We start from the raw sequence: 54,355 nt of genomic DNA, 5'->3' as shown, positions 1-54,355 counted from the left end.
CAGCGGCTTGACCCGCAGGTTCGGCGAGTCGGTGTGGGCGCCGATGATGCGGAACGGGGTGTGTGCCGCGGCGCCTTCGGGGACGTACCAGGCGATGAGCGCGCCGCCGCGGAGCACGAACTTGCCCCCGGTGCCCGAATCCCAGGCGTCCGTCTCCGACAACTGCCTGAAGCCTGCCTTCTCCAGCCGCTCCGCCGCGTTGGCCACGGCGTGGTACGGCGACGGACTGGCCGTCAGGAAGGTCATCAGATCGTCGGTGTGGCCGCGGTCGAAGCGGGCGGGAGAGCTCATCGTATTTCCCTTGTGTGGAAGCCCCCGGCTTCAGCCGGGTGAGGAAACGCAGTTCCGGCTCGGAGCCTCGCCGCGGCGGAGTGCCGAAGCGTGAGGCTGTGACCTGTGCTTGTGTTCGGATCGTGACCGACCGTAGCGTCGGGGGAGTGGGTGTTCCATCCGCGCAGCGGTCGTGCAAGTACCGTTTCTATCGGACGGATGCGCAGGCCGTGGAACTGTCGCGGACGTTCGTGCAGCTGTGGTCGATGCGCCCGGTTTGCGGGACCCCTCACGACCGGGACGGGAACGCCGCGACCGGTCTTCCGGCCGCCGGGGCGGCCGTTGCCGACAGCGGAGCGGTTGTCGGGCCTCATCGTGAGTCCTCCTCTCGGTCGGGCGGTCCGTGGCGGAACGGACCCTCACGCGTGAGTGTGGGAATCCCCTCCGCCTGGGAGGGGAGGAAGCCGAGTGGTTCACCTTAACGAGGGCCGGGTTCCCCTTTGTCACGGCCGGACCGGGCGTGTTGCCGGGAGGACCGGCTCCGCGCCGCGCACGTCACGCGAGTGGGCGGTCCCGTTTGGTTCTCAGCCCGGCGGACGGTCGAATCTGCGCTGCAGTTGCCTGCGCTCACCCCGGCGGACGCGCGGGAGCATCTCCGGGGTCTGCGGGGAGCGCTGCGCGCGTCTTCTGCGCCCGGCGCAGAAGATACAGGCCTCGCCGGGGGGTGCGTCGGGGTCGATGGGGGCGCCGGGGTGCTCGGAGCAGCCCGAGGCGTTGCGCGGGCGGGACAGTTCGCGGGCCACGATGAAGGCGCGGTGGAGGTCGTCGGCGATGCGGACGAAGTCCTCGGCGGGGGAGGACAGGCCCAGGTGGAACCGCTGGTCCTCGACGGTGCGCAGGTGGGCGCGCAGCGCCTGGAGTGTGTACGGGCCGTCCGGTACGGGGTAGCCCAGGCGGCGCTGCTCGCCGGCGGGGGCGGGGCCGGGGCCGCCGTGCCGGCGCTGTCCGAGGCGTCGGCGGTCGTTGCAGATGAGGCAGCGGCCCCAGCCTTCGGGGGCCTCGGGGTCGAGGGCGCCGTTGGGGTGTTCGGGGCAGCCGGTGTAGCTCTTGGCGGGGGCCAGTCCGGCGGCCGTCTGGAAGGCCACGTACAGCGCGTCGGCGATGGTGTCGTACTCGGCGGGGTGGGCGCCGTCGTAGAGCTCGCGCAGGTGGTCGCCGAGGCTGCCCAGGCTCGCCTGCAGCTCCTTGAGGGCGTACGGCCGCCCGGTGGGGACGGAGTACCCCCTGCTGCCGTGCTGATCCTGTGGACTCATGCCTACGAGCGTCCCATGAACGACTGACATCGGGGAAAGCCGCAGTACAGGGCGCCGGTCGGGGCCCGTGCACGCGGCAGCGGCCGGGTCCCTGTGCGGGGGACCCGGCCGCTGTACGTGTGCGGCGTGGCGGTGCCGGGGTGCCGGCGGTGCCACGGGTGGGGGCGGTGCCTCCTAGAAGGCGGCCTCGTCGAGCTCCATGAGGGAGTTGTCGACGGACTCGGCCAGCCGGCGCTGGACCGAGACGCCCGGGAGGACCTCCGCGGCGAAGAACTTCGCGGCGGCGATCTTGCCGGTGTAGAACGGGACGTCCTTCGCGGAGGCCGTCGCCAGCTTCTCGGCGGCCACGGCGGCGCCCTTGAGCAGCAGGTATCCGACGACCACGTCGCCGGAGGCCATGAGCAGGCGGGTGGTGTTCTGGCCGACCTTGTAGATGTTCTTGACGTCCTCGCCGGTGGCGGTGAGGTCGACGATCATCTGGCCGACGATGCCCTCGAGGTCCACGGCGGCCTTGGCGAGCGCGTCGCGGGCGCCGGCCAGCTCCTCGCCGCCGACGGCCTCGGCCAGGAACTTCTTGATCGTCTCGGAGACGATGTTCAGCGAGGCGCCCTGGTCGCGGACGATCTTCCGGAAGAAGAAGTCCTGGCCCTGGATGGCCGTGGTGCCCTCGTAGAGGGTGTCGATCTTGGCGTCGCGGATGTACTGCTCGATCGGGTACTCCTGCAGGTAGCCGGAGCCGCCGAAGGTCTGCAGGGACTGGGCGAGCTGCTCGTAGGACTTCTCCGAGCCGTAGCCCTTCACGATCGGCAGGAGCAGGTCGTTCAGGCCGATGAGGGAGGAGGCGTCCTCGCCTGCGGCCTGCTTGACCTGGATCTCGTCCTGGACGGTCGCGGTGTAGAGGACGAGGGCGCGCATGCCCTCGGCGTACGCCTTCTGCGTCATCAGCGAGCGGCGCACGTCCGGGTGGTGCGTGATGGTGACCTTGGGCGCGGTCTTGTCCATGAAGTTCGCCAGGTCCGGGCCCTGCACGCGCTCCTTGGCGTACTCCAGCGCGTTCAGGTAGCCGGTGGAGAGGGTGGCGATGGCCTTCGTGCCGACCATCATGCGGGCGAACTCGATGATCATGAACATCTGGCGGATGCCGTCGTGCTTGTCGCCGATCAGCCAGCCCTTGGCGGGGTGCCGGTCGCCGAAGGTCATCTCGCACGTGTTGGAGGCCTTGAGGCCCATCTTGTGCTCGACGTTCGTGGCGTAGACGCCGTTGCGCTCGCCCAGCTCGCCGGTCTCCCAGTCGAAGTGGAACTTCGGGACGAGGAAGAGGGACAGGCCCTTGGTGCCCGGGCCGTGGCCCTCGGGGCGGGCGAGGACGTAGTGGAGGATGTTCTCCTCCATGTCGTGCTCACCGGAGGTGATGAAGCGCTTCACGCCCTCGATGTGCCAGGAGCCGTCCTCCTGCTGGACGGCCTTGGTGCGGCCGGCGCCCACGTCCGAGCCGGCGTCCGGCTCGGTGAGGACCATGGTGGAGCCCCAGCGCTTCTCGACGGCGATCTGCGCGATCTTCTTCTGCGCCTCGTTGCCCTCCTCGTGGAGGACGCCGGCGAAGGCCGGGCCGGAGGAGTACATCCAGACGGCGGGGTTGGAGCCGAGCAGCAGTTCCGCGTAGGCCCAGACGAGGGAGCGCGGGGAGACGGTGCCGCCGATCTCCTCCGGGATGCCCAGACGCCAGTACTCGGAGTCCATGAAGGCCTTGTAGCTCTTCTTGAACGAGGCCGGAACCGGCGCGGTGTTGGTCTCCGGGTCGAAGACGGGCGGGTTGCGGTCGGCGTCCGCGAAGGACTCGGCCAGCTCGTTCTCGGCGAGGCGGGCTATCTCGGACAGGACGCTCTTGGCGGTCTCGGTGTCCATCTCCTCGAACGGACCGGTGCCGTAGTGCTGGTCGCGGCCGAGCACCTCGAAGAGGTTGAACTCGATGTCGCGGAGATTCGACTTGTAGTGCCCCATGGCGACGGCTCCGTTAAGGCTCGGGGAGACAGGTTCCTCGTACATACCAATCGGTAACGTCATGATGCTACCCGCCGGTAATAACGGCAACCCTCACGTCCGGAGTGTGACCAGGGTCAAGCTCGCGCCGGGCCGCCGAAGGCGCGGGACCTGTCCCGCCGAGGCCCCCGCCGGGCGGCGGTGGCCGGTACCGGCCGGTACGGGCGCGGCCGCTCGGTAGGGTAGGCCGCATGTACGGCTACGACCAGAACCCGGGTGCCCAGCAGCAGTACGCGCAGCAGCCCCCGCAGGGCTACGCGCAGCAGGCGCCGCCGCTGTACCCGGAGCCGTCCCCGCCCTCCCTCGCGGACGCCGTACGGGCCTTCACCACGGGGTCCATGTCCGCCGAGGACTTCCAACAGGTCTTCGCCACCTCGAAGGTCTACTGCCCGCGCGGGGAGACCCCCGGGTTCCTGGCGCTGCACAACACGCAGCAGCCGGTCATCCCCATGTTCACCACGCTCAAGGAGCTGCGCCGGTACGCCGGCAAGGAGTCCAAGTACTTCGTCATCACCGGCGCCGAGGTGATCGACCTGCTGCCGACCGGGTACGGCTTCGTCCTCGACATGGAGGGCGACCACCGGATGGTCTTCGACGCCAAGGCGGTCGAGCAGATGGTCGACTTCGCCATGCGCCGCATGTACGGCTAGACGCCAACGCTGCGCAGACGGCCGCTGGAGGCCGTTCCGGCTGACGTCCACGGGGGTGGGGACCGTGCTGAGGGTGCACTTCACGACCGAGGACCTGCTGAACGTCACCTTCGCGAGCGAGCCGCTGCCGCTGGTCGAGCTGGCCATGGCACTCGTCGCCTGGCAGCGCAGGGACGAGCAGGCCGTTTTCGGCCGCTGGCGCGGCCGCGTCGGCAGGGAGCTGCCGGACCGGGCGCTGCCGCTCCTGGACCTGTTGCGGCCCGACGGAGACAACCCCCCGTTCGTGGAGCCGTACGCGCGCACCCTGGAGGAGGGGCTGGCCGCCGTACGGGACGCCGCCCCGGGGCTCACGGCCGGGCAGCTCGCCCGCGCCGCCGCCCGGGCCCCCGGGCCGGACTCCTGGCTCCGCGCCCTGTGGTGCCGGGACCGTGGCGCCTGGGACCAGCTCGACGGGGCCATCCGGTCCGCGTACGAGGTGCTGGTGGCCCCGCACCGGGCGCGGATCCGGCAGTCCTTCCGGGCGGACGTCGCCTGGCGCACGCGGCTGCTGGCCACCCACGGCATCAAGGCGTGCCTGGCCAGTACGCACCCGGCGGCCGGCTGGTCGGGGGCCGCCTTCGAGGTGGACCGCCCGCCGCACTACGAGGTACGCCTCGGCGGGCGCGGGCTGATGCTGATGCCCTCGCCGTTCTGGACGGGCCGCCCGCTGGTGGCCGAGCACCCCGAGGGTCCGTACGTCCTGCTCCACCCGGCACTGACCCCGCTGCCGCTGACCTCCCCCGCCCCGGTGGGAAGCCCGCTGGACGCGCTGCTGGGCCGGACCCGGGCTGCGGTGCTGCAGCTGCTGGTGGAGCGGCGCACGACCAGTGAGCTGGCCCGGGACCTCGACATCAGCCTGCCGTCGGTGTCCGAACACACCCGCACCCTGCGCGCGGCGGGCCTCATCACCACGGAGCGGGACGGCAAGGCGGTCCTGCACTCGGTGACGGGCCTCGGCGTGGACCTCCTGCACAGCGGCGCCTGACGGACGCTTCGGCCCTGCCCGAAAGGATCGCCGCCCTGTCCCCCGCCCGGAAGTATCGGTGCCGCGGCGGATTGGGCGGCGGCGCCGAGTACGGGGGTCCCGGCGCCGCCGCCGGCCGGGACACGCAGGTCGGCGGGGCGGCGGCCCCCGGGGAATGCCCCCGGGGGCCACTCTGTTCTGTGGGGTGTGGCAGAAAGTTCGAGTTTCAACTAAACTCGGATCACAAGGAGGTCCTGACCATGCCCGCAGTGACTGTTGAGAACCCGTTGGCGCTTCCGCGCGTGGCCGAGCCGCAGGCGGCCGTCCCGCGCAAGGTGGTGGCCGTCGTCTCCGCTCCGAGTGGTTTCGAGGGTGAGGGATTCCCGGTGCGGCGCGCGTTCGCCGGGATCAACTACCAGTACCTCGACCCGTTCATCATGATGGATCAGATGGGCGAGGTGGAGTACGCGCCGGGCGAGCCGAAGGGCACCCCCTGGCACCCGCACCGCGGCTTCGAGACCGTCACGTACCTGATCGACGGGACCTTCGTCCACCAGGACAGCAACGGCGGCGGCGGCATCATCAACGGCGGCGACACCCAGTGGATGACCGCCGGTTCCGGCCTGCTGCACATCGAGGCCCCGCCGGAGTCCCTCGTGGTCAGCGGCGGGCTCTTCCACGGCCTCCAGCTGTGGGTGAATCTGCCGGCCTCCGACAAGATGATGCCCCCGCGCTACCAGGACATCGGCGGCGGCAGGGTCACCCTGCTGTCCACCCACGACGGCGGCTCGCTGATCCGCGTCATCGCGGGTGAGCTCGACGGCCACGAGGGTCCGGGCATCACCCACACGCCCATCACGATGATCCACGCGACCGTCGCGCCCGGAGCGCAGATCACCCTGCCGTGGCGCGAGGACTTCAACGCCCTCGCGTACGTGATGGCCGGGCGCGGGACGGTCGGCGAGGACCGCCGCCCCCTCCGCACCGGGCAGACGGCCGTCTTCGGCGAGGGCGGGTCGCTCACGGTGCGGGCGGACGAGTCCCAGGACTCCAACGCCCCGGACCTGGAGATCGTCCTCCTCGGCGGGCGCCCGATCCGGGAGCCGATGGCGCACTACGGGCCCTTCGTCATGAACAGCCGGCACGAGCTCCAGCAGGCCTTCGACGACTTCCAGGCGGGCCGCCTGGGCCGCATCCCCACCACGGCCCGTACGGGCCTCGGCCACCGCGGCACGGGCGAGGCGGCGGAGGACTGACGCCACCGCACGGGCCGCGCCCCCTCGGAACGGGGGCGCGGCCCGTGCGGCTGTCGCGTCCCCGTCAGCGGGTCCTACAGGGTGCCGCGGGCGGCGCCGGGCCCTGTCGCACTACAGGTCCGGCCGCTTGGACTGCTCGTACAGCTCGAACCAGATCGACTTGCCCTCACCGCGCGGGTCCACGCCCCACGCGTCGGCCAACATCTCCGTCAGCAGCACCCCGCGGCCGCTGGAGGCCATCTCGCCCGGGTGCCGCTTGTGCGGGAGCTCGTCGCTGGAGTCGGCCACCTCCACGCGCAGCCGGCGCTCGCCCAGCTCGCCCACCGCCTCCGCGACCAGCAGGGCGTCGCCGTCCGTGTGCGTGAGGACGTTGGTGACCATCTCGGACACCATCAGTACCGCCGAGTCGACCTGCTCCTCGTCGGCCCAGTCGTGCAGCAGCTCCCGGACCTGCCGGCGCGCGCCGGCGATGCGTTCCGGTTCCGCCTGGGCCACGGTCAGCATCGTGCGGCGGGTCGGGCGGACCGGGTGCGCCGTCGGGGTGCCGCAGCCGCAGCCCGCGCCCTCGCGCCACAGCAGGACCACGGCTATGTCGTCCTCGCGGCGGTCGGCCAGCGGGCCGGTGGTGTGGTGCGAGGACGGCCCGTGCACGGTCTGGACCAGCAGGTCCGCCAGCGTTTCCAGGTGCCCGGGCTCATGGCCGCCGACCTCGTGCGTGTCGCCCTCCAGGACGGCGCGCAGCCGGGCCCAGCCGGTGTCCAGGTCGTGCCCGCCGGTCTCGATGAGCCCGTCGGTGCAGAGCATCATCGTCTCGCCGGGCTCCAGGGTGAACCTGGTCGTCGGGTAGTCGGTGTCGGGGACGATCCCGAGGGGGAGCCCGCCGGCGGTGGGCCGCATCAGCACCGTGCCGTCGGTCATCCGCACCGCGGGGTCGGGGTGGCCGGCACGGGCCACCTCCAGCGTTCCGGTCTCCGGGTCGCACTCGACGTACAGGCAGGTCGCGAACCGAGGGCTCTGCGCGTCCGGGTCCTCCTCCGGCCGCCGGCAGCCGGGCTCCTTGGAGGCGCACAGCCCGGCGAGGAAGCGGGAGGCCCGCGAGAGCACCGCGTCCGGCCGGTGCCCCTCGGACGCGTACGCCCGTACGGCGATCCGCAGCTGGCCCATCAGGCCGGCCGCCCGGACGTCGTGGCCCTGCACGTCGCCGATGACCAGCGCGAACCGGCCCGACGGCAGCGGGATCATGTCGTACCAGTCGCCGCCGACCTGGAGCCCGCCGCCCGTGGGGACGTAGCGTGCGGCGATCCGCATGCCGGGGATCTCCGGGCCGAGCTGCGGCATCATCGACCGTTGCAGGCCCGTGGTGAGTTCCCGCTCGGATTCGGCCACCCCGGCCCGCTGGAGCGCCTGGGCCAGCATCCGGGCCACGGTCGTCAGGACGGACCGCTCGTCGGGCGAGAAGGACGCCGGCTGCTTGAAGGCGGCCATCCAAGCGCCCATGGTCCGTCCGGCCACGATCAGCGGCAGGAAGGCCCAGGACACCCGGTCGAAGCGCTGCGCGAGCGGCCAGGTGGCCGGAAAGCGCCGTTTGTAGTCGTCAGGGGTGGGGAGGTAGATCGCCCGCCCGGTACGGACCACCTCCGCGGCCGGGTAGTCCGTCTCCAGCAGCATGTCCGTGAAGGGGCCCTCGTCCCCGGCGTCGTGCCCGTGGTGCCCGATGACGGACAGCCGGTCCCCGGCCACGCCGAAGACGGCGAGCCCGTCGGGGTTGAACCCCGGCATCGACAGCGAGGCCGCGACCCGCAGCACCTCCGCCGTGGACCGGGCCTCCGCCAGCGCCCGGCCCGCGTCCAGCAGGAAGGCCTCGCGGGAGCGCCGCCAGTCGCCCGTGATGGGCGTGTGGGCGGCGGTGGTGCCCGGCTGGGGTTCGGCGATCTCCTGGATGGTGCCGATCAGCTCGTAGTCCAGGTTTCCGTCGGCCGACCACCTCTCCAGGGGCTTGGAGCGGCTGCGTACGGTCCGCAGGACCCGGCCGTCCTCGTCCATGATCCGCAGTCGGGCCTCGGCGAGGGTGTCCTCGGCGACGGCCAGGTTCACGATCCCGTTGATCTCGTTCCAGTCCACCGGGTGGAAACGGGACCGTACGGCGACCTCCGGCAGGGCCACCGGTTCGGCGGGCAGCCCGAGGAGCCGGGCGGCCTCCGCATCCAGGGAGACCGTCCCGGAGGCGTTGTCCCATCTCCACAGGCCCGTCGCGACGGCGGCCAGGACATCCTCGGTGCGCACCCGGTCATCTTTACAGGTCGCATCCGGTACGTGCCTGTTCGCGCGTTGTCGGCCGTATTTGCGCAGGCGCCAGGACAGTGCCCGACCCGTCATCGTCCCGGACGGTAACCTTGGGACGGTTGAATCCACCCTGGTATCGCGTAGAACTGGATGACTGATGCATCGGTACAGGTCCCACACCTGCGGCGAGCTCCGCGCCTCTGACGTCGCCGCCGACGTCCGACTGAGCGGCTGGCTGCACAACCGTCGAGACCTGGGCGGCATCCTCTTCATCGATCTGCGCGACCACTACGGCATCACACAGCTGGTGGCCCGCCCCGGCACCGCCGCGAACGAGGCCCTCAGCAGCGTCTCCAAGGAGACCGTCGTCCGCATCGACGGCAAGGTCGTCTCCCGCGGCGCGGACAACGTGAACCCGGACCTGCCGACCGGTGAGATCGAGATCGAGGTCTCCGAGGTCGAGGTGCTCGGCGCCGCCGCCCCGCTCCCCTTCACGATCAACACCGACGACGGTGTGAACGAGGAGCGCCGTCTGGAGTACCGCTTCCTCGACCTGCGCCGCGAGCGCATGCACCGCAACATCATGCTGCGGTCGGCGGTCATCGCCTCGATCCGCTCGAAGATGGTGGCCCTCGGCTTCAACGAGATGGCGACCCCGATCCTCACCGCGACCTCCCCCGAGGGCGCCCGTGACTTCGTGGTGCCGTCCCGCCTGAACCCGGGCAAGTTCTACGCCCTGCCGCAGGCCCCGCAGCAGTTCAAGCAGCTGCTGATGATCTCCGGTTTCGACCGGTACTTCCAGATCGCGCCCTGCTTCCGCGACGAGGACGCCCGCGCCGACCGCTCGCCGGGCGAGTTCTACCAGCTCGACGTCGAGATGTCCTTCGTCGAGCAGGAGGACGTCTTCCAGCCGATCGAGCGCCTGATGACCGAGCTCTTCACCGAGTTCGGCAACGGCCGCGAGGTCACCTCGCCGTTCCCGCGGATCCCGTTCCGTGAGTCGATGCTGAAGTACGGCAACGACAAGCCCGACCTGCGCGCCAAGCTGGAGCTCGTCGACATCACCGACGTCTTCGCGGGCTCGGAGTTCAAGGCGTTCGCCGGCAAGCACGTGCGCGCCCTGGCCGTCCCGGACACCGCCGCCCAGCCGCGCAAGTTCTTCGACGGCCTCGGCGAGTACGCGATCTCGCTCGGCGCGAAGGGCCTGGCCTGGGTCCGCGTCGGCGAGGACGGCAGCCTGACCGGCCCGATCGCGAAGTTCCTCACCGAGGAGAACGTCAAGGTCCTCACCGAGCGCCTGGGCCTGGTCCCCGGCCACGCCGTGTTCTTCGGCGCGGGCGAGTTCGACGAGGTCTCCAAGATCATGGGACCGGTCCGGGTCGAGGCCGCCAAGCGCGCCGGCCACTTCGAGGAGAACGTCTTCCGCTTCTGCTGGATCGTCGACTTCCCGATGTACGAGAAGGACGAGGAGACCGGCAAGATCGACTTCTCCCACAACCCGTTCTCCATGCCGCAGGGCGGCATGAAGGACCTGGAGGAGAAGGACCCGCTCGACATCCTGGCCTGGCAGTACGACATCGTCTGCAACGGCATCGAGCTGTCCTCCGGCGCCATCCGCAACCACGAGCCCGAGGTCATGCTGAAGGCTTTCGCGATCGCCGGCTACGAGGCCGAGACCGTCGAGCGCGAGTTCGCGGGCATGCTGCGCGCGTTCCGCCTCGGCGCCCCGCCGCACGGTGGCATCGCCCCGGGCGTGGACCGCATCGTGATGCTGCTGGCCGACGAGCCGAACATCCGCGAGACCATCGCCTTCCCGCTCAACGGCAACGCGCAGGACCTGATGATGGGCGCGCCGACGGTGCTGGAGGAGGCCCGCCTGCGCGAGCTGAACATCGCGCTGCGCAAGCCGGTCGAGACGAAGGCGGCCGACGCCAAGCCGGTCACCGAGTCCGTCCACCCGGACGCCGCGCGCTGAGCGGTGGCCGTGTAGCTGTGTAGCTGTGCGGAAGGGCCCGGGGTCGTCGACCCCGGGCCCTTCGTCGTGTCTAGAACTTCTCCAGGACGCCCTTGAGGAGGGCCGCGGAGGTCAGTTCCGTGGGGGCGGGCCCGGCGTGGAAGAAGCCGGCGTTCTCGGCGTCCAGCTTGCGCAGGAAGTCGAAGGCCTTGGAGTCGTGGTCACCGAAGGCGACGAACTGCCAGTGGATCCCGGGGGCCGTGGCGGCGGCCTCGGTCAGCGCCTGCCGCGCGGGCTGGCGGTTGTCGGGGGCGCCGTCCGTCTGGAAGACGACCAGGGCCGGGCCCTCGCCGCCGTCCTCGCGGTAGTGCTCGACGACGGCCTCGACGGCCACGTGATAGCTGGTGCGGCCCATCCGGCCGAGCTCGGCGTGGCGGCCCTCGACCCAGGATCCGTAGTGGCTGTCGAGGGTCAGGTCGGCGGTGCCGTCCACCTCCGTGGAGAAGAACACGGTGTGCACGGTCGCCTCGTCGTCGAGGTGCGCGGCGAGGGCGAGGGCGTGGTCGGCGAGGTACTGGGCGCTGCCGTCCTTGTAGAACCCGCGCATCGACCCGGAGCGGTCGAGGACGAGGTAGACCTTGGCGCGGGCGCCGGCCTTCCCCTTGCCGCGGAGCACCTGGCCGGCGGCCTTGTACGCGGCGGCCACCTCGGGCGCCCGCCGCCGCACGGCGGCAGCCGCGTGAGCCGGCCCCTCCCCCTGCGCCTCAGCCTGCGGCGCATCGGCGGCGATCTGCTCCGCGGGAGCGGGGGTCTCCGCCTCGACGGTGTCGGCCTGCGGCGCGTCCGCTTCGGCGGCGCCAGCCTGAGCCTCGGGCTCCGTAAGGGCGACGGTCTCGGCGGGCTGCGCCTCCGCCGCGACGGCGGCGTCGGCCTGCTCCGCAGGAGCGGGGGTCTCGTCCTGGGCCTCCGGCTCGGTGGTCTCCGTCTGCTCCGCAGGAGCGGCGGCTTCCGCCTCCGGCGATGCCGGCTCCGCTGCGGCGGGGGCTTCCGCCTCGGCGGTGTCGATCGGCTTCGCAGCCTTCGCGGTGTCGGGCTCTTCCACAGCGGCGGCCGGGGCCTCGTTCTCCGCCCGCGGCGCACCCGCTTCCGCAGCCTGCGGCTCCTCTACTGCGGTGGCTTCGGCCTGCTCCGCAGGAGCGGCGACATCGGCCTGAGTCTCCGGCTCGGCGGCTTCCGCCTGCGGCGCATCGGCGGCGATCTGCTCCGCGGGAGCGGGGGTCTCCGCCTCGACGGTGTCGGCCTGCGGCGCGTCCGCTTCGGCGGCGTCAGCCTGAGCCTCGGGCTCCGTAACGGTGGCAGTGTCCGCCTCCGGCGCGACCTGCTCCGCGGCGGCGGCCTCGGCGGGCTGCGCCTCCGCCGCGACGGCGGCGTCGGCCTGCTCCGCAGGAGCGGGGGTCTCGCCCTGAGCTTCCGGCTCGGCGGCTTCAGCCTGCTCCGCAGCGGCCTCCGGCTGGGCTTCAGCCTGCTCCGCAGCGGCGGCCGGGGCCTCGTTCTCCGCCTGCGGCGCATCCGCTTCCGCAGGAGCAGCGGCCTCCGGCTCGGTGGTCTCCGCCTGCTCCGCAGGAGCGGAAGGTGCCGGGTCGGGCTTCGCCGCAGGCGAGCCCGCCGGGGAGGGGCGGCGGGCCTCCGGGACCGTGGGGTCCGCGGCCGGGGCGGGGGCCGTCAGGACCGTACCCGCCTCGCGGTCCCGCGCGGTCTGCGGGGGAACCGTCGGATTGTCGAAGGACGCCGCCACGAGTTCGGCGGCGGCATCCAGGGGGTTGCGTTCCGCTTGGTTCGGCACAGCCGCGGAAGTGGCGTCCGAATTTTCCGGAACCGGTTCCGCAGACCGTCCGAACACCTTGCGCAACAAGCTCCGAATACCCATGGGCCAGGCCTTTCGCATGAGTGCGTGCGTCATTTGTCCGTGCTGCGCGGTTGATCCCTGCCCAGAGTGGACACGTAAGGTTATCGGCCGCCCGGCTGGATCTTCGGCAGGGGCGCCTTTCGTGGCGCCCGGCTCCCCATGGCGACCACACCGGTCTCGAACTGCCGCTCCGACGTGCCCGGTTCACCCATCGTTCATCCCTGCGCCGCCGCTTCGGCGCAACCCGGGCCTACCGTCGCGGCTGGATTGTTCCGACACGTTGTCGGCGGCCACGCAGCTACTCGGAGGACACTCGTGCGCAAGCTTCTGCCGTTCATCGGCAACCCGCATGGGAGCGGCCGTTCCGCTCTCACCTGTCGTTACCGCTGTGGCGACGCCTGCTTCCACGAGGTGCCGAACACAAGCGACAACGAGTACGCGGGCGATGTCATAGCCCGTGCCTACTCCCGCCGCTCGATGCTGCGCTCCGCCGCCGTCGTGACGGTAGCCACCGCCGCCGGCTCCGCCGTCGCGCTCAGCGGTCCCGGGCAGGCCGCCAACGCGGCCCCCGCCGCCGACGCCTCCGGTGCCGGCAAGGGCGGCGAGGCCGCCCGCGGCCTGCGCTTCAAGGCCGTCGCGCCGAACACCGACGACAAGGTCACCATCCCCGAGGGCCACGAGCAGAACATTGTCATCCGCTGGGGAGACCCGATCGTCAAGGGCGCCCCGGGCTTCAACGCCGACCAGCAGACTGCCGCCGCGCAGGCCGGTCAGTTCGGCTACAACAACGACTTCCTGAGCCTCCTCCCGCTCGGCGGAGACTACGAGCGCCAGCAGCTGCTCGTGGCCAACCACGAGTACACGGACGAGAACCTCATGTTCAAGGCCTACGACCCGGCCAACCCGACCCGCGAACAGGTCGAGATCGCCTGGGCCGCGCACGGACTGTCCGTGGTCGTCGTCCAGGAGGACCACCGCAGCGGCAAGCTCACCGCGGTCTCCCGCCACCAGCTCAACCGCCGCCTGACGGCCACCAGCGAGTTCCGGATGACCGGCCCGGCCGCGGGCAGCGCCCTGCTGAAGACCTCCGTCGACCCCACCGGCACGAAGGTGCTCGGCACCCTCAACAACTGCGCCGGCGGCACCACCCCGTGGGGCACCACCCTCCACGGCGAGGAGAACTTCAACCAGTACTTCGGCAACGCCGGCCAGGTCACCGACCCCGCCCGGGCCGCCCGCCTGAAGCGCTACGGCGTGACCGCCGGTGCCACCGAGCGCAAGTGGGAGCGCTTCGACAAGCGCTTCGACGTGGCCCAGGAGCCCAACGAGTCGCACCGCTTCGGGTGGGTCGTCGAGCTGGATCCGTACGACCCGAACTCCGTTCCGCGCAAGCGCACCGCCCTGGGCCGCTTCAAGCACGAGGCCGCGCAGCCCCGCCTGACCGAGGACGGCCGTCCGGTCGTCTACATGGGCGACGACGAGCGCTTCGACTACTTCTACAAGTTCGTCTCGTCGAAGCAGATGAAGAAGGGCAACTCCCGCGCGGCGAAGGAGCACAACCTCACGCTGCTCGACGAGGGCACCCTCTACGTCGCCAAGCTGACCGGTGACACCCCGGCCGCCGAGCTCGACGGCACCGGCAAGCTCCCCTCCGACGGCGAGTTCGACGGCTCCGGCGTCTGGATCAAGCTGGCCACCGGCAACGTCTCGCACGTCGAGGGCATGACCGCCGAGGAGGTGTACGTCTTCACGCGCCAGGCTGCCGACAAGGTGGGCGCCACCAAGATGGACCGCCCCGAGGACGTCGAGCCCTCCCCGCGCACCGGCCGCGTCTATGTCGCGCTGACCAACAACACGGACCGCGGCAAGCCCGGCAAGGAAGGCGCCACCGAGGCCAATCCGCGCAACCTGAACAAGCACGGCCAGATCCTGGAGCTCGCCGAGAACTTCGACGACCCGGCCGGCGACGGCTTCGCCTGGCGGCTCTTCCTGGTCGCCGGTGACCCCAACGACCCGGCGACGTACTTCGCGGGCTTCCCCAAGGACAGGGTCAGCCCGATCTCCTGCCCGGACAACGTGGCCTTCGACCCGTACGGCAACCTGTGGATCTCCACCGACGGCAACCAGCTCGGGTCCCACGACGGCCTGTTCGGCGTCGCGACCAGCGGTGAGCGCCGCGGCGAGCTGAAGCAGTTCCTGACCGTGCCGCGCGGCGCCGAGACCTGCGGCCCGCTGATCCAGGACAAGCGCGTCCTGGTGGCCGTCCAGCACCCGGGCGAGATCGACGGCGCGTCCGTCGAGAAGCCGCAGTCGGTGTGGCCCGACGGCCCCGGCAAGATCGTCCGCCCGGCCGTCGTCTCGGTCTGGCGCAAGGACGGCAAGAACATCGGCGTCTGATCCCCTGCGCCGGGCAGATGTTTCACGTGAAACACAGCGCGCGGAAGGCCTGCCCGGCGCGTCAGTTTCCGTCCGGCGGCCGCCCGTCCGGCAGCCGCCCGACGGGAAGCCTGAGCGTCGTCAGCGCACCCCCGTCCGGGGCGTTGGCGAAGCTCAGCGCGATCCCCAGTACCGCCGCCTGTCCCACCACGATCGTCAGCCCCAGTCCGTGGCCCCGCCCGCGTCCGGGGTCTCCGGTGCGGAAGCGCTGCGGCCCCTGTTCGATCAGTTCGGGCGGGTAGCCGGGCCCGTGGTCGCGAACCGTCACCACCGGGCCCTCCACGGTCACCTCGATCGGCGGCCTGCCGTGTTTGTGGGCGTTGGCCAGCAGGTTCGTCAGGATCCGGTCGAGGCGCCGCCGGTCGGTGAGCACCGCCGCGTCACGGATCACCCGTACCGAGACGGCGGGCCCGGCTCCGGCGACGGCCCGTTGCACCGCCCGGCCCAGTTCCACCAGGGCGAGGTCGGCCCGCTCCACGCCCGATTCCAACCGGGAGATCTCCAACAGGTCCTCGGTGAGCAGGTGCAGGGCCTTCAGCCGGTCGTTGATCATCTCCTTGGGGCGGCCCTCCGGCAGCAGCGCTGCCGCGGCCAGTGACCCGGTGAGCGGCGTGCGCAGCTCGTGCGCCACGTCCGCCGTGAAGCGTTTCTCTGCCTCCAGCCGTTCCTGGAGCGACCCGGCCATCAGGTCCAGTGCCTGCGCCACGTCCCGTACCTCGTCCCGGTCCCGGGAGCGGCGGCCCTGTCGCCGCTCGTCCGCGCGGGAGGGGAAGCCCACCCGCGCGTCGAGGTCCCCGGCGCTGATCCGGCGGGCCACGGCGGCTGTGGTCGCGAGGCGCCGGCTGATCCGGTCGGCGAGGAAGAGGCCGGCCAGCGCCACCACACCGGCGGCCAGCGCGGCGGAGGCGAGGATCGCGGTGTCGATGTCCCGCAGCCGGTTGCGGGTGCCCTCGAACGGGATCCAGACGGCGAGGGCCTGCTGGTCGGCGGGGGCGGCGGCCCACATGACGGGCTTGCCGTCGAAGGCGCCGACCATGCTGCCGGTGTCTCCGCGGGCGACCAGGTCGCGCAGCGGGCGGGGCAGCTGGGGCGGGGCGAGGACGATGTTCACGTCGCCGTGCGTGGTGCCGTACTCGTAGTGGCTGAGGGCGTGTTCCAGGGCCGAGTCCGCCTCCTTGCGGACCTCGCCGACGATCTGCCGGGCGACGACGTTGTGCACCAGGATCCCGAGTGCGGCGGCGACCATGCAGCACACCGCCGTGGTGGTCAGCGCGATCTTCCAGCGCAGGCTGCTCAGCGCGTGCATCGCCGCGCGTCCGGGCTGAGCGGGACGCTGGTGAGGGACGCGCAGTCGTCCAGCGTGAGCTGGCTGAGGTTCATGATCCCGGCCTTGGGGTCCCACACGTAGTCCGAGACGGCGAAGTAGGCGGGGTTCGACGTCGGTTCGCGGACGGCCAGGTGTTCCGCGGCCACCTCCACGCCCTCCAGCACCGCCCGCCGGGACAGGACCCGGGCGATCCGCCCGTCGTCCTGGACGGTGTAGACGCGCAGCTCGCTGAGGCGGCCGTCGAGGTCCAGAGCGGTGATCAGCTCCTCGCGGCCGTTGCCCGTCAGGTCGTGGTAGACCGCGGAGCGCACCGGGCAGTCGGGACCGCCGTCCACAGCCTGTGTGCAGAGCGCGAGGCGCTGGACGGCCCGGGGGTCGACGAGCCGGCCCGTACCGCCGTCCTGTTCCGTGGCGGAGGTGACGTCGGCGCGCACGACGCTCACCGGGTTCACGCCGCGCAGGCGCAGGTCGGGCACCTTGGGCAGGCCCGGGACGACGGAGGCCGTGCCCGGCTTCTGGGCCATTTCGGGCGGGTCGGGACGGAGGTCCTTCCACAGGCTCTGCGGGGCGTGCACCGTGCCCAGATCGCCCTCGCTCTGGAGCCCTTCCACATCGGCGCACCCCGCCAGGGCCAGGGCGAGGACCAGGACGGCCGGGGCGCGGTACATGCTCCGATGCTCCCCCGTACGGTCCGGTCCGGCCCGGTCAGCGCTCCGGCTGGGTGATGGCGCGGGCCGCCGCGAGTTCCTGGTGGACGGGTGCCAGGACGCCCGACTCCTCGCCCTCCGGTTCGCCCTCGACCCGTACCGGGGTGGTGCTGCTGCGTACGCGGACGGCCAGGTCCCGCAGCTGCCGGGCGATCCCCGCCACCTCGTCGGCGGCCGGGGGCGGGGCGCCGTGGTTGACGCGGACCCGGGCGGCGGTGACCGCGTCCACGATCCGTTCGACGGCGACGACCAGCGGCCACCAGGCGGCGGCCCGGGTGCCGGTCGGCGGCGGCTCGGTCAGCGCCCGCTGGAACTCACTGCGGACGCCCGACAGGTCGCGGTAGAGCCGCCGCCGGGCCTGGAGGCGGCCGGTTCGCGCTGCCGCGAGCGCCGCGTCGTCCGCGGCCGGCGCGAAGGCCCGTTCCACGTAGCGGGCGGCGTCGTCCACGGTGTCGGCGAGCCGGTCCCCGATCCGGGTGTGCCAGCTCTCGGGCCACAGCAGGTAGCCGGCGATCAGGGTGATGGCGCAGCCGATCAGGCTGTCGAGCAGCCGGGGGCGGATCAGGTCGAAGCCCTGGTGGTTGAGCAGGTCCGAGAGCAGCAGGACCACCGGGGTGATCGCGGCGGTCTGGAAGGCGTACCCCTTGGCGGAGAAGACGGGGATCAGCGCGCCGAGAACCATCATCACCGGCACGTCCCACCAGCCGCGGGGTACCTCGGCGAGCACGGCGGCGGCGACGACCAGCCCGACCGCGGTGCCGAGCGCGCGCAGCAGGGCCCGGGAGAACACCGAGCCGAAGTCCGGTTTGAGGACGAAGGTGACGGTCAGCGCGACCCAGTAGGACCGCTCGATCTCGACCACCGACACGAGGGACTGGGCGAGGCCCACGCACAGCGCGAGCCGCAGCCCGTAGCGCCAGGAAGTCCCGGACATCATCATGTCGCGCACCGCCCGGCGGGCGCGCACGCGCAGCGCGGCGGGCCGGCCGAGGCGGTCGTCCACGTTGTACGTGTCCGGTTCGGCGAGGTGCACGACGGTCGCGGCGTGCCGCAGAGCCGCGTCGAGGGCCCGTTCGGCGGGGGTGCGGGCGGGAGGCAGGTCCAGTACGGGCGCCTCGGTGCGGCCCTCCTCGACGGCCGTCGCGAGCTCCCGTACGGCCGCGGGGATCTCGGGGGGCAGCGGCCGGCCGCGCAGGTGGGCCGCCGGCGCGGCCTCCACCAGCGGGATCACCACGTTGAGCTGGGCGAGCATGCGGACGAGCGACTGGCTGCGGCCGTGCACCCGGGCCCGGCGGCCCAGGATCAGGTCATAGGCCTGGTTGAGTTCCTGGGTGACCCGGCGGCGCTGTTCGTCGTAGAGGTCGCCGGGGCCGCCGGCGGCTTCCAGGGTGTCCGCCAGGGCCCGGTAGGTGGCGGCGACCGCCGCCCGTTCGGGCCGGCGGCCGCGCAGCGGCCATCCCAGCAGGGTCAGGGCGAGGACGAAGAGTCCGCCCGCGACCAGCAGCAGTGGGGCCGTCCACCAGGGTTGCGGCATCGGGAGCCCGGCGCCGACCACGGCGTTGAGCAGGAGCAGCAGTCCGGACACGGAGGCGACCGTGCCGATGGAGGAGATCATCCCGGAAACCAGGGCGATGAGGGTGAGCGCGCCGACGGCCACCCAGCCGTGGCCGTAGACGAGGGTGCCGAGGGCCACGCCGACGGCGCCGAAGAACTGCGGGACGGCGATGTTGAGGACGCGCATCCGGTAGGCGTCGGCGGTGTCGCCGATGACCCCGGAGAGGGCTCCCATGGAGGCGAGCGCGCCGTACTCGGGCTCGTTGAGTGCGAAGCCGACGGCGAGCGGGACGGACAGCGCGACCGCCGCTCGTGCTGCGGCGGCCCAGGGGACGGGAGCGGTGGTCGGCTTCAACCCTTCGAGCAGCCAGGCGGGCGGAGCCAGCGGGTGGTGCCGGGGGCGCCGCGACGATATGTGTTCGGTGCGTTCGGTGCTCATTCCCGCTTTCGTGCCGCCGCTCGCGAATCGGTTCTTCTGGGCTCTTCTGCGCCGTTCTGCGCGTGTTGTACCTTCCGAGCTTATGGGGTGTGGCGCAGCCGTCCCGTCACCCATGCCGCGAGAGCCGCCGCGAGCCCGATCAGCAGCACGACCCAGGCGGTGGTGCGCAGGAACGCGGTGAGGGCGTCGTACACCGCGCCGGCCGCGGCACGGTCGATGTCGGCGGGCAGATCGTCCAGCGTGAGGCGGCGGCACACCTCGACCGCGAGCCAGAGCAGTACGGCCCCCACCGCCAGTCCCAGGCCGGTGGCGATCACGGTGCGCCGCCGGCGGACGGCGACCGCGACGGCCGACACGGCCAGGAGCAGGGTCAGTACGGGCAGCCAGACGCCGGCGATCTGGAGCATGCGGAACCCCTTCCGGAGAGCGCCGAGGTTGTCGTACTCCATGACCTCCACGGACAGCCGGGTCACCGGGATGCGGTCCGCGAAGGGCACCTCGTCGGCGACCAGTTCGCTCTTGATCTGGGCGACGACGGGCGCGAGGTCGATGGTGACGGCGTTGCCGTGGCCGGTGGTGAGCGCGTCGCGGAAGGCGGCGTGGGCGGCGCGGTTGGCCGCGTCCCAGGCCGTCCGGTAGGCGGGGGTGTCGGCGAAGGAGTGCAGCGCCTCGCCGAGCAGGGCGTCCACTCCTTCCTGGAACGGGCCCGCGTCGATCTGCCCGGTGAGGGCGCGGGCGGTGTGGGTGACGACGACCTCCTGCACGGCCGGGTTCTCGGCGAGCGGCGACATGGCAGCGGTGTAGCGGTCGGCGTCGCCCAGATCGCGGTCGGCCCAGTACGCGACGGCGCTCGCGGGCACGAGGAGGGCCACGAGCACGATGAGTACCGCCGACAGGATGGTGCGCACGTCACCAGGGAAAGCGGGGACGGGCCGGGGCGCGAGCGGTGTTGCTGCGGGCGGGTGGTGGGCCCGGCGACGGCGTGGGATGCTTGCCTTCCTAATCCTGGATATCTAATATCCAGATTATGAAGATGAGCGAGGGCGTCGAGTGGGCGCTGCACAGTTGCGTCAACCTGGCCTGGAGCGGACCGGACCGGGCGGTGTCGGCGGCCCGGCTCGCCGCGTGGCACGACCTGCCCGCGGCCTACCTCAACAAGCAGCTCCAGGCGCTGGCCCGGGCGGGCATCCTCACCTCCAGCCCGGGTCCGCGCGGCGGCTTCCGGCTGGCCCGCCCGCTCGCCGCCGTCTCGCTCATGGACGTGGTCGCCGCCGTCGAGGGGCCCGAAGAGGCCTTCCGCTGCGCGGAGATCCGCAGGCGGGGACCCGGCGCGGGCGACCCGGCGTCCGAGGGCCCGAACGCCGCCGACTGCGCCATCGCGCACGCCATGACCCGGGCCGAAGTGGCCTGGCGCAAGGCACTCGCGGCCCAGAACCTCGACGAAATCCGGCAGCAGGCCGAACGGCAGGCCCCCGAGGCCCCGCAGCGGCTGCGCGCCTGGCTCGCCGCGCGGTAGCGCACGGCCACGCACAGAACGCACAGAACGTACGGAACGCGGAAAACCGCACGCAGACATCCGCACGCAGGAACCCGCACGGACACGGAAGCAGGGAGCTCGGCATGACGCGCAGCATCATCAACCCGGCAGGACTCCACACCCCGACCGACTACGGCTACAGCCACATCGTCTCCGCCCCCGGCGAACAGGTCTTCATAGCCGGGCAGTACGGCTCCGACGAGAGCGGCCGCGTCGTCTCCGACGACTTCGCCGACCAGGTGGAGCGCGCCTTCGCCAACCTTCGCACCGCCCTTGCCGCCGTCGGCCTCTGCCCCGCCGACGTGGTCCGGATCGGCACCTACGTCGTCGGTCACGACCAGCGGAAGCTGGAGGTTCTCCTGGGGCACCTGCGCGCCACCTGGGGCACCGAGCTTCCCGCGCAGACCCTCATCGGGGTGGCCGCCCTGGCCCTGCCCGGCATGCTCTTCGAGATCGACGCCGTCGCGGTGCGCACGCCCTGACCGCTGATCCACTTGCCGGCGGGTGGCGGCGGGTGTGCCCTGGATGATGGGAGAGAGGAGCCCGTCATGGCACATGCGGCACCCGCTGCCCCCCGGCGGCACCGGCAGATGGCGGACATGACCCACCTGGACAAGGGCGCCTACGTCAGGCCACTGCTCCTCGGACTCGTCTACGGCGTCTGGTGCGCCTTCATCGACCGCCAGGAAGGCCCGGTGACCGTGGCCAACGTCTTCTACGGGATCCTGTGCGGCGTGGTCTTCGCCGGGATCATGTTCGCCCTGGCCAGGATCGGCCCGCGGATGATGCGCGAGGTCCACGCCGCCGCCTACGGGGCCTTCGGCGGCATCGCGGTGGGCTACCTGCACAGCCTGACCGACGAGTCGATCCTGACGTCCGCCGTGATCGGCCTGGCGGTCGCCGTGGGCGTCGGCGCCATCGCCTTCTACCGCTACTACACGCACGAGGACTGAGCGGGTCCGCACGGCCGGACGCTCAGGGGCGCCGGCTCCTCCCCCGTGGTCGGGGCGGGGGAGCCGGCGCCCCTCCATGTCTGCCGCCGGGGCCTACGCGGCCGACTCGCCGGCAGTGCTCCGCGCGCCGAGCGGCGACGCGGCCGCGGCCGCGGTCTGCTGCGGATCACCCTCGTCGTCGACCGCCGGTGCCGGGGTCTTCGGCGGAGCGATCGGCTCGGTCTGGCGCACGGGTGGCGCGAAGCGTGAGACCTCGGCGCGGAGCATGGCGTTCAGTGCGGCGTACGGGTCGATGGGCATGGCGGAACCTCACGGTGCTCAGGGGGTGTGGGGGGATGCGCTGGGGACTCGGTCCGCTCAGCAGCGCAGGACCACACTCCGCACCGTCCGCAGGGACAGGGCCGGTTCGGCCGCCGCTCCCGCGCGGGGCCCGCACCCCGGGGCATCGCCCTGTTTCACGTGAAACATCCCGAGCGGCGTCCGCTGTACGCCGGTGAGCCCGCGCGCGGCTGTCCGTACGGCCGCGCGTGCCTCGGGGTCGGCGGCCGGGTCGGAGGAGCCCTCCGTGGGCTCGGTGGGCTCGGCGGGAGCCGCGGGCTCCACGGGGGCCGAGGAGGCCGGGCGGTGCTCCGCGGCGGCCGCACCGGCCGGACCGGCACCGAACACGCACAGCAGCACGACGCAGGTCGCGGTGAGCGCCCTCGTCAGGACCGCGCGTCCGTGTCGCCTCCAGGTCATGCGAGGGGTCTGCCCCGCCACGCCGGACGACTCCCGGACGGACCTCCAGAAGCCCCCGACCGGGGTACGAAGACACACCACACGGCTGACAGGCCGCCAGGCGTCAACTGCTGCTGCGGTGGCCGGTCAGCCGGGCCAGCACGGCGGCCTCGCCGCCGATCACTCGCAGTTGGGGCCGGCCGGGCAGTTCCTCGCGCCCGGACGCCCTGCCGGGTGAGACCTCCACGACGGTGAACACGGCCGTACGGTGGTCCGCGCGCGGGATCTCGATGGTCCGGCCCCGGCGCAACTCCCCCAGCCCCAGCCCGGTTCCGGTGACCACGGCGGTTCCTGCCGCGCCGGGCGCCGGACCTCCGGAGTCCCAGGAGGCCGCCTCACCCTCGCCGCCGAATGGCACGTCGACGCCCAGGCTCGGGATGCGCAACCGCAGCGGCCGGGCGGCCCGCAGCGGTCCTGAGACCGTCCTCAATGGACCGGCTGCGATCCGGCGCGGCCGCGTCACCTCGTCGGGGTCGTTCTCGCCGGACTGCTCCAGCTCCCGTACGAGGCGGCGGTGGCCCGACAGCCCCAGCGCCCGTGAGGGCAGCGCGTCGTCGGTGGTCGCGGCTGCGGGCGGGGCGGCACCCTCGGTCCGCTGCAACACCACGACGGTGGTGGACAGCAGAGCCACCGTCCCAGCGGTAACGACCCACTTGGCGCGGGGCATGGAATTCCCTCCTGTCCGGCTCGTGCGGCCGGGTCATGTGAGCAGTGGACACTTCCTCTGCCCATCGGCACACCGTGAAACACGAGGGACTGACATGGAGTCACGGGCGTGTCTTCGCACGATCGGGGAGTCTTCGCAGCTGGCGCCGGTCCGGGGCGCCGGCCGCCAGGTCCGGCGCGGATACGCCCGAACGGGTGAGGGGCCTGCGGCGCTCCGCGGCCCCGGCCCGCGGGGTCACATGACGACGGCCGCCGTGCCCGCCCCCATGGCCACGGCGGCCAGGTGTACGGCCGGGTGGCCGTAGTCGCCGTACCAGAGGTGGCGGACCAGTCCGCCGAGCGCGGCCAGGGCGGCGATGATGCCGATCTGGCCGAACAGCGTGACGGCGCAACAGGGGGCCAGGAGCAGCAGGAAGGAATTCAGCCAGAAGGGTGCGGCACCCGTCCAGCCCCGCCATTCCCTGATCGCCGTCGCCATGGACTATCGGCCCTTTCATCGTCAACTCGTCGGCTGCACAGCCTCCTTGGGTGTGCGGATCGGCACAAGGGCCCGGTCGGCTAGAAAACCGAAGGCCAGGCCGAAAGTCGTCCACAGCGTGGTCTGGGTGGCCAGGGACGCCAGGCGGAAGTCCCAGATGAGCGCGGCCGGGAAGTCCGCCGGCACCTCGTTTACGGCGGGCAGGACGGCGTAAGAGATCCCGATGGCCGCGACGAAGCCGCCCCCGGCGGCCGCCGACGCGTTCCAGTTGCCGAGCTTCGGTGCGAGCCGGCGCCCGAGGATCACCGCGCCCGCCGCCATCAGCGCGCTCAGGACGATCATCAGGAGGTAGAGGGCGGTCCGCCGGGCGGCCGTGTCGGGATCGCCGACGGCCGGGGGATTGGCGGGGTACTTGAAGAAGGGCACCAGGGTCAGGGTGACCCACAGTCCCGCGGTGACCAGTGCCGCCGTGGCCCGCGGGCCGAAGCGGCCGATGCGGCCGAGCGCGAAGCAGTGGGCGAGCGCGGCGATGCCGCCGAGCGCGACCCCGTAGAGGACGACGCCGGTCCCGAGACCGGCCGTGGCCTGGAGGGCCCGGCTGACCGGGGCCTCCCCGCCGTGGTGGTGTCCGGCTCCGGCCTCTTCGATGGCGATGGCCGCGTCCACCTCGGACTCACCGAGAAGGTACGCGACGAGGAAGGCTGTCAGGCCGGCCAGCAGGCCGGCGAGCATGCCCCGGACGAGCAGGGTGCGGGGGGATGCGGAGTTCATGGTTCGGTTCCCTTGCCGAGACGGAGGTCGGTGAGCAGGGGAAGCGGATCAGTGGCAGGGGAACCCGAGCAGGTGGCGCCCGTCGTGCAGCCACTCGTGGACGGTCTCGCCCTCGAAGACGGCGGTGGCGCCCTGCTCGGCGCCGACGAAGTAGAGCAGGACCAGCATCAGGATGCCGACGAACACCGCCCAGGGGGCGAGCTCGGAGAGCGAGATGGGGGCGATGGCGGGGGCGTTCGTCGTGGGCACGGTGGAGTTGGCCATTGCAGAACCTCCAGAGGGAACACGCGTCCCGGTCAGTGGTGCGCTCGACGACGGTGGCGGGTCTGACTTGCCTCCCCCTCCGGGAGGTTTCACAGTGGCGCGACCGTGCCGGATTCTCACCGGTGCTTCCGCGTCCCGTCGTCATGGAGTCTCGTTCGTGACGGTACCGCGCTTAGGCTCCCCTTATGAAGAGTCAGTCGGTGCGCGTCCACCTCGTGCGCCCCCCACTGGACACTGCCGCCCGCCAGGGCCGCTTCGGTCACGCGCGGCCGTGCCCCGGGTACGGGGGCCTGCGCGGTCTGGACACGGGAGAGTGGGCCGGGCGCACCCTGGACGAGGTGGCGGCCGAGGCCCCGGAGGCCCTGCACGCCTGGCTGACGGACCCCGGCTACGCCCCGCCGGGCGGGGAGTCCGTGGACGCGCTGATCGCCCGCGTCGGGGCGGAACTGGCCGGCATGGCCCCGGGCACGCACCGGGCCGAGGTCGAGCAGGCCGTCGTACGGGCGGCCGTGGTGCACGCCCTGGAGCTCCCGGCGGCGACCTTCTGGCGCCTCGACGTACGGCCGGAGTCGGTGACCACCCTGACCGGGCGGGCCGGGCGCTGGAACCTCCTCGTGGGCCGGCCGCAGGACGCGCTGCCCGCGGCCTAGCGGGGAACGCCCGGCCGCGAGAACGGGCCCGGACCCCGCGACGCGGTCCGGGCCCGGCTCACGGCCGGTGCGCGCCGGTCACGCCACGATCCAGTCGGACGTCGCGATCACGGGCTGTACGCCGTCACGGTGGACGGTGCCTTCGATCAGGCCGTACATGCGGTCCGCCGCGAAGTAGACCTCGTTGTCGTTCTTGAGGCCGAAGGGCTCCAGGTCGACGAGGAAGTGGTGCTTGTTGGGGAGGTTGAGCCGTACCTCGTTGACCTTGGGGCAGTTGTCGAGCACGCGCTCGGCCATCTGGTTCAGGGTCTGCTGGAGCGAGTACGAGTACGTCTCCGCGAAGGCCTCCAACATGTGCTTGCGGACCTTCTTGTACGACTGGTCCCAGTCGTGGCCGGGGTCGTCGGCGGCCAGCGCCGAGTGCGCCCACCGCGCGGTGACCTTGGTCGCCAGGATGCGGTCGTACGCCTCCTTGAGCGTCGTGTACCTGTCCTTGATGTACCCGTGGAACTCGGAATTCGTCGAGTTCATCACCGTGAGGTCCTTCAGACCCGAGATGACCTGGAGGCCCGTCGTCTCGCTGTAGGTGACCTGCGCGGTGCGCACCTCCTGGCCCTTGAGGACGAAGGAGTGCTGCTCCTTGCGCGTGGGCACCGGGATGCGCTCCCAGGCGAATTCCTCGATGCGGATCTGGGCCTCGCGGATCGGCCGCTGCGAGGAGACGAAGTGCTTGGCGAGCAGGATGCCGAAGGCCTCCGGGGACTCGATGCCGTGCTCCTTGCCGAAGGCGTACACCGTGTTCTTGGTGGTGTCGGTCGGCAGGCAGTTGGCGTTGTCGCCCGTGAGGTGGACATCGCGGAACTCACCACGGAGTGCGACCGAGACGTTGAGGTCGCGGATCTCGTGCCAGGAGCCGTCGTTGCCCTTGCGGGTGACCTTCACGATGCGGTTCTCGGCCTTGCCGTACTGGTTCTGGGCCAGGACGTGCTTGCTCATGCTGTCTTCCTTCGGGTACTCGGGAACACGGAGTCCGTACTTCTGGATCCCGTACGCCCGGCGTCCAGCGGTCGTCCCCGCTCCCCGCCGTTCGGCCCCGAGGGGGCCGCCCCGGGACTGACGTGCATCCCGGTCCGTAGGTGCTTGGCCTGTTTTGCGTTCGTGGCCTGCACGGATTGCAGCATGTGTACGGCGGGTTGACCACCGCACGGATCCTCCGAACACCAGCACCAGCGGATTGGGCGACCCCACAGATTCCCAGGTCAGACGGTGTGCGCGTCGGCCACCGCCAGGGCCTCGTCCAGGATCTGCAGCCCCTTCGCCACGTCCTGCGGCGCGATGTTGCACGCCGGGGCGATGTGGATCCGGTTGCCCGCGACGAGCGGCCAGAGCCCGCCCTTCTTGCAGGCGGCCGCGAACTCCGCCATCGGCGCGTTGTCCGCCCCGGCGGCGTTGTACGGGACCAGCGGCTGGCGCGTCTCCCCGCTGCGGACGAGTTCGAGCGCCCAGAACGTGCCGAGGCCGCGGACCTCACCGACCGAGGGGTGGCGCTCGGCGAGCGCGCGCAGGCCGGGGCCGAGGAGTTCGGCGCCGGTGCGCGCGGACTGTTCGACGACGCCCTCCTCCTCCATGACGTTGATCGTGGCGACGGCGGCCGCGCAGGCCAGCACGTGCCCGGAGTACGTCAGCCCGCCCGGGTAGGGCCGGCGGGCGAAGGTCTCGGCGATGGCCGCCGAGATGGCCACGCCGCCGAGCGGCACGTAACCGCTGGTCACGCCCTTGGCGAAGCAGATCAGGTCGGGGGTGACGTCCCAGTGCTCGGAGGCGAACCACTTACCGGTGCGTCCGAAGCCGACCATGATCTCGTCGAGGACGAAGACGATGCCGTAGCGGTCGCAGAGCGCGCGCACCCCGGCCAGGTAGCCGTCGGGGTGCACGAGCACGCCGGGGGCGCCGCCGACGGTCTCCAGGATGATCGCGGCGATGGACTGCGGGCCCTCGAAGACGATGGTGTCCTCCAGGTGGCGCAGGGCCCGCTCGCACTCCTCGGCCTCCGTCGTCGCGTAGAAGGGCGAGCGGTAGGCGAAGGGCCCCCAGAAGTGCACGACGCCGGCGGTCGCGGAGTCGTTGCCGAAGCGGCGGGCGTCGCCGGTCAGGTTGATCGCGGCGGAGGTGGCGCCGTGGTACGACCGGTAGGCGGACAGCACCTTGGGGCGCCCGGTGTGCAGCCGGGCCATGCGGACGGCGTTCTCCACCGCCTCGGCGCCGGCGTTGGTGAAGAAGATCTTGTCGAGGTCGCCCGGGGTGCGCTCGGCGATCAGCCGGGCCGCCTCGGAACGCGCGTCGACGGCGAAGCCGGGCGCGACGGTGCACAGCTTGGCCGCCTGCTCCTGGATGGCCGCGGTGACCTTGGGGTGCTGATAGCCGATGTTGGTGTAGACGAGGGCGCTGGAGAAGTCGAGGTAGCGCTTGCCCTGGTAGTCCCAGAAGTACGAGCCCTCGGCGCCGGCCACGGCGAGCGGATCGATGAGCTCCTGCGCCGACCAGGAGTGGAAGACGTGCTTCCGGTCAGCGTCTTTCACGGTCGTGAGGGCGTCGGCTTCTGCGTTCATGAAACGAGCGTAGTCGTCCAGGATGTGGACACGGCGGGGGTCGCACCCCGCACCCCTCCTCCTGCGGGATCAGCCCTCCGAGGCGACCCGCGCGAGCTCACGTACGGCCTCCAGGGCATCGGCGGCGGACCCCGCGCACCGCTCGCGCTCCGCGGTCTCCGCGCCAGCGGGGCGAGCTCCACCAGCCGGACACCGTCGGGGAACGTGCCGATGAGCGAGGAGACGTGGGAGAGGTCGTCGTCGCGTCCGACAGAACTGGCCAGTGGGGTCCGCAGATTGGTGGGCTCGGCCGGGGCCGGCGGGACGTCATTGCGCCCAGATCCCGTCGATCAGCAGCTCGGAGGCGACCACGCGTCGGGTTCGAGCGCCAGCAGGATCAGCAGTGCCGCAGTCGGGTCCATGCGGCCATGGCGCGACGTGACCTTCGGATATTGCCATTTCGTTATGGCGGGGTGCCTGATAGGCCCGAAATGCGGCCAGTTGGTGATGATCTACTGGACGTCGCTTCGGCCTGGTGTGACCGATCAGGGTGAAGTGCACCCACTTTAGCGTCACTTTAGCGTGAGCCGCTTCGGGGACGCAATCGGCGGTGGGTGCATTCAAGCAAGTCGATACGACCCGGGGGAGAACATGTCTTTCGTTTCGAGTAAATCCGTCATGCGCGTGGCCGTGGCCGCGGCCGCGTTGGCGTCCTTCGCCCTGACGGCCCCGCAGGCCTCGGCCGTCGAGTCCGCGCCGGCGGCCGGCGGCGTCCGGATCTCCGCCGCGGCGGACGACGCCACGCGCGCCGTCGCGAAGGCCCAGCCGGCGGCGGCCGCCGCCACGGCGAATCTGTGCGGGGCAGGCTACGAGCTGACCTTCGCCGAGCAGCTCCCGGACTCCCGGCGCTTCGGCACGCTCTTCCTGTACCGCAAGGGCTCCTCGGCGTCCTGTGCCGTCTTCGACAACAACCTGGGCTCCGCCAAGTACATGAAGCTGAAGCTGTGCGAGACCAAGCCGCGTCCCGTGGGCACGCCGCGGGTCTGCAGCACGGACGAGGGCACCTTCAGCCAGTACGCGGGCCCGGTGCGCGTCAACGACGTCTGCGGCGAGGTCACGGCCATCCTGAAGCAGGACGGTGTAGCGATCATCGACCGCGTGCGCCTGGTGCCGCCCTGCAAGTAGCCGGCTGATCCGGGACGGCCTCCGCGCGGGTGCGCGGGGGCCGTCCGCGGTGTGCGGGCAGGGGTGGCGGCTACTTGTCGGAGTAGCTGAAGTCCCCGACGGTCCAGGCGCTGACGTTGTCGAGGGCGATCCGGTACATCCCGCCGGTCTCGGGGATGCCCACCGGGCCCTGGAGGATGCGCGCCACGTGGAAGTGCAGGTGCGAGGGCGGGCCGCCGGGCTGTCCGGCCGTGCCTTCGGGGGCGCTGAACACTTCGGCGAACGGGCCGAGCTGCTCGGAGTCCCGCAGGACCTCCGCCACCCGCTGGCGCCAGACGCGTTCGGGGGCGAGGCGGCCGGTGATGACGGCGCCGTTCACGACGACCGTCAGGGACATCTGATTGGTCTGTTCGGACTCGACCATGGTGGCGAGGTCGCGAAGCAGGTCGTCAGGGATCGACATGGGCAGGCACTCTAGCAAGTCGGCCCGGCCCCGGGCGGTGCTTCCGGCGCGGCGGCGGCCGATTCCCGACGTGCGGGGAAACGGGCCCGCGGCCCGCACGCAGGGGTGCTGGCCGCGGGCACGTTCGCTTTCGCGTCGACGCCGGCACCCGGGCCGGCGTCGACGGAGGCGTCAGCTTCAGGCGGGAACGATGTTCTCGGCCTGCGGGCCCTTCTGGCCCTGCGTGACGTCGAAGGTGACCTTCTGGCCTTCCTGGAGCTCACGGAAGCCGGACGTGGCGATGTTCGAGTAGTGGGCGAAGACGTCCGCGCCGCCGCCCTCCTGCTCGATGAAGCCGAAACCCTTTTCCGCGTTGAACCACTTCACGGTGCCGGATGCCATGCGCGTTCTCCTTTGGGGCAGTGCCCGGGCCGCACTGTGCGGACCCGGCGTCGACGAGATGATTGCCCCGACCGGAAATCTGAACCGGAAATGAAAAGTGCACCCACCGGAAAATCGGGTGAGAGCACTTGTAAGCTTTTTGGGGACCACAACCGCAACTGGCGTCACCGTAGCACAGGGGAAACGTCTCGGCCGGAAAGTCTTTCCGTTTCGGTATTGCCGCGTCGCGGTATCGGATATCTGTTCCTTTAATCTTATGAACGCCCTCGGCCCCTCAGGCGCCGATGCGGAGCAGCGCGAGCGTGATGTTGTCCGGACCCCCCGCGTCGATCGCGGCCCTCCACAGCTCGAACGCCGCCCTGCCGTCGTCGTGCACCCGCAGCAGCTCCTCGATCGCGCCGTCCGGCACCGGATCGGTCAGTCCGTCGCTGCACACCAGGTAGCGGTCGCCCTCGGCCAGCGGGAAGGTCTCGATGTGCGGGGTGATCGCGCTGTGCCCGCGGCTGCCGCCGAGCACCTGCGTGACGGCGGAGGTGGTGCGGTGCCCGGGCGCCGGGGGCGGGCTGTCGTCCACGCTCACCTGGTGCAGGCCGTCGCGCGCCGCGTGGAAGACCTTGCTGTCGCCGACGTTGAAGGCCAGCAGCGACTCGGCCAGGACGAGGGCGCCCGCGACCGTCGTCCCCATGGCGGTCAGGTCCGGCCGGCCGTCGGCGGCCGAGTACACCGCGTCGTTGCAGAGGTCCAGCGCGCCGGCGACGGCCTCCGCGCAGTCCAGGGAGGGGCCGAGCGCGGACAGCTGGCGCACCACGAGTTCACTGGCCACCTCCCCGGCCGGCTGCCCGCCGAGCCCGTCGGCGACCGCGACGACGAGCGGTCTGCCGAAGGGGAACACCAGCGTCTGGGGGTTCTGGGTCACCGTCCCGCACAGGGTCCACGGCCCGATGACGAGGCTGTCCTCGTTGTGCTCGCGGACCAGCCCGACATGGCTCAGGGCGGTCACAGCTATGTACGTCACTTCGACGTCCCGCCTCTCCGCAACGGCACCGGCAGACGCGTACCTCGCCACCATTGTCGCGCCGCTCCGGCATGCGCGGCGCGGCCTGCCGGAGCACGCTGGTCGTGGAGCTGCCTGTCCCCCGACGGCGGCCCGGTCAGGAAGGACTGCCGTTGATGTTCGCGAGGCTGAGCACCTACCAGGGATCACCCGTCCCCGCGGAGGGAGACCTGGGCGCGCATTCGGAGGAGATCGTCCGGCAGGTGCAGGACGCGCCCGGCTTCCGGGGCGTCTTCTACCTGGTCGACCGGGCCACCGGGGAGGCGAAGTCGCTGACCCTGTGGGAGGACGAGCGGAGCATGCGGGACAGCGAGGAACTCGCGAACCGGATCCGCGAGGAGACCGCACGGCGGGAGGGCCAGCAGGTCGTCACGGTCGAGCACTTCGAGGTGGGCTTCAGCCATCTGGGGCCGTAGGAGCAGCGCCCGGCGCACGCGTCTCGGCGCGGCGTGAGAGCGGGGTACGAAGGACGAGGAGGGATGGTCATGGGCAAGCTCGCGATCGACCAGTTGCGGGAACGGGTACGCGGGGCGGTCGTCGTCCCCGGCGACGCCGTCTACGAGGAGGCGCGCGCGGTCAACAACGCCATGATCGACCGGCGCCCGGCCGTCGTCGTGCGCTGTGCCAATGCCGGTGACGTCATGGCCGCGGTCGACTTCGCGCGGGAGAACGCTCTGGACCTAGCGGTCCGCGGCGGAGGCCACAGCGTGCCGGGCTTCGGCACCTGCGACGACGGCGTCGTCGCCGACCTGTCGGCGATGCGCGGGGTACGGGTCGACGCCGCACGCCGCACGGCGCGCGCGGAGGGCGGCGCCACCTGGGGCGACCTCAACGCAGCGACCTACGCCTACGGGCTGGCCACCACCGGCGGGATCATCTCCACCACCGGCATCGGCGGGCTCACCCTCGGCGGCGGCATCGGCTACCTGTGCCGCGGACTGGGCCTGAGCTGCGACAACCTGATCTCGGCCGATGTGGTGACGGCGGACGGCCGGCTCCTCGTTGCGAGCGAGGAGGAGAATCCCGACCTCTTCTGGGCCCTTCGCGGCGGCGGCGGGAATTTCGGCGCGGTGACCTCGTTCGAGTACCGGCTCAGCCCGGTCAAGGACATCTACGGCGGCCCGATGCTCTTCGAGCTGGACGACGCGGCCACCGTGCTGCGGTCCTTCGCCGACTACATCGCCGACGCCCCGGAGCAGCTCGGCGGGTTCCCGGCCTTCCAGCTGGCGCCGCCGCTCCCGTTCATCCCGGCGGACCGGCACGGCGATCCGTTCGCCCTGATCGTGGCGTGCTGGGCCGGGCCGCTCGACGAAGGCGAGAAGGCCCTCCAGGCCTTCCACGACTTCGCCCCGGTGGTCGCGGAGCACGTCGGCCCCATGCCGTACCCGGCGCTCAACAGCGCCTTCGACGCGCTCGTGCCGCCCGGTCTCCAGCACTACTGGAAGGCCAACTTCGTGACCGAGCTCAGCGACTCCGCCATCGAGGCGCACCTGGTGCACGGCCCGAAGCTGCCCGCCGTCAACTCGACGGTCCACATCTACCCGATCAACGGCGCCTGCCACCGCGTGGGACCGCAGGAGACGGCCTTCGCCTACCGCGACGCCTCCTTCGCCACCGTCATCGCCGGCATGTGGCCGGACCCCGCGGACAACGAGGCGAACATCGCCTGGGTCCGCGACTACTACGAGGCCACCGCACCGCACTCGGAGGAGGGCGGCTACATCAACTTCATGGCCGAGGACGACCAGAGCCGGATCAGGGCCAACTACAAGGGCAACTACGACCGTCTGGCCGAGGTCAAGCGGACGTACGACCCGGACAACCTCTTCCACCTGAACCAGAACATCCAGCCCGCCGCCTAACGGGGTGCCCGGCCCGGGGGCCGGTCGCGGGGCGGATCGGCGCGGATGCGGGATGTGTCCGGTCATGCATATTTTGTCGTAGTACCGGATGGTCCCGTACGCCCGGTTTGCCCTGATCGAGGAAGGCCCCCTCCATGAAGCGTTTCCCGGTGATCGGTGTGCTCTGCCTGAGCGCGGTGTTCGGTCTCGGCGCGTGCTCCGACGACAGCTCCTCCCCCGCCGAGGAGGCCTCCGAGGCCTCGGCCGACCTGTGCACCGACCTGAACGCACTGAAGGCCGACAACGCCAAGCTGAAGGCCCTTAACCCCGCCGTCGCCACCAAGGACGAGATCAAGGACGCCTACGACGCCGTCCAGCAGGACTGGGAGGACGTCAAGGAGAACGCGAGCAAGCTGAAGGACGCGGAGCGCTCCGCGGTGCAGTCCGCCGCCGAGAACCTGAAGAAGGGGTACGAGGACCTGCCGGGCGACACGACCGGCAAGGACGCGCTGACCCAGCTCCAGCCCCAGATCCAGCAGCTGGACCAGGCCACGACGGCCGCCTCCTCCGGTCTCACGTGCTGACCGGGTGACCGGTCCCACCCCCCTCCCCCCCCCGCTCCGCGCAGCAGACCCCGTCCGGCCCCCCGGGCGGGGTCTTCGCCGCTCAGGGGGCGTCGTCCTCGTCCGCGGACGGGAGCCCCCCGCCGCTCCGTCTGCGCATGGCGATCTTCATCGCGCCGAAGAGCGCCTTGGCGATGACGCCCACCACGACCAGGTCGGCGACCATCTGCACGGTGGTCAGCACGCGCCCGGTCCCGGTGACGGGGACGATGTCGCCGAAGCCCACGGTCGCGAACACGGTGACCGTGAAGTAGAGGGCGTCCGTGCGGTTCAGCGACTCGGAGAAGCTGCCGGGCACGCTCTCGGAGAGCATGTAGTAGGTCGCCGAGAAGACGATGAGGAACAGCGGTACGGCGGTCACCACCGCTTCGAGGGCGGACAGCCGCGGATACTCCGAACGGGCGATGGTGGAGACCTGCCAGGCTGTCAGCAGGCCGAAGGCCAGCAGCCCCAGCACGAGCGTCAGGACCGTCAGGATCCCGAAGCCGCCCTCCAGGGGCGCCACGTAGTACAGCGCCGTGAGCAGGCCCGCAGCGGCCGTGGCGCGCAGGCAGTGGCCCAGCAGGAAGCGCCGGCGGCGACGGGCTGCGTTGCGTTCCATGCCTTCAGGAGAACGGCCCGGACCGCATCCGGCGACCGGAGTGCTGCCGCACGACGCCCCCGTCAGTGCGTGAGGTCGTAGAGGCTCCTGCCGACCAGCCACAGGCCGAGGACGAGACAGGTGAAGACGATCGCCGGGTCCTTGTGGTCGGAGAGCCATGCCCGCATGCCCGTCAGCGCCCGCGCCGCCCGCTCGGGGGCGAACACCATGTACAGCTCCATCGCCAGGAGGGTGGAGGAGGCCAGGACGCAGAAGCCGAACAGGGCCAGGTACGTGGCGCTGTCGGAGAGGTTCGCCTCGAGGACGGTGGCGGCGGCCGCACCGACCATGCCCCACGGCTGGAGGAGCACCGCGAGTCCGGCGGCGGACCATGCGGACGCCTGGTCCATGCGGGAGGTGAGGGGGTGCCCGTCGTCGTCGGCGGCGGGGCCGAGCCCGAGTCCTTCGTCCGGCGTGCCGTCGGCCCGGGGACGCCGCCGGCGCCGGTACTCGGCGTAGGCGACGAGCCCGATGCCGATGGCCAGCCGGAGCGCGAGGCCGGCGGTGGACGGCGGGGAGCGCGGCGGCGGGGGCTGACCCCCGGTGAGGAGCAGGACGACGGCGATCACGGCGACGAGGCAGCCGAGCCAGGCGAGGATGAAGGCGAGCCCCTTCCACAGACCGCCGGGTGCGGACACCACCAGCACGAAGGCCATGACGGGCAGCGGATAGAGCGTGATGATCAGCCCGATGGCGATCAGGTCAAGCACCATCGGCTTTTCCCCGTCGGTGGAATCCGTGCATGATCGGAGTCGGGCCTGGACGACTGTCGGAAGCCAGGCGGAATGACCGGGCCAGGCCAGGGCTCATTCGCGGTCCGGGCTGCGCGGGGCCGGACGATCGGCCGGGCCGCCGGCGGCGCCCGCTGCGCCGGCGACGCGCCCGCCGGCCGCGAGCAGGGCCAGTACGGCGAGCACCACGAGCAGGATCAGCACCAGCAGCAGGACCGTCAGCACGGTCGGGTGGTTCCACAGCGCGAACACGAGCGCGATGACGAGCAGCACGCCCACGGTCAGCGCGTGCCGGTGAGCCTCCACCCACCGGCCCGCGCCGCCGGTGTGCACCCCGTGTCCGGCGCCCCAGCGGGCCGCGGAGTCGGCCGTACGGTCGGCCCGGCCGCGCACACCGCGCGGCAGCCGGCCGGCACCGGACAGGTAGGCGCCGAGCGCCACGACGATCCCGAGGACCATCGCGGTTCGCAGGCTGACCCGCAGGAACCGCACCAGCGTGTCGAAGACGGCCGCCGCCGCGGCCGGGGACTGGACCTCCGCGGGCAGGTGGTCGAGGTAGTAACGGCGGCCCACGACCAGGGCGATGGCGACCAGCAGGCAGGCGAACGCCGCGCACAGGGCGGTGGTCACCAGGGCCCGGCGCCGGCGCCGGGCCAGCAGCACGCCGGCCGCGCCGAGGAGGACCGTGAGCACGGGCAGCCAGTTGCCGAGGACGTCGAGCAGCCGCACCGCGCCCCTGATCTGCCCCAGCTTGTCGTTCTGGAAGAGCACCATCTGCTTGTCGACCTCGGGGATCTTCTCCGCCGGGGAGACCCCGGCGGAAACGAGCTCCTCCTTGACCTTGTCGACCGCCTCCCCGACGTCGAGGGTGACGGTGCCTCCGTCGACGCCGACCGCACCGCGGCCCTTGCCGGTGAGCGCGTGCACCACGGCGTTGTGGGCGGCGCGGTTGGCCACCGTCCACACCTTCTCGAACCGGTCGCTCTCCACGAACCGGGTCGCCACCTTGGAGACGACCTGGTCGGCGGCCGAGTCCAGCTGCGGACCCAGCGCCTTGACCGCGTTGCCCACGCGCGGCGGCAGCCCCTGCGACTCCAGCCACTGCGCCAGGTCGGCCGTGACCCGGGAGCCGTCCACGTGTACGTCGGCCGCCTTCGTGATGCGGTTCACGGCGGCCTCCTCGATCGCCGGGTTCGAGGCGAGCGGTTCGACCGTCGAGACGTACCGGTCGGTGTCCAGCACGATGTCGTGCACCCAGACGGTGAGCAGGGAGATCGGTACGAGGATGCACGTCAGCGTGATCAGCACCGCCGACACGGCGCTCTTCGCGATCCGCCCGCCCCGGGATCCGCCGCCCTGGGCGGCGGCGGTCGGTCGGGCGGGCGGCGCCGCGCCGGGCGGGCCGCCGGGTGACGGGGACGGCTCGCTCATGGCACTCCCGGGGACGACTGGGCACGGCAGGGCGCGGCGGACAGCCGCGCCCTGCCATTGGACCCAGGGCGTCGCCGGACGCGCCTGTTCAGCTGGGCCCTACAGGTGACGCGGCCTCAGCCGCCGCAGCCCTCTCAGCCGCCCCGGCCGCCCGGCCGCCCCGGCCGTCAGGCCTCGGCCCGGGCCCTCAGGCCTCGGCGACGGCGGGCAGCGGGCTCAGCGCCGCCGCCCGCGGGGTCGCGCAGCGCGTTCTCCCGGGCGAGGTGCCCGACGGCGCCGAAGCGGCCGGTCAGCCGCCCGCCGGCCGGATCACCGGGGCGGCGAGCGGCGGCGCCGGCACGGTTAGGGCGACGACGAGGACACCGCAGGCGAGCATCGCGCCTGGAGGTTCCGGGCCGAGGCGTCCTGGAGCGCATCGCCTCGACCGGGGCGACCTTCGCCGCCTTGCGGGACGGCAAGGGTGGTGCGGCAGTACCGGAGGTGGCCGACCGTCGCGTACGCGCCCAGGCCGACGAGGCCGACGCCGACCGGTTCCGCGACCGGGCGGAGGCGGACGTGACCATGCGGAGAGCTGATGGGCACGGCGCTGACCAGTGTCGACGCCGGACTGCGCGCCGGCATGGGCCCTGGGGCCGATCTGCGCCTCTGCCGAGGGAGAGGGTGAGGGGGCGGAGGAGCAAAGGCAGAAGGATCAGGAGGCAGAAGGATCAGGAGGCAGAAGGATCAGAAGGGAACGGAATCGTCCGGCCCGACGATGCCGAACAGCGCGCCTTCGGGATCGCGCAGGGTGACCTCGTGCGGGCCCGGACCGGAGTCCGCCACGGAGACGGCGCTGCCGCCCAGGCCGGTCGCGGCCTTCACCGCCGTTTCGAGGTCGGGCACCCGGAAGTGGACCTGCCAGCGCGGCCGCAGCTCCGGGTCGGGAGACTGCGCGAGCGTCCCGCCGTGCAGGCGGGCCACCGTACGGCCGCCGTGGCGCAGCAGGATGCGGTTCTCCTCCTCGACGTAGGAAACCTCGCAGCAGCCCGCCTGGGAACAGGCCCATTCCAGGACCTCGCCGTAGAAGATGGCGGCGTCGAAGGCGTTCCTGGTGCGCAGTTCGAGCCAGGCCGGCGCGGCCTCGCCGCCCATACCCCAGTCGGGGATGGCGTCGCCCTGCCAGATCCCGAAGACCGCGCCGTCGAGGTCGGAGGCGAGCGCCGCCCGTCCCGTACCGAAGGCGAGGGGGCCGACGGCGACGGTCCCGCTGCGTTCCAGGATGCGTGAGGCCGTCACGTCGGCGTCGTCCACGGCGAAGTACGGGGTCCAGGCGACCGGGACCGTGACGCCGGTGGGCATGGAACCGAGGCCGGCCACCGGGATCCCGTCGCTGAAGCCGACGGCGAATCCTCCGCCGAGGCGGTCGTTCCCGAAGCGCCAGCCGAGGACCGCGCTGTAGAAGGCCTGCGCCGCGCCGACGTCGCGCGCCATGAGGCTTACCCAGCAGGGTGCGCCGAATGTTTCGTGACTCGATGTCGACACGCCTGTCATCCCCATCCGCCGGTGCGGCCCCGGATGCCCCTCCCACGGTACTCGCGGGAGCTCCCGGGAAACGTCGGCCACATCCTCCTGGCGCCGCCGCCCGCGCCCACGCCGACACGGCGACCGGCACCCCGCCCGGCGGAACGTATCGGCGGCGGCCCGCGAGGGAGGCGCCCGGGGGCCCGCGGTCGCCGGCCGGGTCGCCCCGCCGGGCCGCCCGCCGGTTCAGGCCGCTGCCCGGGCCCGAGCGCGGCTGCGGGTCTCCTGGCGTGCGACACGGCGGCGTCGGGTCGGCATGCCCATGGTCGGGTTGGCCACGCCCCAGGCCGCGCCCTTGCAGATCAGCTCCTTGTAGAAGGCGGCCGTGCGGCCCGTCAGGGCCTTCTCGACCGCCCGGTCGTCGGCGGTGACGAACTGGATCAGGCCCTCCTTGCGGCCGAGGGAGATGCACTGCTGGAAGTAGCGGATCGGGACCTGGGGGACCTTGGCGCCGGCGAGCCGGGCGGCTATGGCGTCGGCGGCCTGCCAGGCCATCGGGACGCCCGAGGCGCAGGACATGCGCAGCGGCTTGTCGCCGGGGCCGATCGCCATCGCCGCGTCGCCCACGGCGTACACGTCCGGGTGGGAGACCGAGCGCATCGTGGCGTCGACCAGGATCCGGCCGTGGTCGGTGACGTCGAGGGCGGTGGCCAGGGCGATGGGGTGGACGGCGAATCCGGTGGTCCAGACGGTGACGTCGGCGGGCAGGGTCCGGCCGTCGGCGGTCGTGACGCGGTCGGCCTGCACGGCGTCGACCGCCGTGTGTTCGTGGACCGTGATGCCGAGCCTGTCCACCGTCCTACGGAGGTGGGCGCGGCCCTTCTCCGAGAGCCAGTCGCCGAGGCCTCCGCGGGCGGCCAGGCAGACGTCGAGGTCGGGGCGGGCCTCGGCGATCTCGGTCGCGGCCTCCAGTCCGGTCAGGCCGCCGCCGACGACGAGCACGGGCCGGCCGCCGTCCAGGGCGGCGAGGCGGTCGCGCAGGCGGAGGGCGCCGGGGCGGCTGGAGATCTCGTGGGCGTGTTCGGCGGTGCCGGGGACGCCTCCGTCGTTCCAGCCGCTGCCGAGGGCGTAGACCAGGGTGTCGTACTCCAGTTCCTCCGGCCCGGCGGCGTCCGCGGCGGTGACCGACACCGTCTTGCGGTCCACGTCCACGGCGGTGACCTCGGCGAGCTTCACCGCCACCCCCGTGCCCGCGAACATCCCGGCGAACGGCCGGGGCTTGAGGTCCTGGCCGGCCGCGAGCTGGTGCAGCCGGACACGCTCGACGAAGTCGGGCTCGGGGTTGACGAGGGTGATGGTGACGTCCTCGCGGCGCAGCCGCTTGGCGAGACGGCCGGCGGCGACGGCACCGGTGTAGCCGGCTCCGAGGACGACGATGCGGTGCTGCATGTCCGTGCTCCTGTCTGGGCGGGGTCAGCCGTTGTCCGGCGTGGTTTCGCCTCTTGAACCGGGCAGCCCCGCATTTCCTGACAGCATTCGGATGTGACCTGCGTCACGTGGCCTCAGAGGGTGTGGAGCGGCCCCTCCGCGTGGTCCGAGGCGGCCCACCGCTGCGTCGCGCGGACGAGCTTGTCGGGGTTGACCTGGCTGCGGACCGCCACGATGCCGTCGGCGGTGACGTCCAGGCAGGTGATCCCGACGAGCCGGCCGTCGACGACGGCGACGACGGCGGGCCCGCCGTTGGCGGTCGTGGCGTATATCTCGGGCGTGCCGCCGACGATGGCCCGCTTGGCCTTGCCGGGCTTGAACAGGCCGCGCAGGAACGTGGCGACCGCGACCGCTCCCTCGAACGCCTTCGCGCGGGCCGGAACCTTGCCGCCGCCGTCGCCGACCGAGACGGCGTCCTGCGTGAGCAGCCGGAGGAGGGGTTCGGTACGGCCGCTGGTCGCCGCGGCCAGGAACTCCTCGACGATGCGCCGGGCGGCGGCCGCGTCTATCTCGGTGCGCACCTTGCCGTCCGCGACGTGCTTCTTGGCCCGGTGGTAGATCTGCTGGCTGGCGGCTTCGCTGAGGTCCAGGATCTCGGCGATCTCCCGGTGCGGGTAGTCGAAGGCCTCCCGCAGCACGTACACCGCACGCTCGTTGGGCGACAGGCGCTCCAGCAGGACGAGGACGGCGTACGAGACCGACTCGCGCTGCGCGGCGGTGTCGGCGGGGCCGAGCATCGGGTCGCCGTCGAGCAACGGCTCGGGGAGCCAGCGCCCCACGTACGTCTCGCGCCGCGCGCGTGCCGAAGTGAGCTGGTTGAGGCAGTAGTTGGTGAGGACCTTCGTCAACCAGGCCTCGGGCACCTCGATCCGCGGGACGTCGGCCGCCTGCCAGCGCAGGAACGTCTCCTGCACGGCGTCCTCCGCCTCGCCCGCCGAGCCGAGCAGCCGGTAGGCAATGGCCTCCAGCCGGGGCCTGGCCGCCTCGAACCGGTCCACGTCACTCATGAGCAGCGCCATGCCCGCGATCCTAGGGGGTGGCCCGGTCCTCGAACAGGCGCAGGAGGCCGGCCTGGCCGACCCGGACGCGACGCGCGCACGGAGGCGATCAGCCTGCTCGCGATGGCGGCGACGACGGGAACGAGCATCCTCGTGGGCCGGCGGAGCCCGGAGTCGGCGATCGCGGTGCTCCGCCACCACCTGTCCGGATCTTCACGACAGCCGCGCGCGCCCCGGCTCACGGCGGCCGATGATGGGAGTACGGCCGAACACGCGGAGCTGCTCATGACGGGTTGGCGCGTCAGGGACTACACCCAGGACGATCTCGAAGCGGTGATCCGCGTCGATGCGGAGAGCGGCACGGCCGAGGAGTCACCCCTCTTTCCGCTCTCGGACGCCGTGGCGGCCCCCCAGGCCCTCCACCCGGCGGTGGTGGCCACGGCGGACGAGGTGGTGGTCGGCGCCGTAGTGAGCAGGGTGGAGGGCGACCGGGCGTGGATCCTGCGCTTCAGCATGGCGCCTGCCTGGCGCCACCGGGGGCTGGGCAGCGACCTGATCACCGCCCTGGAGCACCGGCTGTTCGCCGGTGGGGTCCGCACGGTGCACGCGGTCCAGCCCGACGGCGATACCGGTGCCACCGCCCTGCACACTGCGGCTTCGGCGCCCGCCCCGGCCTGGTCTTCTTCGAGAAGCGCGGGCGGGTGACCCCTCAGGCGAGACGGTTTGGCGCCCGCGAGGTGCACGGGGTGCGCCCATCGGCCTCCGGCCAGGGCATTCACGGGAGTTGGGGCACGCGGAGGGCACGGCAGGGACAGCCCTTAGGCAACGAAGAAGGCCCAGGTCTGCGACCTGGGCCTTCTCCAAAGAGCGGATGACGGAAATCGAACCCGCGCCGGCGGAACCGGTGACGTGGAACTCGACCACTGGGTACCCACGTGCCGGGCCCTTCACGTGTGCAAGGGCATTCAGCCGTGCTCCTCCTCCTCGGATTCCATGTGTCGGATCCCCTGGTGGGTGAGGGTAACCATCGCCGGGGTGTTGCCGGGGTCCCAGTCGACGGTGATCAGCCCTTCGCCGGCCAGGTAGGTGCAGGCGGCGGCGAGGTCCTGTTCCGGTACGTGGAGGTCGCGCCGCAGCTGCGCTCCGGTGATGCCGAGGAGGCGGTTGCCTTCGACGGCTTCGTACAGGACCCGGAGCACCTGGTCGCGGTAGGTCTTGCGTTCGCGCAGTGTGGCCATGACCGCGTCCTCTCGTGTGCGGGAGTGTGTTTCGGGGCTCTCAGGTCTCGTCGGAGTGTGCGCCCGTGCCGATGGGAGTCCTGCTGGCGGCCAGCCACGAGCGGGCGGGGCCGGCGGGTGTCGCCGTGTCCACGGTGAGGTGGAGGCGGGTGTTGCCGTCGAGGGCGGGGTAGCTGCGCTGTTCCGCGCCTGCGAAACAGCCGCGGAGCGCCTCCGCGACCGCGCGGGCGGCTTCGGGCGTGTGCGCGATGATCCGGACCTCGGCGTGCCCGAGCGACGGCAGTGTCTGGGTCTCGATGTACTTCACGTAGGCGTGTTCCCTTTCGGAGTGGGCGGGAAGCCGGCGGGTGGGGGCGCCGTGGCGCCCCGCCCGCTGCCCCCGGTCGGAGGAAGGTCGTCCGGCAGGCCGGGAGGTAGCGGCAGGGGGTCGCTGAAGCGGTAGGCCCCGATCCGGGCGTCGTGCCGGGCATTGAGCAGGTGGATCCGGTCCATCGGGCTCCCGAAGGGGGACATGCAGGCCCCGCCTTCGCTCTCCCAGCCGGCTTCCTGGCGCTGGGCGTCGCGGAGGCCGCGTCCAATGGCGGCGTCGTTGGTCATCAGGACGCCTGCGGTAAGGACGCTGCCCGGGATCGCGGCGGCGGCCATCAGGCGGGCCGCGGCGGCGGGCTCGGTCTCCGGCGGGATGACGAGGAGGTCCCAGCGCCCCACGGTGTAGGAGAGCAGGATGAGCTTGTCGGGGTCCTGTTCGGTGAACCAGCCCACGTGCAGCACGCGTCCGTCCACGGGCACGGTGTGCGGTACGACGGGCCAGCGGGTGGGGTTCACGGTGACGCGGGTGACGCGTCCCCAGGGTTCCTCCAGGGCGGCGGCGAGTGGCGGGAGCTCCGCTTCGAGATCGCGGGAGTGGGGCCACCAGGCCCCGTCCAGCCGGCCGGCGAGTGTGGTTCTCGGGGTGAGGGACAAGCGTGCCGGAAGCGCTGCGGCGAGGTCCCGGGGCGCGGTCCGGTCGAGGGTGGTGGTCATGATGCGGACCTGCCCCCGAACTGCCCGTCGGCAGTCCGGATTTTAGGCGATCGCCGGAAATGACACCTGCGTGAAAGCCGGTGCGCGAAGTACTTCCGGCCCTTTTAATGTACACCTGATCGATGGGTTATGGCCGCTTTGACCAGGCATTTTCCGGCGGAGGCGCTGTGGAGAGCGGTGGTGCGGACGGCGGGAGTACCGTGAAGACGACGGCGGGCCCGCGTACGGCGCAGGTCGGCACCGGTGTCGACCTGCTTGAGGCACGGCCGCACTCCGTAGACGGGCGGACCCGCATGACTGACTCCGACACCCCCCGCGCACCCCCGCTGCTCCTGCCGAATGCGGTCCACCATGCGATCAAACCGGGCACGGCGCTGCTGCGGCTGGAGTCCACGAGGTCCCGGGAGGGGCTCCTGGACGGTGCGTGGTGGCCGCGCACGCGCGACATCGAGACGGAGCTGCCCGCGCTGATCAGCGTGTTGACCGAGCACCTCGGGCCCATCACCCGGGTCGGCGTGGACGCATCCGCCTGGAACGCCCTCCCCACCCGCCTGGTCATCGACGACCAGATCGTGCACTTGGACTCCGACCCGGTCGGCGACGACACCGTCCTCATCACCCGCGGCCACAACGACCACTTCGCCCTGCTGGTGGTCCCCCCGGACACCACCGCCGACGCCGCCCGCGAAGCGATGGCCCGCGCCGTCCGCGCCGACAACATGACCCAGGCCGCTCAGATCCTCATCGCCACCACACCCGACGCAACAGACACGGGTCCTGGACCGGCAGCGACATCCAGCTGAAGGCGCACCGAGACGCACTGAACACCGCGCTTCTGCCGGGTGATGCCCGTCATTTATTTATTGCAACCGAGAAATATGGTCAGCCGGGCGGGATGCAAAACGAAGTCCGGTTCGCTCAGCGGCCGGCGCGAATCACCGTGCACGACGTGGAGCCAAGGCGGATCCGGCAGCCCTGGCCGTGGGAGTCAATCCCACCGTCAGCAGGCGCCGACTGGGGTCGGAGCTACGTCGGCTGCCCGGCCTGCTGCAGACCTCCGCCTACGCACGGGCGGTCATCGCAGGAACGATCCCTCACGCCACTGGCGAACAGGCCGCCACACGCCTCGAGGTACGGATGCGGCGCCAGGACCGACTGCGCACCCCGCGCAACCCGCTGCGCCTATGGGTCGTGCTGGACGCATCGGCGCTGTGGCGCGTGGTGGGCAGCCGCGAGGTCATGCGCGAACAACTGGAGCATCTGACCCACCTCAGCGCCCAGCCACACATCACCGTGCAGGTTCTCCCCCATGATGTGGGTGCGCACCCGGGTGTCTCGGGACAGTTCACGCTGCTCGACTTCGCCGAGACCATCGATGGGAGCGTGGTGTATCTGGAGAGGTTCACCAGCGACCTCTATCTGGAAAAACGATCCGACGTGCGACGCTACAGCGACATGTATGCGCACTTGCAGGCCCGGGCGCTGAGCCCGGGCGGTACCCGGAGTTTCGTAGAGGAAGTCATCAAGGTGTACGCCGGCCCGCAATCGTCGCCGGAGGCCCGCGAGCTGACCCTGTCGAGCCGTTGAGCCCCGTGCGACAGGGCCCGGCCGGGTGACTGCGGACCGGCGGCCGGGCCCTGGAAGTGTGCGAGTGGGGTTGTGGTCAGAGGTGCTCGTCGTGCAGGTCCTCTTCGCGCAGCAGGTCGTCCTCGCGGCGGCGCGAGGTCTCCTTCTGGCTCTGCTTCCGGCCCTGCTCGCGGGATGACTTGCCCGGCTGGGGGTGAGCGGGGTCTCCGGAGCGATGGTGCTCCTGCGCCTCGCTGCCCTTGCCCGGTTCCTTGGGCTTGTCCTGCGTACCGCCCATGACGGTGACTCCTCTTGTTGCGTGGGGTGCGGATTCCTCTCGAACGACGCTGACATGCACCGTTACGGTCCGCATCATTTCCCCTGCGAAGCGAGGCAGGTGGGTGACGACCGCCCCCGATGGGCGGTGCCGGGATGCGGGCCGGCCGGTCGGTGCCGATGATGGGCTCGATTCCCACCCGCTTCTGCTGTCGGGAGCGCGTTTCATGTGTGGTCTGAGTGGCTGCTCAGCTCTGCTCGGACGCGAGCCCGGCGGCCATCGTGGTGTCCTTCGGTGCAGGAACGGCTCGGTGCTTGGTGCCGGGTACGCGGGCCCTGGCCTGTGGAGGTACGGTGCCGGATCCCGCCGCTCGGCCGGGTGCCGGCCGCCGCATCCCTGTGCGCCGTGCTGCGCGTCGCCACAGGTGCGGCAGGAAGGCGTAGAAGCGGTCGGGAAGGAACACCGCGTCCGCAACGATCATCGCGCCGGAGAAGAGGGGCAGCCCCAGGAGCACTGCGATGCCGATGTGCATGCCCAGCAGCACGGTCAGAACGGGGTACTTGAGCCTGCCGAAGAGTACGAACGGGAAGGCGACCTGCAGGAGCACCGTCACGTAGCCGGCGATCGCGATCACCATCGGGTACTCGTCCACGAGGTGGGAGAGTGCGGGCCAAGGCTGGAAGAGTTCGAGGTTCAGGGCGTAGTGGAGAGCGGTGCCGCCGCCCCATGTGGGGCCTTGGATCTTGTAGAGGCCGGCTGATCCGTAGAGGAAGCACACCTGTGCCGCGATGACGAGGATGCCGCAGTTGTGCACCACCGTGGTCAAGGTGGTGCGCGCGGACCGGAGTTGTTGGGCGTACAGGCTCCCCACGGGTGCCGGCGCGTGGCCCGCGCGGGCTGTCTTGAGCCGCTCTCGGCGTGCGTCCAGCGACCAGCGCCGACCGCACGCGGTGAGGACGAGGTAGAGGGCCATCAGCAGGATCAGGTTGTCACCCCCGTCCGTCATGAAGATCGACCTGGCATGGAAGGAGGTCACCACGACGGCGAAGAGAACGGACATGGCGCGGGTCCACCAGCCCAGCATGAACAGCGCGGACGTGATGAGGGCCGTCACGTAGCAGAGCTCGAAGTAGGCGCGGCTGTCCGACAGGAGCAGGATGCTGTTCCAGCCCGTCTGGTCGAAGAGCTGTTGTGCCAGCGCGGGTGTCCAGGGGGAGCCGGGGCCCCAGATCTCGTCACGGTGCGGGAACTCGCGCAGCAGGAATACCAGGTAGAGCAGCCCGTAGCCGATGCGCAGAACCGACGCTGCGTACAGGGAGATCGGCCGGTCGGTGAGAAGCGCCCACAGATCGCCGATCCGGTCGAGGAGCCAGCGGTGGGCCGTGCCGGCCAACGAGGTCTCCTGGGCCGCGGGTCCGTGCGGCGTGGCTGCCGTGGAGGGGAGCTGGGGAATCTGTTCATTTCCCATGGGAGGTCACCTTCCACCAGGGCAGGAGCCGGTCCTCGGTGGGTGCCGGCGGGCGGTGGCCGGCCGGTGTGCCGGGCGCGGCGACGGGCAGTGTGACGACCCGGAGCTGAATGAAGTCGAAAGCGCCGCCGTCGTTGTGGGCGGCGAGGCGGTCCGCGGCGATGTTGCGCAGGTACGTCTGCAACATCACGGCCCGTTCCGAGCGTGCCGTGTCGCTTCCTCCGTGTGTCTCGACGTAGGAGGTCCAGGCGCGGCGCAAAAGGTTCTGGGACGTGTGGCTGGGAAATACATTGTGGTCGACTGCGGAATGGTCCACGGCAGCCAGGTCGAACCAGGGGGTCACCTGCACCGATCCTTTGGAGTCGGTGTATGCGGTTCTCGCAAGGATCTTTCGGTTGAAGGAGTCGGGGTCCGGGGCGAAGAGCCGCCAGTTCTGTTCGAAGAGCGGGAACACCCATCCGTTGACCTGCGAGCTGTACCGCTTCGATACGGGGTTGGAGGGGGCCACATGAAGGAACACCAGGACGACGTGGACCAGAGCCGTCACCAGGCAGAGGGCTACGGCGGTGTGCAGCCCTGCCTTCAGTGTACGAACGCCCATGGGTGGCTTGTCCGGTCTGACCGCTTCGTCATGACGCTGCGGGGGGACCGTATCGGAATCGGACTGATGGAGTTCCTTCACGTCCGCAGATTCAATTCCGCTCGACACCGCCCACCCGGTCTTTCTCATGTCTGCTGTTCGCCTGAGGTCTTTGCGACTCTCACCGACGGCGCGCGGCGGATTCGATGAGGATTCCGCCACGCGCCGTCGTTCGATGAACGGGCTTCGTGCAGCCTGCTGCCTAGCCCCTGTGGGCCGCGGGCTTGTTGCCGTAGCCGTAGTGGTCGCCGGGCTTTCCGTCGTGGCCGTGGTCGTGGCCCGGCTTACCGGGTCCCTCGTCCTGCCCGTTGTCCGGTCCGCCGTGCTCCGGCCCGTGGTGCTCCAGGCCGCCGTGGTCCGCACCGTCATGGCCCGGACCGTCATGGCCCAGTCCGCCGTGATCCGGTCCGCCGGGCTGACCGCCGTGCCCGCCGGTGACGTTGCCCCCGGTGATCGTTCCGCCGGTCGTGTTGCCGCCCGTCGTGTTGCCACCGGTGCTGTTGCCGGCCGTGTTACCCGAAGTGTTCCCGGAGGTGTTGCCGGCGATGTTCCCCGAGGTGCCGCCCGACACGAGGTCGACGATCGGTCCGCCCAGGAGACCACCACCGATCAGACCCACCGTCGTACCGGTCGTCGTTCCGGCGGTCGGCGTTCCCGCCGTCGTGCCGGTCGTCGTTCCGGCGGTCGGCGTTCCCGCCGTCGTGCCGGTCGTCGTTCCGGCGGTCGGCGTTCCCGCCGTCGTTCCGGTGGTCGTGCCGGTGGTCGTTCCGTTGGTCGTTCCGGTGGTCGTTCCTGTCGTGGTGCCGGTGGTGGTGCCGGTAGTCGTTCCGCCGGTGGCGCAGCCGCCGAGGAAGATCCTGTTGTTGTTGAGCGTCACCTCGCCTTCACGAGCCAGCGCCCGGCCCTCGATGTTGGCCCCCTGATTCACGAAGATGGAGGTCAGAGCCATGATGGTGCCGACGAAGGTGGAGGTGGTGCCGAGGGTCGCCGAACTCCCGATCTGCCAGAACACGTTGCACGGCGAAGCGCCGTTCGTCAGGAGGATCCGGCTGCTGGATGCAGTGGTCAGGGCTTCGGGAATCTGGAACACCCAGACGGAGTTCGGGTTTCCTCCGGCATTCAGGACCAGGTCGCCGGTGAGTCCGACACCGGACGTGGCCCTGTGCACGCCGGGAAGCAGCTCCTGACCTCCGCCGATGCCTGCCGCAAGCGCGAAGTCAGGTGCCTGGCCGCCCAATTGGCCGGCCGCTTGGTTGTACGCCACGATCAGATCGCTCTTGGCCTGAGCAGCCGCAGCGTCCGCAGCGTGCACTGCGCCGAGCACCAGTCCTGGCGGGAACCCGGTGATCGCCGCATTCGGGTGTGTTCCGAGGTCGTGGCCGAGCACCGAGGGTCCTGTGTTCGTGACTCCCTGACCTGCCAGGACGGAGTAGCTGGCGGTGGTGCCCAGCGGTACGGGTGTCGCGATGGCCATTGCCTGCGTCGGCAATCCGGCGACCATTACGGCGGCAACCGTGACGGCGACGGCCGAGGACAGCCAGCCGGACAGAGTGCGGCGCCGAGCCGCCTGGGTTTTCAGCTTCATCAAGAGGCCATTTCCTGTGGGGGCCGTGGCGTACCGGGCCCTACCGTTTGCCCGGGATGCCCTGGTGTGTCGCTGCCGCATATTACGCAGGAAATTTCGCGCACCAGCAATGAGTAAGGGGTGGAGGGGGGATTAATATAAGCGCATTGCGCAGCTGAAATTGTGCCGAAAATAATCGGACTCACATTGTCGATCATCCGACATTGCCCCCGAATGGGCAGAGCTCGGTTAACTCATAAGAGGCAGCGCCGCACACCTGCCCAAATAGATCCAACCGGCGCACACGGAGGTGTACCGCCGGGCAGGTGAACTCGCGAACCCGCTGCGGCGGGCGTGGCGGCCGGTTCGTCGTCAATTCACTCGGCTCTGGCGGCGCTGTCGGGTGCCCTCGCTTCGGACTGGCCAAGACAACAAGAAGCGCCACCCCGGCCTGGTCCGACCCTGCTGGAGGCACTTACAGTTCAGCGGTTCTGACGGCGGCCTGGCACCTGTTCGCCCCCACTTCCCAGTCCACCTGTGGACACGCAGTGGCGTCCCGTCGGCCCGCAGTCGTGGCTGTCGTGGGTGCGGGATCAGTCAGCGGCTCTGGCCGGCGCGGACGGCGCCGGGGCAAGCGGTGGCGTCGGCCTCCCTTTCCTGGCGGCTGCCACCGGTGGCAGCCGCCAGGAAGCACAAAGGGCTCGTCCTCGGCTCCTCTGCGGCTGTGCCGTGTCGGTGAGCAAGAGGCGATCAGACACTCGTCCATGCGTCGAAGAAGGCTTTCCGCTCGGCCGGATCGGCTGGCTTGTGGTCCGCGTGCAGGACGCGCCAGGCGGTGAGTTCGAGGTCGCGGAGCCACAGCTCCCCGATGACCTGCGTTTTCAGGTCGGGCAGGCGGTCGGATTCGGCGAGTGCCTGACCGATGACCTCGCCTGCCGCGACACGCTGGGACGGGGTCATCTCGTCGACAGCCGAGAGGATCTGCCCGGCCAGGCCGGTACCTTCACCGGCGAGTGAACTCAGCACACATGCCTTGATGTTGGACGGCAGCAGATAGAGAGAACCCGAGGACCTCCAGAGGTCCGACCAGAAGCTCTCTCCGGCCGCGGTCGGAGCGGGGAGGGCGGCGAGCAGTCCGAGGAGGTGTGCGGTGGCCGCGTATCCGTCGGAGTGGGCCGATGCCACGACGGCGATGTCCGCGACACGCTCCACGTCGATTCGGCCGGCTTCGAGGCGCGGGTCCAACCCCAGCCGCTGTACCAGCTGATGGGAAAGGGGGGCGGATGCGTGGGAGTGGAACTCGGGAAGCATCGGCGGTCCTTGAACGTAGGAGAGCGGAGAGGCCCGTTCGGAAGCTCTGATCGTTCCCGTGGCCCACCGAAATACACGGCTTCCCCGGCTCCATTTGCCGACACGCCTCCCCGGCCGGAACCATGAGGCGGCTGACCAGGCACGTCCGGCGACGCCGGGCCGATAGTCCGCGGCAGCCCTCCGGGAAGGCTGCGGGCAAGCTCCTAGCATGACCGCATGGTTGCGAGCGATGCCCAGCAGTCCGAATCAGGATGGGAAGCAGTGTCCCGAGACGAAGTCGAATCCGGCGGTGCTTCCTCCACAGCGGCGGTTGGCGGACACGAGCGCCACCATCCGGTTGCCGACCTGGTCGAGCGGGCGGCCGATATGGTCGAGCCGATCAAGCCGAAGCTGCGAGGCTGGCTTCACGCAGGAATGGTCCCCGCTTCGCTGGCCGCCGGTATCGTCCTCATCTGCCTGGCCGAGACACCATCGGCCGTCCTGGCCTGCACCGTGTACTCCGTCTCCGCCTGGCTGCTGTTCGGTACGAGCGCCGTCTACCACCTCGGCACCTGGGGACCACTCGGTGAGGCCGTTCTGCGTCGCCTCGACCATGCGAACATCTTCCTGATCATCGCCGGGACCTGCACCCCGCTCGCCGTGCTCCTTCTTCCCCCTGGCCGGCGATCCGTCCTCATGTGGATCGTGTGGACGGGCGCCCTGGCTGGCATCGCCTTCCGCGTCCTGTGGGTCGGAGCGCCCCGCTGGCTGTACACCCCCTGCTACCTGGCCCTGGGCTGGGCACCGGTGCGCTACCTGCCCGACTTCCTGCACAGCGGCGGGGCGGCCGTACTCGCCTTGATCGTGACCGGGGGGCTCCTCTACAGCGCGGGCGCGGTCGTCTACGCCCTCCAGCGCCCGGACCCCTCACCGCGCTGGTTCGGTTACCACGAGGTCTTCCACGCCCTGACCGTGGCAGCGTTCACCGCTCACTACACCGCCATCTCCCTCGCCGCCTACTGACCACGACGTGGATCGGTGCGTACCGGCTCAACGGTGCCGGGCCGGCAATCGGCCCTTCGCGTCAGGGCGCGAGCGGGCGCCGAAGGGCGACGTAGTAGTCCCCGACCGCGGAGAGGTAATCGTCGTCGGCCGTCTCGCTGTCGGTGGTGAACCGAGGTGCTGCCTTGATCTCTTCCCGCGTGCTCGACACCTTCACCGTCCGCGCCTCGGGGTCGATGCCGGTGACGGCGCCGGCCGGGATCAGGACGCTCCTGCCGAACACCCACACGCCGGTGTCGACCACCAGGTGCTGCCTGCCGGGCTGGTCCTGCTGGCGGTCCACGTGCCCGATGGCACCGTCAGTGGCCTCCACGGTGAAACCCACCAGGGACTGCCGAGATGTGTAACCGCTGTCCTGCGCGTACGTCCACACACCGCCCACAGAGCCGTCTCCTCATCCTCGGCAACCGCCCCGGGGCCTCACGGGTACCCCGGCTCGTATCGTGCCCTTCGCATGCCCCGGCGCTTGCCGCGCAACCTCGCGCCCCGAAATGCCGGGAGGTCGAACCATGCCGTTGGCCGTGTGGCATCGAGCGAGGCCGAGCGGGCACGGGAGGCGTGCCTGCTGTTCGGGTGATGCCAGGGGCGTGCGGGCCGCCGATGCCGGCGGGCACTCTCATCTCAGGCCGAGGACGGCGGCGCGGATGATTCGGCGGCGCGGCGGTATTCGGCGTTGATGCGCTGGGCTTCTTCGAGCTGGTCCTCGAGGATGATGATGCGGCAGGCGGCCTCGATGGGCGTGCCCTGGTCGACGAGTTCCCGGGCGCGGGCGGCAATGCGCAGTTGGTAGCGGGAGTAGCGGCGGTGTCCGCCCGCGGAGCGGAGCGGGGTGATGAGGCGGGCTTCGCCGATGCCGCGGAGGAAGCCCTGGGTGGTGCCGAGCAGCTCGGCGGCCCGGCCCATGGTGTAGGCGGGGTAGTCGTCGTCGTCGAGACGGCCGAACGAGTCGTCTGCTGTCATTGAACCTCTCTCGTGGAACACGCGGAGGGGCCCTGGTGCCGTACGGCACCAGGGCCCCGAAGGAACTACTACACCATCTGTCGGCCCTGATACTGCGCCGACCCTGTGTTTCCGCCGACCCGGCCGACACGCTGCCGGGAGTGCGGGGATCGCGGTTGCTTGACCGGAGACCACCTCACTATCGATGTCCTGCGGTACCCGGGCTCAGACTTCCGCCCGGGCGATCCTGATGGCGCCAGGCTCCTCCGCTCTTCCCTCGGTTATCAGTTGCTTGCTGCTGGTACTGCTGGTACTGCTCTACTGCGTACTGCTGATGGCCTGAACCAGCGCCACTCTTCGGCAGCCAGCCCCGTCGCCCATCGTGCGTCTGCTCTGGCTTAGAACCCCACTGCCGAACTTCCCGGTGCGCGCGTCCGCAGCCGACGCCTTCACCGAGGTGCTGCTCACTGACTTCACTGCTGGGTACTGCCACTGCGTCAACTGCGGTACTGCTGACGGCGGCCCCTGATCACTGCGGGCCACCCGGTCCGGTCGTCAGTCCCGTCGCCATCCTGCAACAACCCTGGCTTCGACACTCCACCACCGCACCGCCCTGCGGGTACTGCTGCCCGGCAGTTCGTCTCTGCCGGGCCCTGCTGTCTCTCTGGGCTACGAGAGAAACCATAACCACGCCAGCGCCCAATGTCTACTTCGGCCATCATAGATTTTCATGCTCGTCGGCGAGAGCTCCGGGGCGGCTGTTGCGAGCATCGAGGTGGCCGTCCACCACTCCAGCCGACACGCGCCGCGTATGCGCACCCCCGGCCTGCACGGCGGCACTGGTGCATGCGGCCGGCCCATGGCCCACCGTCTCGCCCGAGCGGCTGCGGTCATCCGTCGGGCCTCCGGCGGGAAGACGGCCAGTGCTCCTCGACCGGTAGTGCTACCGGTCGAACGGACGGGACGGCCGGTGCATAAAATCGGCTCTCATGTCGAAGCCTGACGAGCTGCTCGTTGACGTCGCCACCCTGGTGGAGTCCGGGCAGAGCAATCAGATGTCCCTGACCGTGGTCACCGGTGGCGCTGTCATCACCGGTCGGCTGGCTCCCGAAGCCGCGTGGAGGCAGCGGGTGTCGGAGGTCCTGACGGACTCGGCCCGTCTGGGCGAGTTCGCCGCCGTCTTCACCGCCACGACACCCCGGGAGGGGCCGCCCACCCATCTGCACTTCCACGTGGCCCGCATCCTGCAGGGCACGGTGGGGATCCCGGAGACGGGTGGGATGTACCGCGTCTCGATCGCGGATGTCAGCGCCTGGACCATGGGCGACTTCAGCTACTCCGACCACTGACCCGGCGTCCTGTAGGAAACCCCGGGTACGCGGGAGGGCCCGACCGGCGCGCTTGCCGGTCGGGCCCTCTTCGCTGTTCGGGTGTCGGCTCGCGCCGGCCCTGTCCGTCAGACGGCAACCGGGGTGCCGAGCATCGCGGAAGCCTGCTGGAGCGGGCTGAGGACATGCGTGGGTACGGCGGCCCGGGGGAGGCCGCGGCACGTGAACCCGAGCTGGGTCATGGCCCGGAGGACTTCACCGGCGCTGAAGTCACGCCGGTCCTGGCGGGTGATGACCTGGCCGACCTGTTTGACGGGGTAGGTACGGCGCCCGATGATCACGGACTCGCCGGTGACCTGCTCGGGCTTGACGCCCTTCATCGACTCCAGGACACCGCTTTTGGTCAGGTCGAACGGGAATCGGGCGATGACACAGCGCATGTTGCCTCACAAAAAGACGTAGGGGGGACGGTCGTGCCGCGGTGCGGCGGTTCAGCGGGCAAGGGCGAGGACGCCCAGAGCGCTGCCCTGCTCGTCGACGACCGGCAGGGCATCGAGCCTGCGGCGGCGCATCGCGTGCTCGGCTTCGGCCATCGTGGTCAAGGGAGAGGTGACCGGCCCGCGGTCTCCCAGGAGGTCGCGGAGACGGACCCGGTCCGTGTACGCCGCGCTGTCGCGGACGGTGGCGAGCCTGGCCAGGGTGACCACCCCGGTGCACAGGCCGTCCTCGTCGCAGACGAGCAGATGACCCGCGCGGGCACTGGCCATGACAGCCAGGGCCACCTCGACCGTCATGTCGTCACAGACCTGCGGACCGGCCGCCTCCATCGGGTCGTCCACCGTCCGGTGCACAGGGTTGGCGTTCGTCGAGCGGGGCTGCATCCGGACCAGCGTCACAACGTGCCTCCTGCAGAGATGGGTCAGTGTCCTGATCACGTGGTGCTCAGGCCGCCGCATCGAAGGCGGACTGCCGCACGCTCACACGCCGGACCGTCGAAGCGGGCCGTCGCCTGCCGCGGGAGGCCGGGCTGCGCTTGGCGCGTTCGACGACCGGTGCGGCGATGACGACGGGGATGCCGGAGGGTGCCTGGGCGCCGGTGATGCGGTTCAGGGCCTCTTCGCCCGAGCGGACCTGGGTGGTCAGCGGGGTGATCCCGGCGGCCTGCATGAGGCGGGTCATGTCGCGGCGCTGGTTGGGGGTGACCAGGGTGACGACGCTGCCGGACTCGCCGGCGCGGGCGGTGCGGCCGCCCCGGTGGAGGTAGTCCTTGGGGTCGGTCGGCGGGTCGACGTTCACGACGAGGTCGAGGTTGTCGACGTGGATGCCGCGCGCCGCCACGTTCGTCGCGACCAGCACGGTCACGTGGCCGGTCTTGAACTGGGCGAGGGTGCGGGTGCGCTGCGGCTGCGACTTCCCGCCGTGCAGGGCGGCGGCCCGGACACCGCTGTTCAGCAGGTCCTGGGTCAGCCGGTCGACGGCGTGCTTGGTGTCCAGGAACATCATCACGCGGCCCTCGCGCGCCGCGATCTCCGTCGTGGTGCGGTGCTTGTCGGCGCCGTGGACGTGCAGCACGTGGTGCTCCATCGTGGTCACCGCACCGGCCGAGGGATCCACCGAGTGCACGACCGGGTCGGTCAGGTAGCGACGGACCAGCAGGTCGACATTGCGGTCCAGGGTGGCGGAGAACAGCATCCGCTGGCCCTCGGGCCGCACCCGGTCCAGGAGGGCCGTGACCTGAGGCATGAAGCCCATGTCGGCCATCTGGTCGGCTTCGTCCAGGACGGTGATCGCGACCTGGTTCAGGTGGCAGTCGCCGCGGTCGAT

General features: G+C 71.2%; 56 protein-coding genes and 1 pseudogene (1 of these 57 cut by a window edge). 18 read left to right on the top strand and 39 right to left on the bottom strand.

Annotated elements, in window-relative coordinates; translation table 11 throughout:
* The 3 genes from AB0F82_RS30890 to AB0F82_RS30880 form a co-directional block, all read right to left on the bottom strand.
* Positions 1-291, bottom strand: the 5' end (the start) of a protein-coding gene (locus AB0F82_RS30890) for a M18 family aminopeptidase (protein ID WP_030647744.1). The gene continues 1,002 nt to the left of window position 1, outside the view; the window shows 291 of its 1,293 coding nt (coding positions 1-291); it begins with the start codon at positions 289-291; the stop codon falls past the left edge of the window.
* A gap of 563 nt (positions 292-854) precedes the next feature.
* Positions 855-1,583: a hypothetical protein gene (locus AB0F82_RS30885; protein WP_356813581.1), complete on the bottom strand. Its 729-nt coding sequence runs from the start codon at positions 1,581-1,583 to the stop codon at positions 855-857.
* A gap of 174 nt (positions 1,584-1,757) precedes the next feature.
* Positions 1,758-3,584, bottom strand: coding sequence for an acyl-CoA dehydrogenase (locus AB0F82_RS30880; RefSeq protein WP_356813617.1), 1,827 nt, complete (start codon positions 3,582-3,584; stop codon positions 1,758-1,760).
* A 230-nt stretch (positions 3,585-3,814) separates the two neighbouring features.
* On the opposite strand from AB0F82_RS30880, the gene AB0F82_RS30875 reads away from it, so the two are divergent.
* From AB0F82_RS30875 to AB0F82_RS30865, 3 genes are all read left to right on the top strand, one after another.
* Entirely contained in the window at positions 3,815-4,273 is a 459-nt protein-coding gene (locus AB0F82_RS30875; protein WP_030647753.1) for an SseB family protein, read from the top strand.
* A 73-nt stretch (positions 4,274-4,346) separates the two neighbouring features.
* Positions 4,347-5,297, top strand: a complete 951-nt coding sequence (locus tag AB0F82_RS30870; protein ID WP_362633336.1) for an ArsR/SmtB family transcription factor — start codon at positions 4,347-4,349, stop codon at positions 5,295-5,297.
* Between the two features lie 239 nt (positions 5,298-5,536).
* Entirely contained in the window at positions 5,537-6,532 is a 996-nt protein-coding gene (locus AB0F82_RS30865; RefSeq protein ID WP_362633333.1) for a pirin family protein, read from the top strand.
* 111 nt (positions 6,533-6,643) lie between these two features.
* Here AB0F82_RS30865 and AB0F82_RS30860 read toward each other — a convergent pair whose 3' ends face one another.
* Positions 6,644-8,815, bottom strand: a complete 2,172-nt coding sequence (locus tag AB0F82_RS30860; RefSeq protein ID WP_362633330.1) for an ATP-binding SpoIIE family protein phosphatase — start codon at positions 8,813-8,815, stop codon at positions 6,644-6,646.
* A 157-nt stretch (positions 8,816-8,972) separates the two neighbouring features.
* Here AB0F82_RS30860 and aspS point away from each other — a divergent pair, with 157 nt between their 5' ends.
* Positions 8,973-10,790 carry an aspartate--tRNA ligase gene (gene aspS / locus AB0F82_RS30855; RefSeq protein ID WP_362633325.1) on the top strand — a complete coding sequence of 606 codons (1,818 nt, stop codon included), beginning with the start codon at positions 8,973-8,975 and terminating at the stop codon, positions 10,788-10,790.
* A gap of 70 nt (positions 10,791-10,860) precedes the next feature.
* Here aspS and AB0F82_RS30850 read toward each other — a convergent pair whose 3' ends face one another.
* Positions 10,861-12,612, bottom strand: a complete 1,752-nt coding sequence (locus AB0F82_RS30850) for a VWA domain-containing protein (protein ID WP_362633322.1) — start codon at positions 12,610-12,612, stop codon at positions 10,861-10,863.
* 378 nt (positions 12,613-12,990) lie between these two features.
* Between AB0F82_RS30850 and AB0F82_RS30845 the strand changes: the two genes are divergently transcribed.
* Positions 12,991-15,072 carry a PhoX family protein gene (locus AB0F82_RS30845; RefSeq protein WP_362633319.1) on the top strand — a complete coding sequence of 694 codons (2,082 nt, stop codon included), beginning with the start codon at positions 12,991-12,993 and terminating at the stop codon, positions 15,070-15,072.
* Positions 15,073-15,133: 61 nt separating this feature from the next.
* Here AB0F82_RS30845 and AB0F82_RS30840 read toward each other — a convergent pair whose 3' ends face one another.
* The 4 genes from AB0F82_RS30840 to AB0F82_RS30825 all read right to left on the bottom strand — a co-directional run bounded on the left by AB0F82_RS30840 (position 15,134) and on the right by AB0F82_RS30825 (position 20,046).
* A complete protein-coding gene (locus tag AB0F82_RS30840; RefSeq protein ID WP_362633316.1) occupies positions 15,134-16,417 on the bottom strand; it encodes a sensor histidine kinase in 1,284 nt (427 codons plus the stop codon).
* Positions 16,405-17,106, bottom strand: a complete 702-nt coding sequence (locus tag AB0F82_RS30835; RefSeq protein WP_362633313.1) for a hypothetical protein — start codon at positions 17,104-17,106, stop codon at positions 16,405-16,407. The genes AB0F82_RS30840 and AB0F82_RS30835 overlap by 13 nt, the downstream gene beginning before the upstream one ends.
* Before the next feature lie 37 nt (positions 17,107-17,143).
* On the bottom strand, positions 17,144-19,138 hold the full coding sequence (locus AB0F82_RS30830; protein WP_362633310.1) for an FUSC family protein: 1,995 nt from the start codon (positions 19,136-19,138) through the stop codon (positions 17,144-17,146).
* 80 nt (positions 19,139-19,218) lie between these two features.
* Positions 19,219-20,046: a hypothetical protein gene (locus tag AB0F82_RS30825; RefSeq protein WP_362633307.1), complete on the bottom strand. Its 828-nt coding sequence runs from the start codon at positions 20,044-20,046 to the stop codon at positions 19,219-19,221.
* A gap of 125 nt (positions 20,047-20,171) precedes the next feature.
* On the opposite strand from AB0F82_RS30825, the gene AB0F82_RS30820 reads away from it, so the two are divergent.
* The 3 genes from AB0F82_RS30820 (at position 20,172) to AB0F82_RS30810 (ending at position 21,628) form a co-directional block, all read left to right on the top strand.
* Positions 20,172-20,654, top strand: a complete 483-nt coding sequence (locus AB0F82_RS30820) for an RrF2 family transcriptional regulator (protein ID WP_362633382.1) — start codon at positions 20,172-20,174, stop codon at positions 20,652-20,654.
* A 104-nt stretch (positions 20,655-20,758) separates the two neighbouring features.
* Entirely contained in the window at positions 20,759-21,157 is a 399-nt protein-coding gene (locus tag AB0F82_RS30815; RefSeq protein WP_362633304.1) for a RidA family protein, read from the top strand.
* 66 nt (positions 21,158-21,223) lie between these two features.
* Positions 21,224-21,628: a hypothetical protein gene (locus AB0F82_RS30810; protein WP_362633301.1), complete on the top strand. Its 405-nt coding sequence runs from the start codon at positions 21,224-21,226 to the stop codon at positions 21,626-21,628.
* A gap of 93 nt (positions 21,629-21,721) precedes the next feature.
* Here the strand turns inward: AB0F82_RS30810 and AB0F82_RS30805 are convergent, their stop codons facing one another.
* From AB0F82_RS30805 to AB0F82_RS30780, 6 genes are all read right to left on the bottom strand, one after another.
* Positions 21,722-21,928 carry a hypothetical protein gene (locus AB0F82_RS30805; protein WP_362633298.1) on the bottom strand — a complete coding sequence of 69 codons (207 nt, stop codon included), beginning with the start codon at positions 21,926-21,928 and terminating at the stop codon, positions 21,722-21,724.
* 57 nt (positions 21,929-21,985) lie between these two features.
* Positions 21,986-22,366 (bottom strand): hypothetical protein, encoded by a 381-nt coding sequence (locus AB0F82_RS30800; protein WP_362633295.1) that lies wholly within the window; start codon positions 22,364-22,366, stop codon positions 21,986-21,988.
* Between the two features lie 103 nt (positions 22,367-22,469).
* Positions 22,470-23,072, bottom strand: coding sequence for a class F sortase (locus tag AB0F82_RS30795; protein WP_362633292.1), 603 nt, complete (start codon positions 23,070-23,072; stop codon positions 22,470-22,472).
* A gap of 234 nt (positions 23,073-23,306) precedes the next feature.
* Positions 23,307-23,549 carry a hypothetical protein gene (locus tag AB0F82_RS30790; RefSeq protein ID WP_362633290.1) on the bottom strand — a complete coding sequence of 81 codons (243 nt, stop codon included), beginning with the start codon at positions 23,547-23,549 and terminating at the stop codon, positions 23,307-23,309.
* 21 nt (positions 23,550-23,570) lie between these two features.
* A complete protein-coding gene (locus tag AB0F82_RS30785; protein ID WP_362633287.1) occupies positions 23,571-24,320 on the bottom strand; it encodes a CbtA family protein in 750 nt (249 codons plus the stop codon).
* A gap of 48 nt (positions 24,321-24,368) precedes the next feature.
* Positions 24,369-24,584: a CbtB domain-containing protein gene (locus AB0F82_RS30780; RefSeq protein ID WP_362633283.1), complete on the bottom strand. Its 216-nt coding sequence runs from the start codon at positions 24,582-24,584 to the stop codon at positions 24,369-24,371.
* A 185-nt stretch (positions 24,585-24,769) separates the two neighbouring features.
* Between AB0F82_RS30780 and AB0F82_RS30775 the strand changes: the two genes are divergently transcribed.
* Positions 24,770-25,234, top strand: a complete 465-nt coding sequence (locus tag AB0F82_RS30775) for a histidine phosphatase family protein (protein WP_362633280.1) — start codon at positions 24,770-24,772, stop codon at positions 25,232-25,234.
* Between the two features lie 78 nt (positions 25,235-25,312).
* On the opposite strand, the gene pucL is transcribed toward AB0F82_RS30775, so the two are convergent.
* Together pucL and AB0F82_RS30765 are read right to left on the bottom strand one after the other, a co-directional pair.
* On the bottom strand, positions 25,313-26,230 hold the full coding sequence (gene pucL / locus AB0F82_RS30770; RefSeq protein ID WP_362633278.1) for a factor-independent urate hydroxylase: 918 nt from the start codon (positions 26,228-26,230) through the stop codon (positions 25,313-25,315).
* Between the two features lie 263 nt (positions 26,231-26,493).
* A complete protein-coding gene (locus AB0F82_RS30765; RefSeq protein WP_362633274.1) occupies positions 26,494-27,843 on the bottom strand; it encodes an aspartate aminotransferase family protein in 1,350 nt (449 codons plus the stop codon).
* Between the two features lie 657 nt (positions 27,844-28,500).
* On the opposite strand from AB0F82_RS30765, the gene AB0F82_RS30760 reads away from it, so the two are divergent.
* Positions 28,501-29,007, top strand: a complete 507-nt coding sequence (locus tag AB0F82_RS30760) for a hypothetical protein (protein WP_356815888.1) — start codon at positions 28,501-28,503, stop codon at positions 29,005-29,007.
* 70 nt (positions 29,008-29,077) lie between these two features.
* On the opposite strand, the gene AB0F82_RS30755 is transcribed toward AB0F82_RS30760, so the two are convergent.
* The 3 genes from AB0F82_RS30755 to AB0F82_RS30745 all read right to left on the bottom strand — a co-directional run bounded on the left by AB0F82_RS30755 (position 29,078) and on the right by AB0F82_RS30745 (position 30,845).
* Positions 29,078-29,449, bottom strand: coding sequence for a hypothetical protein (locus AB0F82_RS30755; protein WP_362633270.1), 372 nt, complete (start codon positions 29,447-29,449; stop codon positions 29,078-29,080).
* Positions 29,450-29,626: 177 nt separating this feature from the next.
* Entirely contained in the window at positions 29,627-29,830 is a 204-nt protein-coding gene (locus AB0F82_RS30750) for a cold-shock protein (protein ID WP_030030412.1), read from the bottom strand.
* Positions 29,831-30,104: 274 nt separating this feature from the next.
* Complete coding sequence (locus AB0F82_RS30745) at positions 30,105-30,845, bottom strand: PP2C family protein-serine/threonine phosphatase (RefSeq protein ID WP_356815941.1); 741 nt, start codon at positions 30,843-30,845, stop codon at positions 30,105-30,107.
* A 155-nt stretch (positions 30,846-31,000) separates the two neighbouring features.
* On the opposite strand from AB0F82_RS30745, the gene AB0F82_RS30740 reads away from it, so the two are divergent.
* The 3 genes from AB0F82_RS30740 (at position 31,001) to AB0F82_RS30730 (ending at position 33,309) form a co-directional block, all read left to right on the top strand.
* Positions 31,001-31,300: a hypothetical protein gene (locus tag AB0F82_RS30740; RefSeq protein ID WP_356815940.1), complete on the top strand. Its 300-nt coding sequence runs from the start codon at positions 31,001-31,003 to the stop codon at positions 31,298-31,300.
* 69 nt (positions 31,301-31,369) lie between these two features.
* Positions 31,370-32,746 carry an FAD-binding oxidoreductase gene (locus tag AB0F82_RS30735; RefSeq protein WP_362633264.1) on the top strand — a complete coding sequence of 459 codons (1,377 nt, stop codon included), beginning with the start codon at positions 31,370-31,372 and terminating at the stop codon, positions 32,744-32,746.
* Between the two features lie 134 nt (positions 32,747-32,880).
* A complete protein-coding gene (locus tag AB0F82_RS30730; protein WP_362633261.1) occupies positions 32,881-33,309 on the top strand; it encodes a hypothetical protein in 429 nt (142 codons plus the stop codon).
* 82 nt (positions 33,310-33,391) lie between these two features.
* Here AB0F82_RS30730 and AB0F82_RS30725 read toward each other — a convergent pair whose 3' ends face one another.
* The 6 genes from AB0F82_RS30725 to sigJ all read right to left on the bottom strand — a co-directional run bounded on the left by AB0F82_RS30725 (position 33,392) and on the right by sigJ (position 40,157).
* The gene (locus AB0F82_RS30725; protein ID WP_362633257.1) at positions 33,392-33,949 is read right to left on the bottom strand and encodes a potassium channel family protein; all 558 of its coding nucleotides are present in this window, start codon (positions 33,947-33,949) and stop codon (positions 33,392-33,394) included.
* 62 nt (positions 33,950-34,011) lie between these two features.
* Positions 34,012-34,701 carry a GAP family protein gene (locus AB0F82_RS30720; RefSeq protein WP_362633254.1) on the bottom strand — a complete coding sequence of 230 codons (690 nt, stop codon included), beginning with the start codon at positions 34,699-34,701 and terminating at the stop codon, positions 34,012-34,014.
* 93 nt (positions 34,702-34,794) lie between these two features.
* On the bottom strand, positions 34,795-36,150 hold the full coding sequence (locus AB0F82_RS30715; protein WP_362633251.1) for a hypothetical protein: 1,356 nt from the start codon (positions 36,148-36,150) through the stop codon (positions 34,795-34,797).
* A gap of 723 nt (positions 36,151-36,873) precedes the next feature.
* Positions 36,874-37,620, bottom strand: coding sequence for a VOC family protein (locus tag AB0F82_RS30710; RefSeq protein ID WP_362633248.1), 747 nt, complete (start codon positions 37,618-37,620; stop codon positions 36,874-36,876).
* Positions 37,621-37,896: 276 nt separating this feature from the next.
* Positions 37,897-39,099, bottom strand: a complete 1,203-nt coding sequence (locus AB0F82_RS30705) for an NAD(P)/FAD-dependent oxidoreductase (RefSeq protein WP_362633245.1) — start codon at positions 39,097-39,099, stop codon at positions 37,897-37,899.
* Between the two features lie 113 nt (positions 39,100-39,212).
* On the bottom strand, positions 39,213-40,157 hold the full coding sequence (sigJ, locus tag AB0F82_RS30700) for an RNA polymerase sigma factor SigJ (protein WP_362633242.1): 945 nt from the start codon (positions 40,155-40,157) through the stop codon (positions 39,213-39,215).
* Positions 40,158-40,259: 102 nt separating this feature from the next.
* Between sigJ and AB0F82_RS30690 the strand changes: the two genes are divergently transcribed.
* Positions 40,260-40,841 carry a GNAT family N-acetyltransferase gene (locus AB0F82_RS30690; RefSeq protein WP_436842196.1) on the top strand — a complete coding sequence of 194 codons (582 nt, stop codon included), beginning with the start codon at positions 40,260-40,262 and terminating at the stop codon, positions 40,839-40,841.
* 260 nt (positions 40,842-41,101) lie between these two features.
* Here the strand turns inward: AB0F82_RS30690 and AB0F82_RS30685 are convergent, their stop codons facing one another.
* The 3 genes and pseudogenes from AB0F82_RS30685 to AB0F82_RS30675 form a co-directional block, all read right to left on the bottom strand.
* Positions 41,102-41,374: a hypothetical protein gene (locus AB0F82_RS30685; protein ID WP_356811577.1), complete on the bottom strand. Its 273-nt coding sequence runs from the start codon at positions 41,372-41,374 to the stop codon at positions 41,102-41,104.
* A gap of 40 nt (positions 41,375-41,414) precedes the next feature.
* Positions 41,415-41,681 (bottom strand): hypothetical protein, encoded by a 267-nt coding sequence (locus tag AB0F82_RS30680; RefSeq protein WP_356811578.1) that lies wholly within the window; start codon positions 41,679-41,681, stop codon positions 41,415-41,417.
* A 182-nt stretch (positions 41,682-41,863) separates the two neighbouring features.
* Positions 41,864-42,397, bottom strand: a pseudogene (locus AB0F82_RS30675) (DUF5994 family protein); the annotation flags it as partial.
* Positions 42,398-42,690: 293 nt separating this feature from the next.
* Between AB0F82_RS30675 and AB0F82_RS30670 the strand changes: the two are divergent.
* The gene (locus AB0F82_RS30670; protein WP_362633239.1) at positions 42,691-43,200 is read left to right on the top strand and encodes a DUF5994 family protein; all 510 of its coding nucleotides are present in this window, start codon (positions 42,691-42,693) and stop codon (positions 43,198-43,200) included.
* Between the two features lie 178 nt (positions 43,201-43,378).
* Positions 43,379-43,984: a DUF5753 domain-containing protein gene (locus tag AB0F82_RS30665; RefSeq protein WP_362633236.1), complete on the top strand. Its 606-nt coding sequence runs from the start codon at positions 43,379-43,381 to the stop codon at positions 43,982-43,984.
* Between the two features lie 76 nt (positions 43,985-44,060).
* Here the strand turns inward: AB0F82_RS30665 and AB0F82_RS30660 are convergent, their stop codons facing one another.
* From AB0F82_RS30660 to AB0F82_RS30640, 5 genes are all read right to left on the bottom strand, one after another.
* Positions 44,061-44,261 carry a hypothetical protein gene (locus AB0F82_RS30660; RefSeq protein WP_362633233.1) on the bottom strand — a complete coding sequence of 67 codons (201 nt, stop codon included), beginning with the start codon at positions 44,259-44,261 and terminating at the stop codon, positions 44,061-44,063.
* Between the two features lie 226 nt (positions 44,262-44,487).
* The gene (locus tag AB0F82_RS30655) at positions 44,488-45,708 is read right to left on the bottom strand and encodes an HTTM domain-containing protein (protein ID WP_362633230.1); all 1,221 of its coding nucleotides are present in this window, start codon (positions 45,706-45,708) and stop codon (positions 44,488-44,490) included.
* The gene (locus AB0F82_RS30650; protein WP_362633227.1) at positions 45,698-46,438 is read right to left on the bottom strand and encodes a DUF5819 family protein; all 741 of its coding nucleotides are present in this window, start codon (positions 46,436-46,438) and stop codon (positions 45,698-45,700) included. Before AB0F82_RS30650 ends, AB0F82_RS30655 begins: the two co-directional genes overlap by 11 nt.
* Positions 46,439-46,550: 112 nt before the next feature.
* Positions 46,551-47,933: an ice-binding family protein gene (locus AB0F82_RS30645; protein WP_362633224.1), complete on the bottom strand. Its 1,383-nt coding sequence runs from the start codon at positions 47,931-47,933 to the stop codon at positions 46,551-46,553.
* 729 nt (positions 47,934-48,662) lie between these two features.
* Entirely contained in the window at positions 48,663-49,223 is a 561-nt protein-coding gene (locus tag AB0F82_RS30640) for a hypothetical protein (protein WP_362633223.1), read from the bottom strand.
* Between the two features lie 261 nt (positions 49,224-49,484).
* On the opposite strand from AB0F82_RS30640, the gene trhA reads away from it, so the two are divergent.
* Positions 49,485-50,225 carry a PAQR family membrane homeostasis protein TrhA gene (gene trhA, locus AB0F82_RS30635; RefSeq protein WP_436842195.1) on the top strand — a complete coding sequence of 247 codons (741 nt, stop codon included), beginning with the start codon at positions 49,485-49,487 and terminating at the stop codon, positions 50,223-50,225.
* Between the two features lie 61 nt (positions 50,226-50,286).
* Here trhA and AB0F82_RS30630 read toward each other — a convergent pair whose 3' ends face one another.
* Together AB0F82_RS30630 and AB0F82_RS30625 are read right to left on the bottom strand one after the other, a co-directional pair.
* Positions 50,287-50,646 (bottom strand): PRC-barrel domain containing protein, encoded by a 360-nt coding sequence (locus AB0F82_RS30630; protein WP_356811586.1) that lies wholly within the window; start codon positions 50,644-50,646, stop codon positions 50,287-50,289.
* Positions 50,647-50,885: 239 nt separating this feature from the next.
* On the bottom strand, positions 50,886-51,224 hold the full coding sequence (locus tag AB0F82_RS30625) for a MerR family transcriptional regulator (protein ID WP_362633220.1): 339 nt from the start codon (positions 51,222-51,224) through the stop codon (positions 50,886-50,888).
* Positions 51,225-52,192: 968 nt separating this feature from the next.
* On the opposite strand from AB0F82_RS30625, the gene AB0F82_RS30620 reads away from it, so the two are divergent.
* The gene (locus AB0F82_RS30620) at positions 52,193-52,552 is read left to right on the top strand and encodes a hypothetical protein (protein ID WP_356811588.1); all 360 of its coding nucleotides are present in this window, start codon (positions 52,193-52,195) and stop codon (positions 52,550-52,552) included.
* Positions 52,553-52,659: 107 nt separating this feature from the next.
* Here AB0F82_RS30620 and AB0F82_RS30615 read toward each other — a convergent pair whose 3' ends face one another.
* From AB0F82_RS30615 to AB0F82_RS30605, 3 genes are all read right to left on the bottom strand, one after another.
* Positions 52,660-52,971 carry an SCO5918 family protein gene (locus tag AB0F82_RS30615; RefSeq protein WP_356811589.1) on the bottom strand — a complete coding sequence of 104 codons (312 nt, stop codon included), beginning with the start codon at positions 52,969-52,971 and terminating at the stop codon, positions 52,660-52,662.
* Positions 52,972-53,022: 51 nt separating this feature from the next.
* Entirely contained in the window at positions 53,023-53,427 is a 405-nt protein-coding gene (locus AB0F82_RS30610; RefSeq protein ID WP_362633217.1) for a CBS domain-containing protein, read from the bottom strand.
* Positions 53,428-53,473: 46 nt separating this feature from the next.
* Positions 53,474-54,355: DEAD/DEAH box helicase (locus tag AB0F82_RS30605; protein ID WP_362633213.1), on the bottom strand; the 882-nt coding region annotated here is incomplete at its 5' end.

The sequence above is a fragment of the Streptomyces virginiae genome (genome assembly GCF_040638905.1).
Taxonomy (GTDB): domain Bacteria; phylum Actinomycetota; class Actinomycetes; order Streptomycetales; family Streptomycetaceae; genus Streptomyces; species Streptomyces virginiae_B.
Note: the sequence above shows the minus strand (reverse complement) of the source record. Positions and strands in the feature narration are given on the sequence as shown.

Excerpts from the sequence above, each read along its gene's own strand:
- AB0F82_RS30885 (WP_356813581.1), bottom strand. The coding sequence starts at position 1,583 with ATGAGTCCACAGGATCAGCACGGCAGCAGGGGGTACTCCGTCCCCACC.
- AB0F82_RS30880 (WP_356813617.1), bottom strand. The coding sequence starts at position 3,584 with ATGGGGCACTACAAGTCGAATCTCCGCGACATCGAGTTCAACCTCTTC.
- AB0F82_RS30875 (WP_030647753.1), top strand. The coding sequence starts at position 3,815 with ATGTACGGCTACGACCAGAACCCGGGTGCCCAGCAGCAGTACGCGCAG.
- AB0F82_RS30865 (WP_362633333.1), top strand. The coding sequence starts at position 5,537 with ATGCCCGCAGTGACTGTTGAGAACCCGTTGGCGCTTCCGCGCGTGGCC.
- aspS (WP_362633325.1), top strand. The coding sequence starts at position 8,973 with ATGCATCGGTACAGGTCCCACACCTGCGGCGAGCTCCGCGCCTCTGAC.
- AB0F82_RS30840 (WP_362633316.1), bottom strand. The coding sequence starts at position 16,417 with ATGCACGCGCTGAGCAGCCTGCGCTGGAAGATCGCGCTGACCACCACG.
- AB0F82_RS30835 (WP_362633313.1), bottom strand. The coding sequence starts at position 17,106 with ATGTACCGCGCCCCGGCCGTCCTGGTCCTCGCCCTGGCCCTGGCGGGG.
- AB0F82_RS30830 (WP_362633310.1), bottom strand. The coding sequence starts at position 19,138 with ATGAGCACCGAACGCACCGAACACATATCGTCGCGGCGCCCCCGGCAC.
- AB0F82_RS30820 (WP_362633382.1), top strand. The coding sequence starts at position 20,172 with ATGAGCGAGGGCGTCGAGTGGGCGCTGCACAGTTGCGTCAACCTGGCC.
- AB0F82_RS30815 (WP_362633304.1), top strand. The coding sequence starts at position 20,759 with ATGACGCGCAGCATCATCAACCCGGCAGGACTCCACACCCCGACCGAC.
- AB0F82_RS30810 (WP_362633301.1), top strand. The coding sequence starts at position 21,224 with ATGGCACATGCGGCACCCGCTGCCCCCCGGCGGCACCGGCAGATGGCG.
- AB0F82_RS30805 (WP_362633298.1), bottom strand. The coding sequence starts at position 21,928 with ATGCCCATCGACCCGTACGCCGCACTGAACGCCATGCTCCGCGCCGAG.
- AB0F82_RS30800 (WP_362633295.1), bottom strand. The coding sequence starts at position 22,366 with ATGACCTGGAGGCGACACGGACGCGCGGTCCTGACGAGGGCGCTCACC.
- AB0F82_RS30795 (WP_362633292.1), bottom strand. The coding sequence starts at position 23,072 with ATGCCCCGCGCCAAGTGGGTCGTTACCGCTGGGACGGTGGCTCTGCTG.
- AB0F82_RS30790 (WP_362633290.1), bottom strand. The coding sequence starts at position 23,549 with ATGGCGACGGCGATCAGGGAATGGCGGGGCTGGACGGGTGCCGCACCC.
- AB0F82_RS30785 (WP_362633287.1), bottom strand. The coding sequence starts at position 24,320 with ATGAACTCCGCATCCCCCCGCACCCTGCTCGTCCGGGGCATGCTCGCC.
- AB0F82_RS30780 (WP_362633283.1), bottom strand. The coding sequence starts at position 24,584 with ATGGCCAACTCCACCGTGCCCACGACGAACGCCCCCGCCATCGCCCCC.
- AB0F82_RS30775 (WP_362633280.1), top strand. The coding sequence starts at position 24,770 with ATGAAGAGTCAGTCGGTGCGCGTCCACCTCGTGCGCCCCCCACTGGAC.
- pucL (WP_362633278.1), bottom strand. The coding sequence starts at position 26,230 with ATGAGCAAGCACGTCCTGGCCCAGAACCAGTACGGCAAGGCCGAGAAC.
- AB0F82_RS30765 (WP_362633274.1), bottom strand. The coding sequence starts at position 27,843 with ATGAACGCAGAAGCCGACGCCCTCACGACCGTGAAAGACGCTGACCGG.
- AB0F82_RS30760 (WP_356815888.1), top strand. The coding sequence starts at position 28,501 with ATGCGCGTGGCCGTGGCCGCGGCCGCGTTGGCGTCCTTCGCCCTGACG.
- AB0F82_RS30755 (WP_362633270.1), bottom strand. The coding sequence starts at position 29,449 with ATGTCGATCCCTGACGACCTGCTTCGCGACCTCGCCACCATGGTCGAG.
- AB0F82_RS30750 (WP_030030412.1), bottom strand. The coding sequence starts at position 29,830 with ATGGCATCCGGCACCGTGAAGTGGTTCAACGCGGAAAAGGGTTTCGGC.
- AB0F82_RS30740 (WP_356815940.1), top strand. The coding sequence starts at position 31,001 with ATGTTCGCGAGGCTGAGCACCTACCAGGGATCACCCGTCCCCGCGGAG.
- AB0F82_RS30735 (WP_362633264.1), top strand. The coding sequence starts at position 31,370 with ATGGGCAAGCTCGCGATCGACCAGTTGCGGGAACGGGTACGCGGGGCG.
- AB0F82_RS30730 (WP_362633261.1), top strand. The coding sequence starts at position 32,881 with ATGAAGCGTTTCCCGGTGATCGGTGTGCTCTGCCTGAGCGCGGTGTTC.
- AB0F82_RS30725 (WP_362633257.1), bottom strand. The coding sequence starts at position 33,949 with ATGGAACGCAACGCAGCCCGTCGCCGCCGGCGCTTCCTGCTGGGCCAC.
- AB0F82_RS30720 (WP_362633254.1), bottom strand. The coding sequence starts at position 34,701 with ATGGTGCTTGACCTGATCGCCATCGGGCTGATCATCACGCTCTATCCG.
- AB0F82_RS30715 (WP_362633251.1), bottom strand. The coding sequence starts at position 36,150 with ATGAGCGAGCCGTCCCCGTCACCCGGCGGCCCGCCCGGCGCGGCGCCG.
- AB0F82_RS30710 (WP_362633248.1), bottom strand. The coding sequence starts at position 37,620 with ATGGCGCGCGACGTCGGCGCGGCGCAGGCCTTCTACAGCGCGGTCCTC.
- AB0F82_RS30705 (WP_362633245.1), bottom strand. The coding sequence starts at position 39,099 with ATGCAGCACCGCATCGTCGTCCTCGGAGCCGGCTACACCGGTGCCGTC.
- sigJ (WP_362633242.1), bottom strand. The coding sequence starts at position 40,157 with ATGGCGCTGCTCATGAGTGACGTGGACCGGTTCGAGGCGGCCAGGCCC.
- AB0F82_RS30690 (WP_436842196.1), top strand. The coding sequence starts at position 40,260 with ATGGCGGCGACGACGGGAACGAGCATCCTCGTGGGCCGGCGGAGCCCG.
- AB0F82_RS30685 (WP_356811577.1), bottom strand. The coding sequence starts at position 41,374 with ATGGCCACACTGCGCGAACGCAAGACCTACCGCGACCAGGTGCTCCGG.
- AB0F82_RS30670 (WP_362633239.1), top strand. The coding sequence starts at position 42,691 with ATGACTGACTCCGACACCCCCCGCGCACCCCCGCTGCTCCTGCCGAAT.
- AB0F82_RS30660 (WP_362633233.1), bottom strand. The coding sequence starts at position 44,261 with ATGGGCGGTACGCAGGACAAGCCCAAGGAACCGGGCAAGGGCAGCGAG.
- AB0F82_RS30655 (WP_362633230.1), bottom strand. The coding sequence starts at position 45,708 with ATGGGAAATGAACAGATTCCCCAGCTCCCCTCCACGGCAGCCACGCCG.
- AB0F82_RS30650 (WP_362633227.1), bottom strand. The coding sequence starts at position 46,438 with ATGAGAAAGACCGGGTGGGCGGTGTCGAGCGGAATTGAATCTGCGGAC.
- AB0F82_RS30645 (WP_362633224.1), bottom strand. The coding sequence starts at position 47,933 with ATGAAGCTGAAAACCCAGGCGGCTCGGCGCCGCACTCTGTCCGGCTGG.
- AB0F82_RS30640 (WP_362633223.1), bottom strand. The coding sequence starts at position 49,223 with ATGCTTCCCGAGTTCCACTCCCACGCATCCGCCCCCCTTTCCCATCAG.
- AB0F82_RS30625 (WP_362633220.1), bottom strand. The coding sequence starts at position 51,224 with ATGACAGCAGACGACTCGTTCGGCCGTCTCGACGACGACGACTACCCC.
- AB0F82_RS30620 (WP_356811588.1), top strand. The coding sequence starts at position 52,193 with ATGTCGAAGCCTGACGAGCTGCTCGTTGACGTCGCCACCCTGGTGGAG.
- AB0F82_RS30615 (WP_356811589.1), bottom strand. The coding sequence starts at position 52,971 with ATGCGCTGTGTCATCGCCCGATTCCCGTTCGACCTGACCAAAAGCGGT.